Origin of the sequence: Streptomyces sp. NPDC059452, from assembly GCF_042750035.1 — a bacterium.
Taxonomy (GTDB): Bacteria; Actinomycetota; Actinomycetes; order Streptomycetales; family Streptomycetaceae; genus Streptomyces.
This window is the reverse complement of the sequence record NZ_JBHYVE010000002.1, coordinates 229,722-287,392: the sequence shown is the minus strand read 5'-3', so window position 1 is coordinate 287,392 and position 57,671 is coordinate 229,722. Positions and strand designations below refer to the sequence as shown.

The 57,671-nt window shown below is 71.2% G+C and carries 42 protein-coding genes and 1 pseudogene (2 of these 43 cut by a window edge); 14 read left to right on the top strand and 29 right to left on the bottom strand.

Going from position 1 to position 57,671, the window contains the following annotated elements; genetic code table 11:
• The 6 genes from ACFW9Z_RS04225 to ACFW9Z_RS04200 form a co-directional block, all read right to left on the bottom strand.
• A protein-coding gene (locus ACFW9Z_RS04225) for a levansucrase (protein WP_384634074.1) crosses the window boundary here: on the bottom strand, window positions 1-487 show its 5' portion. Its footprint begins 20 nt before the window's first position; 487 of the gene's 507 nt are visible here — the first part of the coding sequence; it begins with the start codon at window positions 485-487; its stop codon lies off the left edge, out of view.
• A 43-nt stretch (window positions 488-530) separates the two neighbouring features.
• Window positions 531-1,637, bottom strand: coding sequence for an SPFH domain-containing protein (locus ACFW9Z_RS04220; RefSeq protein ID WP_384634071.1), 1,107 nt, complete (start codon window positions 1,635-1,637; stop codon window positions 531-533).
• A 132-nt stretch (window positions 1,638-1,769) separates the two neighbouring features.
• The gene (locus tag ACFW9Z_RS04215) at window positions 1,770-2,207 is read right to left on the bottom strand and encodes an NfeD family protein (protein ID WP_384634069.1); all 438 of its coding nucleotides are present in this window, start codon (window positions 2,205-2,207) and stop codon (window positions 1,770-1,772) included.
• A gap of 247 nt (window positions 2,208-2,454) precedes the next feature.
• Entirely contained in the window at window positions 2,455-2,730 is a 276-nt protein-coding gene (locus ACFW9Z_RS04210) for a chorismate mutase (protein ID WP_384634066.1), read from the bottom strand.
• Window positions 2,730-2,996, bottom strand: a complete 267-nt coding sequence (locus ACFW9Z_RS04205) for a hypothetical protein (protein ID WP_384634063.1) — start codon at window positions 2,994-2,996, stop codon at window positions 2,730-2,732. Before ACFW9Z_RS04205 ends, ACFW9Z_RS04210 begins: the two co-directional genes overlap by 1 nt.
• Window positions 2,997-3,086: 90 nt before the next feature.
• Complete coding sequence (locus tag ACFW9Z_RS04200; protein WP_384634060.1) at window positions 3,087-3,416, bottom strand: hypothetical protein; 330 nt, start codon at window positions 3,414-3,416, stop codon at window positions 3,087-3,089.
• 155 nt (window positions 3,417-3,571) lie between these two features.
• Here ACFW9Z_RS04200 and ACFW9Z_RS04195 point away from each other — a divergent pair, with 155 nt between their 5' ends.
• Window positions 3,572-4,600 (top strand): helix-turn-helix domain-containing protein, encoded by a 1,029-nt coding sequence (locus tag ACFW9Z_RS04195; protein WP_384634057.1) that lies wholly within the window; start codon window positions 3,572-3,574, stop codon window positions 4,598-4,600.
• A gap of 137 nt (window positions 4,601-4,737) precedes the next feature.
• Here ACFW9Z_RS04195 and ACFW9Z_RS04190 read toward each other — a convergent pair.
• The 12 genes and pseudogenes from ACFW9Z_RS04190 to ACFW9Z_RS04135 form a co-directional block, all read right to left on the bottom strand.
• Window positions 4,738-5,697 (bottom strand): annotated as a pseudogene (locus ACFW9Z_RS04190) (hydroxyacid dehydrogenase); the annotation flags it as partial.
• On the bottom strand, window positions 5,694-6,587 hold the full coding sequence (locus tag ACFW9Z_RS04185; protein ID WP_384634055.1) for a 4'-phosphopantetheinyl transferase family protein: 894 nt from the start codon (window positions 6,585-6,587) through the stop codon (window positions 5,694-5,696). The gene ACFW9Z_RS04185 and the pseudogene ACFW9Z_RS04190, both read right to left, overlap by 4 nt.
• Window positions 6,584-7,396, bottom strand: coding sequence for a 3-oxoacyl-ACP reductase FabG (gene fabG / locus ACFW9Z_RS04180; protein WP_384634053.1), 813 nt, complete (start codon window positions 7,394-7,396; stop codon window positions 6,584-6,586). The genes ACFW9Z_RS04185 and fabG overlap by 4 nt, the downstream gene beginning before the upstream one ends.
• On the bottom strand, window positions 7,393-8,502 hold the full coding sequence (locus tag ACFW9Z_RS04175) for a beta-ketoacyl synthase N-terminal-like domain-containing protein (RefSeq protein ID WP_384634050.1): 1,110 nt from the start codon (window positions 8,500-8,502) through the stop codon (window positions 7,393-7,395). Before ACFW9Z_RS04175 ends, fabG begins: the two co-directional genes overlap by 4 nt.
• Window positions 8,499-9,857, bottom strand: coding sequence for a beta-ketoacyl-[acyl-carrier-protein] synthase family protein (locus ACFW9Z_RS04170; RefSeq protein WP_384634048.1), 1,359 nt, complete (start codon window positions 9,855-9,857; stop codon window positions 8,499-8,501). The genes ACFW9Z_RS04175 and ACFW9Z_RS04170 overlap by 4 nt, the downstream gene beginning before the upstream one ends.
• Complete coding sequence (locus ACFW9Z_RS04165; RefSeq protein ID WP_384634046.1) at window positions 9,854-10,111, bottom strand: acyl carrier protein; 258 nt, start codon at window positions 10,109-10,111, stop codon at window positions 9,854-9,856. The genes ACFW9Z_RS04170 and ACFW9Z_RS04165 overlap by 4 nt, the downstream gene beginning before the upstream one ends.
• Window positions 10,112-10,223: 112 nt before the next feature.
• Window positions 10,224-10,433: an MbtH family protein gene (locus ACFW9Z_RS04160; protein WP_384634044.1), complete on the bottom strand. Its 210-nt coding sequence runs from the start codon at window positions 10,431-10,433 to the stop codon at window positions 10,224-10,226.
• Entirely contained in the window at window positions 10,430-19,081 is an 8,652-nt protein-coding gene (locus ACFW9Z_RS04155; RefSeq protein ID WP_384634042.1) for an amino acid adenylation domain-containing protein, read from the bottom strand. Before ACFW9Z_RS04155 ends, ACFW9Z_RS04160 begins: the two co-directional genes overlap by 4 nt.
• The gene (locus ACFW9Z_RS04150; protein ID WP_384634039.1) at window positions 19,078-26,964 is read right to left on the bottom strand and encodes an amino acid adenylation domain-containing protein; all 7,887 of its coding nucleotides are present in this window, start codon (window positions 26,962-26,964) and stop codon (window positions 19,078-19,080) included. The genes ACFW9Z_RS04155 and ACFW9Z_RS04150 overlap by 4 nt, the downstream gene beginning before the upstream one ends.
• The gene (sbnA, locus tag ACFW9Z_RS04145) at window positions 26,961-28,043 is read right to left on the bottom strand and encodes a 2,3-diaminopropionate biosynthesis protein SbnA (protein WP_384634036.1); all 1,083 of its coding nucleotides are present in this window, start codon (window positions 28,041-28,043) and stop codon (window positions 26,961-26,963) included. The genes ACFW9Z_RS04150 and sbnA overlap by 4 nt, the downstream gene beginning before the upstream one ends.
• 21 nt (window positions 28,044-28,064) lie before the next feature.
• A complete protein-coding gene (locus ACFW9Z_RS04140; protein ID WP_384634032.1) occupies window positions 28,065-28,868 on the bottom strand; it encodes an ABC transporter permease in 804 nt (267 codons plus the stop codon).
• Window positions 28,865-29,956, bottom strand: coding sequence for an ATP-binding cassette domain-containing protein (locus ACFW9Z_RS04135; RefSeq protein WP_384634029.1), 1,092 nt, complete (start codon window positions 29,954-29,956; stop codon window positions 28,865-28,867). Before ACFW9Z_RS04135 ends, ACFW9Z_RS04140 begins: the two co-directional genes overlap by 4 nt.
• Window positions 29,957-30,408: 452 nt before the next feature.
• Between ACFW9Z_RS04135 and ACFW9Z_RS04130 the strand changes: the two genes are divergently transcribed.
• Both ACFW9Z_RS04130 and sbnB read left to right on the top strand, forming a co-directional pair.
• Window positions 30,409-32,676 (top strand): MMPL family transporter, encoded by a 2,268-nt coding sequence (locus ACFW9Z_RS04130; protein WP_384634026.1) that lies wholly within the window; start codon window positions 30,409-30,411, stop codon window positions 32,674-32,676.
• A 233-nt stretch (window positions 32,677-32,909) separates the two neighbouring features.
• The gene (sbnB, locus tag ACFW9Z_RS04125) at window positions 32,910-33,917 is read left to right on the top strand and encodes a 2,3-diaminopropionate biosynthesis protein SbnB (RefSeq protein ID WP_384634024.1); all 1,008 of its coding nucleotides are present in this window, start codon (window positions 32,910-32,912) and stop codon (window positions 33,915-33,917) included.
• Window positions 33,918-34,004: 87 nt separating this feature from the next.
• On the opposite strand, the gene ACFW9Z_RS04120 is transcribed toward sbnB, so the two are convergent.
• From ACFW9Z_RS04120 to ychF, 5 genes are all read right to left on the bottom strand, one after another.
• Complete coding sequence (locus ACFW9Z_RS04120; RefSeq protein ID WP_384634021.1) at window positions 34,005-35,936, bottom strand: serine hydrolase domain-containing protein; 1,932 nt, start codon at window positions 35,934-35,936, stop codon at window positions 34,005-34,007.
• A gap of 564 nt (window positions 35,937-36,500) precedes the next feature.
• Window positions 36,501-37,517: a hypothetical protein gene (locus ACFW9Z_RS04115; RefSeq protein WP_384634018.1), complete on the bottom strand. Its 1,017-nt coding sequence runs from the start codon at window positions 37,515-37,517 to the stop codon at window positions 36,501-36,503.
• A gap of 140 nt (window positions 37,518-37,657) precedes the next feature.
• Window positions 37,658-37,912, bottom strand: a complete 255-nt coding sequence (locus ACFW9Z_RS04110) for a Txe/YoeB family addiction module toxin (RefSeq protein WP_384634015.1) — start codon at window positions 37,910-37,912, stop codon at window positions 37,658-37,660.
• Window positions 37,909-38,190: a type II toxin-antitoxin system Phd/YefM family antitoxin gene (locus ACFW9Z_RS04105; protein WP_053623546.1), complete on the bottom strand. Its 282-nt coding sequence runs from the start codon at window positions 38,188-38,190 to the stop codon at window positions 37,909-37,911. The genes ACFW9Z_RS04110 and ACFW9Z_RS04105 overlap by 4 nt, the downstream gene beginning before the upstream one ends.
• Window positions 38,191-38,388: 198 nt before the next feature.
• A complete protein-coding gene (gene ychF, locus ACFW9Z_RS04100; protein ID WP_084749005.1) occupies window positions 38,389-39,477 on the bottom strand; it encodes a redox-regulated ATPase YchF in 1,089 nt (362 codons plus the stop codon).
• 424 nt (window positions 39,478-39,901) lie between these two features.
• Here ychF and ACFW9Z_RS04095 point away from each other — a divergent pair, with 424 nt between their 5' ends.
• Window positions 39,902-40,462 (top strand): DUF6542 domain-containing protein, encoded by a 561-nt coding sequence (locus ACFW9Z_RS04095; RefSeq protein WP_384634606.1) that lies wholly within the window; start codon window positions 39,902-39,904, stop codon window positions 40,460-40,462.
• Between the two features lie 29 nt (window positions 40,463-40,491).
• Here ACFW9Z_RS04095 and ppgK read toward each other — a convergent pair whose 3' ends face one another.
• Window positions 40,492-41,226, bottom strand: a complete 735-nt coding sequence (gene ppgK / locus ACFW9Z_RS04090) for a polyphosphate--glucose phosphotransferase (protein WP_384634011.1) — start codon at window positions 41,224-41,226, stop codon at window positions 40,492-40,494.
• Between the two features lie 47 nt (window positions 41,227-41,273).
• Window positions 41,274-42,263, bottom strand: coding sequence for a 4-hydroxy-3-methylbut-2-enyl diphosphate reductase (locus ACFW9Z_RS04085; protein WP_384634008.1), 990 nt, complete (start codon window positions 42,261-42,263; stop codon window positions 41,274-41,276).
• A gap of 100 nt (window positions 42,264-42,363) precedes the next feature.
• Between ACFW9Z_RS04085 and ACFW9Z_RS04080 the strand changes: the two genes are divergently transcribed.
• The 4 genes from ACFW9Z_RS04080 (at window position 42,364) to ACFW9Z_RS04065 (ending at window position 46,364) form a co-directional block, all read left to right on the top strand.
• Complete coding sequence (locus ACFW9Z_RS04080; protein WP_384634005.1) at window positions 42,364-43,788, top strand: APC family permease; 1,425 nt, start codon at window positions 42,364-42,366, stop codon at window positions 43,786-43,788.
• Between the two features lie 214 nt (window positions 43,789-44,002).
• Complete coding sequence (xseA, locus tag ACFW9Z_RS04075; RefSeq protein WP_384634002.1) at window positions 44,003-45,292, top strand: exodeoxyribonuclease VII large subunit; 1,290 nt, start codon at window positions 44,003-44,005, stop codon at window positions 45,290-45,292.
• A gap of 83 nt (window positions 45,293-45,375) precedes the next feature.
• Window positions 45,376-45,633: an exodeoxyribonuclease VII small subunit gene (locus tag ACFW9Z_RS04070; RefSeq protein ID WP_384633999.1), complete on the top strand. Its 258-nt coding sequence runs from the start codon at window positions 45,376-45,378 to the stop codon at window positions 45,631-45,633.
• 140 nt (window positions 45,634-45,773) lie between these two features.
• Window positions 45,774-46,364, top strand: a complete 591-nt coding sequence (locus ACFW9Z_RS04065) for a malonic semialdehyde reductase (RefSeq protein WP_384633996.1) — start codon at window positions 45,774-45,776, stop codon at window positions 46,362-46,364.
• Between the two features lie 115 nt (window positions 46,365-46,479).
• On the opposite strand, the gene ACFW9Z_RS04060 is transcribed toward ACFW9Z_RS04065, so the two are convergent.
• Window positions 46,480-47,061 (bottom strand): DUF4245 domain-containing protein, encoded by a 582-nt coding sequence (locus tag ACFW9Z_RS04060; RefSeq protein ID WP_384633994.1) that lies wholly within the window; start codon window positions 47,059-47,061, stop codon window positions 46,480-46,482.
• Between the two features lie 185 nt (window positions 47,062-47,246).
• Between ACFW9Z_RS04060 and glpX the strand changes: the two genes are divergently transcribed.
• Complete coding sequence (gene glpX, locus ACFW9Z_RS04055; RefSeq protein ID WP_384633991.1) at window positions 47,247-48,278, top strand: class II fructose-bisphosphatase; 1,032 nt, start codon at window positions 47,247-47,249, stop codon at window positions 48,276-48,278.
• 80 nt (window positions 48,279-48,358) lie between these two features.
• On the opposite strand, the gene ACFW9Z_RS04050 is transcribed toward glpX, so the two are convergent.
• Entirely contained in the window at window positions 48,359-48,730 is a 372-nt protein-coding gene (locus ACFW9Z_RS04050) for a WhiB family transcriptional regulator (protein WP_384633989.1), read from the bottom strand.
• A gap of 165 nt (window positions 48,731-48,895) precedes the next feature.
• The gene (locus tag ACFW9Z_RS04045) at window positions 48,896-49,606 is read right to left on the bottom strand and encodes a DUF1707 domain-containing protein (protein ID WP_384633986.1); all 711 of its coding nucleotides are present in this window, start codon (window positions 49,604-49,606) and stop codon (window positions 48,896-48,898) included.
• A 171-nt stretch (window positions 49,607-49,777) separates the two neighbouring features.
• Between ACFW9Z_RS04045 and ACFW9Z_RS04040 the strand changes: the two genes are divergently transcribed.
• Window positions 49,778-51,454 (top strand): fumarate hydratase, encoded by a 1,677-nt coding sequence (locus tag ACFW9Z_RS04040; protein WP_384633984.1) that lies wholly within the window; start codon window positions 49,778-49,780, stop codon window positions 51,452-51,454.
• A gap of 511 nt (window positions 51,455-51,965) precedes the next feature.
• The gene (locus ACFW9Z_RS04035; protein ID WP_384633982.1) at window positions 51,966-53,270 is read left to right on the top strand and encodes a M18 family aminopeptidase; all 1,305 of its coding nucleotides are present in this window, start codon (window positions 51,966-51,968) and stop codon (window positions 53,268-53,270) included.
• A 53-nt stretch (window positions 53,271-53,323) separates the two neighbouring features.
• Here the strand turns inward: ACFW9Z_RS04035 and ACFW9Z_RS04030 are convergent, their stop codons facing one another.
• Complete coding sequence (locus ACFW9Z_RS04030; RefSeq protein WP_384633979.1) at window positions 53,324-54,883, bottom strand: ricin-type beta-trefoil lectin domain protein; 1,560 nt, start codon at window positions 54,881-54,883, stop codon at window positions 53,324-53,326.
• A gap of 107 nt (window positions 54,884-54,990) precedes the next feature.
• Here ACFW9Z_RS04030 and ACFW9Z_RS04025 point away from each other — a divergent pair, with 107 nt between their 5' ends.
• The 3 genes from ACFW9Z_RS04025 to ACFW9Z_RS04015 all read left to right on the top strand — a co-directional run.
• The gene (locus ACFW9Z_RS04025) at window positions 54,991-56,406 is read left to right on the top strand and encodes a class II fumarate hydratase (protein ID WP_384633976.1); all 1,416 of its coding nucleotides are present in this window, start codon (window positions 54,991-54,993) and stop codon (window positions 56,404-56,406) included.
• A gap of 115 nt (window positions 56,407-56,521) precedes the next feature.
• Window positions 56,522-57,208 carry a DUF402 domain-containing protein gene (locus tag ACFW9Z_RS04020; protein ID WP_384633973.1) on the top strand — a complete coding sequence of 229 codons (687 nt, stop codon included), beginning with the start codon at window positions 56,522-56,524 and terminating at the stop codon, window positions 57,206-57,208.
• A gap of 390 nt (window positions 57,209-57,598) precedes the next feature.
• Window positions 57,599-57,671 carry the 5' portion of a SpoIIE family protein phosphatase gene (locus ACFW9Z_RS04015; RefSeq protein ID WP_384633970.1) on the top strand. Its footprint extends 1,778 nt past the window's final position, so 73 of the gene's 1,851 nt are visible here — the first part of the coding sequence; it begins with the start codon at window positions 57,599-57,601; its stop codon lies beyond the right edge, outside the window.

The window sequence follows — 57,671 nt, the reverse complement described above, 5'->3', positions numbered from 1 at the left end:
GGAAGTAGAGGTTCCCCTTCTCGATCATGTGGGAGGCGTACACCAGCCCCACCATCGGCTTGCCCTGGTAGAAGCCCGCATAGCCGTGCGTGGCGTCGACGACGACGGGCCGGGCGAAGCAGCCGAACTGATTGCGCTGCTTCTCCTCGGCCCAGGCCATGGCCGCCGGGTCCACCCGTTCGCTGACGAGCACCGGGAAGGCACCCACCCCGGTCTGGAAACCCACGGGCAGCCCGCCCTTGGTGTCCCGGGCGTACCGCAGTGTCTGCCGCATGAAGCCCTCGACGGTCTGCACCGTGACCTCGGGGACGACCGTAGCGACGGTGAACAGGTGCAGCCTGGTGGCCGCCCAGCGCATCCGGAAGTCGGCCCGCCGCCCGACCAGCACGGGCGCGCCGCCCCACTGCTCCCAGCGGGGCCCGCATCCGTCGGCGGCCAGTTGCCGTTCCAGCGTGGCCAGGTACGTACGTATCGACTCTTCGCTCATGGGGAGCATTCTCGGCCATCCGGCGGCCGTCCCCGGCCCGTACTCAGTCGCCGGAGGTCTGCCCCCGGCCCGGCAGCTGGGCCTCCCCCACGGCCTCGGCCTCGGCCTTGGCGTCGCTCACGGCCGCGGCGGCCTGCTTCGCGGCCTCGTCGGCGGCCGCGGCGGCGCCCAGCGCGAGCGTCGGGTCCGCCTCCAGCTCCGGGGTGCCGGCCTTCTCCGGCACGTCGGCGGTGGACTCCTCCTCGCGCTGCGCGGCCGCGGCTGCGGGAAGACCCATCGCCGACCGGTCGCCGAACGCGCTGGTCACGGCGCGGACCGCCTCGGTCAGCTCGCCGGGGATCACCCAGAACGTGTTGTTGTCGCTCTTCGCCAGATCCGGCAGCGTCTCCAGGTACTTGTAGGCGAGGACCTTCGCGTCGGCGTTGTTGCGGTGGACGGACTGGAAGACGAGCTCCACGGCCTTCGCCTCGCCGTCCGCCCGCAGGATCATGGCCTGCTGCGTTCCCTGGGCCTCCAGGATGTCCTTCTGCTTCGTGCCCTCCGCCGTGAGGATCTTGGCCTGCCGCTCCCCTTCGGCGTGCAGGATGGCCGCGCGCTTGTCACGCTCGGCCCGCATCTGCTTCTCCATCGCCTCTTTGATGGTGTTCGGCGGGTCGATGGCCTTGATCTCGACGCGGTTGACCCGGATGCCCCACTTGCCCGTCGCATCGTCGAGGACGGCGCGGAGCCGGGCGTTGATCTCCTCACGCGAGGTGAGCGTCCCCTCCAGGTCCATGGAGCCGATGACGTTCCGCAGGGTGGTCACGGTGAGCTGATCGATGGCCTGCAGATAGTCGGCGACCTCGTAGGCCGCCGCCCGTGGGTCGGTGATCTGGTAGTAGAGCACGGTGTCGATGTTGACCACGAGGTTGTCCTCGGTGATCACGGGCTTGGGCTCGGACGAGTACACCTGCTCGCGCACGTCGAGTTTGGTGTTGACGCGGTCCGCCACCGGCAGGACGAAGTTCAGGCCGGGCTGGAGCGTCCGGCGGTACCGGCCGAACCGCTCGACGTTGTAGCGGCGCGCCTGCGGGACGATCCGCACCGTCGCGGCCACCAGAAAGACGACGACGAGCGCCGCGACAAGAATCGGGATGACAACCGGATCCATGCGTCCTCCCTCGTTCCTTCTACGTGCTCTGCTCCTGCGTGGCTTCTACGTGTTCTGCCTCTTCGTGCTCTGCTCCTGCGTGGCTTCTGCGTGCTCTGCCTCTGCGCTTTCTGCCTCTACGTGTTCAGCCGTTCACGGAAGCAGCTCGCGCGGGTACACGACGGCTGTGGCACCCTCGATCTCCATGACGTCCACCAGCGCTCCCACCGGGATCACATGGCTCTCGTCGAGCGCGCGGGCGGACCATTCCTCACCGGAGAGCTTGATCAGACCGTGGGTGGCGGTGACCTCCTGCATGACCTCGGCCCGCCGGCCGATCAGCGCGTCGCTGCCTTCGTGCAGGAGGGGTGTCTGTGCCAGGTGCCGCAGGGCGACAGGACGGACGAGGGCGAGCCCCGCGACCGCCGCCAGTCCGAGCGCCACGAGCTGACCGAGCAGGCCGACACCCACACCGGCCACCACGGCGGCGACCACGGCAGCGCCCGCCAGCAGCCCGAAGACCAGCGTCAGGGTGAAGAACTCCGCAGCGCCCAGCGCCGCGGCGGCGAGCAACCATGCAAACCACGGCATCGAATCAGCCTCCCCAAAGGGACCTATCCACCAATCTACCCACCAGACGCCTTACAGAACCCGCTCGTCCCGCCGGAACTGCGATCAGAGCCCCTTTGGCAGCGCTCTGGGCCTGCTCCTCGGCCTGGTCCTAGGCCTGCGTCCTCGGCCTGGTCCTCTGCCTGGTCCTCGGCCTGAAAAAAGCCCTGGCACCTCCCCTGCTCGGCCGGGACCGAGAGCTCGGGGAGGTGCCAGGGCGTCGAACGGTTCAGCCTGTGGGCTTCGTGCCCCGGCAGAGCTCCAGCAGGGCCAGGGCGATGGCGGTGCCCGGGCGGCCGAAGGCCTCCGTGTAGGGCGCGATGACCCGTGTCTCACGGGCGAGGTCGGTACGGCGGCCGCCCTCGGCGATCCGGGCCCGCTGGATCGCCCGGGAGAGTTCGCCGCGGCGCGCGACCAGGGCGCGGAGCTCCGCGTCGACGAGGTCGATGTCGGAGCGGAGTACGGCCACGTCCGAGGTGACGGTCTCTTCGTCGCGTACGGGCATCACGGGCCCCAGGTGTTGCCGTTGGGGCTCACGACGACGATGTCGCCGAGGCCGAGAAGCTTCAGGGTGCCCGCGACGAGCCCGGCGGCCGCACCCGTGACGCCTACGGCCGTCAGCCCCTGTGCCGCGCCCTGGGTGGGCTCCGCCGCCATGGCCGTCGACGCCGACGCGGTGGCCGCGAGAGCGATCAGGGCCACGGTGGCGATGCGACGGGTGACGGGCTTGGCGGCGGTGTGCCGGGTGCGGCGCTGGACGCAGATACGCATGGTGGTGTTGTCCCCCTAGAACATTCACTGTGCTGAGTCGTTCCTGCTTGACGTCGGCGAGTCTTGCACTCACCGACTGCCCCGTCAGCCTCACTGAGTGTCAGCCTCCTGTGATGGCAACTCCTTGTCATGCGGGCCCAGCCCGAGCCGTTCCATGGCGCTCAGCAGGGAGGTGGCCGGCGCCCAGTCCACCGACGCCCCGGCGGCCGGGGGCAGCGCCCGGGCCAGGAGGCGCGCCGCCGCCTCCTCGGTGCGGGCGCCGTCCGCCTGGCCGAGAAAGAGCGCCAGCCGGGTGGATCCGTCGGGCGCCGCGGCGACGTGGATGTGCTCCAGCTGGTCCTCGGGGGCGGCGAGTTCGGAGATGCGCCGGTCGAGGTCCGTCCCGCCGGGAAGGGTCCCGGCGGGCACGGTTGCCGTCACGAGGAACATGGTTGAGCCTCCGCGAACTTTCTGTGAACCGGTCCGCATACCACTGAGTAGGCTTGCAGTCGATCCGGCCGGGCTGGGATAGTCAGGGCGGTCCGGCGGCTGTGCACAAGCGCCGGTAGGGGGCCTCTGGGGGGAGGAGTGCACACATGGGGCAACTAGGTCTGGATCCGGACGCGGAAGCCGTCTATCGCATCCTGTTGAAGCTGCCGAAGGCCGGTGTCGCGGACATCGCGGACGGTCTCGGCTGGCCCGTCGCGCGCGCCCGGGCCACGCTGGACAGACTCGCCGAACTCACGCTGGTGCGGAACTCGTCCGAGGAACCGGACAAAGTCCGCCTGGTCAACCCGGAGTTCGGACTTTCCGGGCTGCTGCACCGACAGGAGAAAGAACTCGCCAGGCATCAACAGGCGGTGGCCACTTCCCGGTTGGCCATCACGCAGATGCTCACCGAGTACGAGGGCAGCGCGACGGCGCGCACCGACGAGGTGCGCAGGTACACGGGGCTCGACGCCATCAACTCGCAGATCGAGCGGCTGTCGTACGGGGCGGAGAGCGCCATCGAGGTGTTCGCACCGCGCGGCGCCCAGCCGTTGGGGGCCCTGAAGGCGGCGCGGCCGCTCGACCAGGCAGCCGTCGAGCGCGGCGTCCAGGTGCGGTACATCTACCTGGACTCGATCCGCAACGACCCGCCGACGCTGAACTACGCACGCTGGCTCCAGGACATCGGGGGCGAGGTGCGGGTCCTGCCACAGCTGCCGCTGCGCATGATCATTTACGATCGCCGAGCGGCGATCGTGCCCATCGACCCCGAGGCCTCCCTGCTCGGGGTGATGGTCCTCCAGGGCGCCGGGGTCGTCACCGCGCTGGTCTCGCTCTTCCAGCAGATCTGGGAGCAGGCCCAGCCGATCGGCGAGGCCAGGGAGGCGACGCCGGACGGGCTCACCCCGCAGGAGCAGGCCGTGCTGGACCTGCTCTTCGACGGCCACACCGACGATGTCGTCGCCCGCAAGCTCGGTGTGTCCGTACGTACGGGGCGGCGCATCACCGCCGACCTGCTGGCCCGCCTGGGCGCCCGCAGCCGCTTCCAGGCCGGGGCGCTGGCCATGGAGCGCGGCTGGCTGGGCCCCGGCACGGCGGACACCTCGGGGGTCACCGTCGCCACCGCCGGCGGCTGACCCCACGGGGTCCGCAGCGACCGGGGAGGCCGCAGGGGTCGGGGCGATCAGGGGGATCAAAGAGATCAGAGGGCTCAGAGTGATCAGAGCGATCAGAGGGGGCATGCTGTCCACGCGACTCACGCCGTATGCACGGGGACGCCCTGTGGTGCGTTCACCGCGTCCGGCACCGGCAGCCCCGCGAGCGCCAGCAGGACCGACTCGGCGGCCTGGGTGCCCGCCCGGTCCTGCGCCTCGGGCGTGCTCGCGCCCAGGTGGGGCGTGGTGATCACGTTGTCCAGCTCGAACAGGGGCGAGTCCGTGCACGGCTCCTGCGCGTACACGTCCAGGGCGGCGCCCGCGATACGGCCCTCCTTGAGGGCCGCGTACAGCTCCGGCTCGTCCACGATGCCGCCGCGCGCCGCGTTCACCAGGCGCAGGTCGGGGCGGACCCGCTGGAGCGCATCGAAGCCGATCAGGCCCCGGGTCTGCTCCGTCAGCGGCAGATGCACCGTCAGGAACTGTGCACGGGCGAGGAGTTCGTCCAGTCCGGTCAGGCGTACGCCGAGGCCGCGGGCGTGCGCCTCGCTCGCGTACGGGTCGTACGCGACGACCTCCATGTCGAAGGCGGCGAGACGGCGCACCACGAGCGAGCCGATCCGGCCGAGGCCGAGCACGCCGAGCGTCTTGCCCGCCAGCTCCACCCCGTTGTAGGCGCTGCGCTCCCAGCGGCCCTCCTTGAGGGCGGCGTGCGCCTGCGGGACGTGCCGGGCGAGCGCGAGGAGCAGCGCCACGGCGTGTTCGGCGGCGCTGACCACGTTGGAGGCGGGAGCGTTCGCCACGAGGACGCCCGCCGCCGTGGCCGCCGCCACGTCCACGTTGTCCAGTCCGACCCCGGCCCGCGCGACGGCCCTGAGCCGGGGCGCCGAGGCCAGGGCCTCGGCGTCGATGCGGGTGGCGGAGCGTACGAGGACGGCGTCGGCGTCGGCGAGGGCGGCCAGCAGCGCGGGCCGGTCGGTGCCGTCGACCTGCCGCACCTCCACCGCACCGTCCCGGCTGAGCACGGCCCTCGCGCCCGGGCTGAGCGCGTCGGCGATGAGAGCGACGTACTGAGTCATGAGGTGAACTGCCCTTCCGAGGTGGTCGTGTACGGCGAAACGGACGCTCCCGCGTGGGCGGGCGACGCTCCCGCGTGGGCGGGTGGCGCCTCCGCGTGAGCGGGTACGGGCGCGGGGGTACGGGTCGGCAGGCACGTGGTCGTGCGGGGCGCGGGCCCGCGTGCCGCGTCGAGCAGGGCCGCGCCGTCGTGGTGGGTCAGCCGCACCGGGGCCCCGACGGAGGCGAGCGCGGCGCGGTGCCCCGTACCCGCGTCGAGGTCGTACAGCCGCAGCGGCAGCCGGGGCCGCTCGGGCCCCGACCAGGACAGCAGCCGGGGGGCCGCGTCGGGAGCGGTGACGTGGAGCAGCGCCGGCGGGACGGTGAGGCCGTCGCCGGTCGCCTTGAGCAGGGCTTCCTTGCGGGTCCAGTAGCGGATGAACCCGGCGGACCGCTCCGGGGCGGGCAGTGCGGCGAGGGAGGCGCGCTCCGGCGGGGCGAGGGCCCTCTCCGTCGCCTCCGGTGTGTGCGGGGCGATCTCCTCGACGTCCACACCGATGTCGGTGGAGTGCGCGAGGGCGACGACCACGCGGGCGCCGGAGTGCGACAGGGAGAGCCGCAGCGGTGCGGGCGGCTGCGGCTTGCCGTGCGCGCCGCCGCACTGTTTACAGACCGCCACCAGCTCCAACTCACGTACGGGAATGCCAAGATGGGCCGCGACGACGGTCCTGGCCAGTGCGTGGGCACCGACATACAGGGACCGGGCCGCCGGGTGGCGCAGCCGTTCGGCGCGGGCGCGCTCCCGGTCGTCCAGCAGCGTGCGCAGCCACGGGTCGTCCTGTGCGGACGCCCACCACAGCTGGCAGTCCCCGCGCCGCAGCACGGGGACCGCCGGCCGTGGTGCCACGGTCACAGCCCGCCGTCCACGGGCAGGACCGCTCCGGTGATGTACGAGGCGCGGGGGGAGGCCAGGTACGCGACGGCGTCGGCGACCTCGGCCGCCAGCCCGGCCCGCCCCAGCGCCGTCCGCCCGGCGACCTCCTCCTTGATGCCGTCGCCGAGCACCGCCGACATGTCGGTGTCGATCAGTCCGGGCGCCACCGCGTTGACCCGGACGCCCCGGCGGCCGACCTCCTTGGCCAGCGAGCGCGAGAAGGCGATGATCCCGGCCTTGGATGCGGCGTAGTTGGTCTGCCCCGCGTTGCCCAGCAGGCCGGATACGGAGGCCAGGGTGACGATGGTGCCGGCGCGGCGCTTCAGCATGGGGTACACGACGGCCCGGCAGACGTGGTAGACGCCGTCCAGGTTGGTGTCGAGGACCTCGTGCCACTCGGTGTCGGACATCATCAGCAGCGGCTTGTCCCGGGTGATGCCCGCCGAGGTGACGGCCGCCGCCACGGGCCCGAACTCTTCCTCCGTACGGTTCACCCAGCCACGTACGCCCTCGGCATCGGTGACATCGACCCGCGCGGCGAACGCGCGGGCGCCGAGAGCGGCCAGCTCCTTCTCCAGGAGCGCGGCGGCCTGTTCGTCGCCGCGGAAGCAGAAGGAGATGTCGTACCCGTCCTCGGCGAGCCGCAGGGCGACGGCCCGGCCGATCCCCCGCGACCCGCCGCTGATGAGCGCGACGGGGCGGGGAGCCTCGTTGCCCGCGAGATCCCCCGTGCGGTGTTCCGTACGAGGGGTCTCGCCGTTCTCCGTACGGTGTTCCGTGCCGCTCATCGGGCCTCGGCCCCCTCGGCTGTCGTGGTGGCGGCGGGTGCCGGTGTGCCGTCCGTGAGCAGGCGCAGCACCGCGCAGCCCACCCGGCCGTCCGGGTCCGTCGTCGTGACCAGGGCGATCCGGCCGGGCTCGCCCGGCTCCGACAGCAGGGCCGCGAGCTGGAAGGCCCCGGTGGCCGCCGCCGTCTCGCCCAGCAGCGCGGCGGGGGCGACCCGGTCGCGCGCCGCCGCGCCGAAGAGGGCGCCGTGCACCCGTACCTCCTGCTCCCCCGCCGCACCCGGCGCGTTGCCGGGGAGCGCGGCCCACACCTCGTCGGCGCGCACGCCCGCGGTGGTGAGCGCGGCCTCGACGGTCGCGGTGAGCGCGTCCGTGAAGCCGTCGGCCGGGGCCACCCGGTGGTGGACCGCGAGGACTTCGGCGAGCGGCTGCCCGTCGGCCCGGTCGGCGGATTCCAGCAGGACCACCGCGCAGCCCTCGCCGAGCACCACGTCGTCGCCGTGGGCCGCGTGCGTGAGGTGGGCGCGGATGGCCGAGTACTCCTCGGCCGACCCGGCGAGCACCCGGGTGGCCCGCCCGTCGGCGATCAGCCGCCGGGCGTGGTCCAGGGCGACCAGTCCGGAGAGCCGACCGGCGGCGACGGTGCTGTTGGGGCCCTTCAGCGCGTGCCGGATCGCGCTTGCCGAAGCCGCCCTGTTCATCGCCATGTTGGGGGTCTTCGAGGCCGGTACGTCGATGGGCCGGGTCCCCTCCAGCGAGGCCTTGGTGAACTCCATGAACCCCTGCACGCTCCCGGCCGTCGTGCCGAGGACGAACCCGGTGCCGAGGCTGTCGTCCTGCCCGTCCCCCCGCGCGGCGAGCAGTTCCCGCACGGCGAGCGCGGTGAGGCCGGTGAGCCGGTCCATCCCCCGGGTGCCCGCCTTGCCGAGCGCCTCGCGGACGTCGAAGCCGGGCACGAGGCGGGCGGTCGCGGCGGGCCGCGCCGTCCACTCCTCGGGCGCCTCGGAACGGGGGGCGGCCGTGCGCGTACGCAGGCCGTCCGCCAGCGCGGCGCTGCCGGTGCCGTACGGCGACACCGCCGACCACGCAGTGATGACGGCGTTGCTCATCGGACGTTCTCCCCTCGTGCGTCTTCGCGGTTCGCGTCTTCGCGGTGCGCGTCCGCGTGACGTGCGTCCCCGTGACGTGCGTCTTCATTGCGTACGTCCTCGTGGCGTACGTCCTCGTGGCGGCCCAGCAGGACGATCGCGTTGTTGCCGCCGAACGCGAGCCCGTTGTTCTGTACGACGCGCACATCGGCGGCGACGGAGGTGTTCGGTACGACGTCGACGCGGCACGCCGGGTCGGTCTCGCGGTGGTTGGCCGTCGGCGGGATGAAGCCGTGCCGGATGGCGAGCGCGGAGGCGATCGCGCCGAGTGCGGAGGCCGCGCCCATGGTGTGGCCGATCATCGACTTGACGCCGACGGTGCGCGGCGGGGTGTCCCCGTACACCTGCCGGATGGCGGCGACCTCGGTGGCGTCGTTGGTCGGGGTGCCGGTGCCGTGTGCGGAGATCAGGTCGACCTCCTCCGGCTTGACGGACGCGTTCGCGAGGGCGAGGCGGATGCAGCGGGCGACGCTGTCCTCCTCGGGGGCGGTGGGGTGGGCGGCATCGCAGTTGAGGCCGTAGCCGAGCACCTCCGCGTAGATGTGCGCCCCCCGGGCCAGCGCCGACTCCTCGGTCTCCAGGAGGAGCAGGCCCGCCCCCTCGCCGGTCAGCAGCCCGGCGCGCCCGGTGTCGAAGGGCCGGCACTCGTCGGGGGCGATCAGACCGAGCCGGGCGAACCCGGCGAAGGTCTTGCGGTTCAGCGCGTCCGCGCCGCCGACGAGCGCCCACTCCGCCGCGCCGCTGCGGACCGCGTCGAAGCCGTTGCCGATGGCGTAGTTGCCGGCGGCGCACGCGGTCGCGATGGTCGACGCCTCGACGTCGGACAGATCCAGCTCCCGTACGATCCCGAGCGCGAGGCTGCCGGTCGCGGACCGGCTCAACGCCGTACCGGTGAAGGCAGCGGTGCCCAGGGAGAGCGCCGACTCGGTGAGCAGGTCGAGTTCGCCGGTCTCGCCGTCGGTGGTGCCGACGACGACGGTGCCGCGCCGCTCGCGCAGGTGTTCCTCGGTCAGCCCGGCGTCCTCCAGGGCCATCCGGGCGGCGGCCGCCGCGAACTGGGTCGCCCGGCCGGTCCTCTCCGGCCGGACCCGGTGCAGCCGGGCCGCCGCGTCGAAGCCGTGCACCTGGTGGCCCCGGCGGCTGGGGAAGCCGGTGGAGTCGAAGGCGGTGATGTCACCCGTGCCGACCCGGCCCTCCCGCAGGGCGACCGTGAAGGCGGCGACACCGATGCCGACGCTGGACAGGGCCCCGCAGCCGGTGAGGACGACCCGGCGCGGCCCCTCGGCGGGGCCGCGCACCGTCCGGGCGGCGCTCAAGGCTGACGCCGTTCGGCCGTGGCGAGCACCGCGAGGACGGCGTCCAGGTTCACCAGCTTGACGAGGTCCTCCTGCGCGATGACCACGCCGAGTTCCTTCTCGATGCGGGAAAGGATCTCGATGGCGCCCAGCGAGTCCGCGCCGTGGTCCTCGACGAACAGGCTGCTGCCGGTGAGCTCGTCGTCCTCCAGCTCCAGGATGTCTACGACGATGGCCCGGACGGCCGTGACGTCCACGGGAGTGTTCACAGTCATGGGATGTGCTGCCTTTCGGTTGCTGTTGTTCGCGAGGTGGTGCGTGGGGGGCGACCAGGTGGCGGGGGGTGTCTGGGTGGCGGGGGGTGTCTGGGGGTGGCGGGGCCGGTGCTCAGGCCGTGGCGTGGATCAGGGACTTCGGGCGCATGTCGGTCCACACCCGCTCGATGTGGTCCAGGGCGGCTTCGCGGCTGCCGGCCGGAAGGACGGTGATCCAGCCGTCGGGGACGGCGGCGAACTCGGGCCAGACGCAGTGCTGTCCCTCGTCGTTGACCAGGACCAGGAAGGTGCCGTTCTCGTCGTCGAACGGGTTGCTCTTCATATGCGTGATTCCTCCGTGCGAGAGCCTGATGATTCTGCTGGTGCGGGCGGGAATTCAGCCGGGTGGAAAGTGGGCGGAAGGTGGGCGGCGAGAATGCGCCCGATTTCCTGCTGCGGCTGCGGACGCATCATTCCGTCGTGGTCCGATGCGATGCTGTGGTGGGTGAGGCGGCCGCCGATGTAGGGCGCCCACTCCGCGACCGTCGGCGACTGCTCGTCGACGCCGTGCGCCGCGGAGAGGAAGAGGACGTCACCGCCGAAGCGGTCCGGGACGAACTCGGCGCTGAGGACGGCGTGGTTGCGCACGATCCGCAGCAGCCGGCCCAACTGCTCCTCGTCCAGCCCGGCCAGCGGGTTGGCATCGCGCCGGAACAGCTCCAGGACCTCCGCGAACCCGGGCTCGCCGCCCGCGAAGGCCTGTGCGTCGTACCCGCAGTACTCCAGGATCTTCGCCAGCAGCGCCCGGTCGTCCGGGATGCCGCCGGGCTCCGGGACCGGGTAGCTGTCCAGGTTCGCGAGGAAGGCGACACGGTGGCCGAGCGCTTCCAGCCGGGTGGCCGCCGCATGGGCGAGAAGTCCCCCGAAGGACCAGCCGAGAATATAGTAAGGGCCCTCCGGCTGGATTTCCAGAATTCTGCCCACATATTCCTCGGCCATTTCCGCTATCGACGACGGAAGCGGGGCTTCCGTGACGATTCCGGCCGACTGGAATCCGTACACCGGGAATTCCTGTGCGAGGTGCTCGGTCAGTCCGAGATAGGGCCAGCTGAGCCCGACGCCGCCGTGCATGAAGAACAGGGGCGGGCGCGTTCCGTCGGGCCGTATGGGCAGCACCGTCTCGAAGGCCTCGGTGAGCAGCGCGGGGCGTCGGCCACCGTCGTCCCCGGTCCGGGTCGCGGCGAGTTCGCCCGCCCGTCCGGCGAGCGTACGCAGGGCCTCGAACCAGCCGTGGGCCAGCCGCTCGGCGTCCGTACCCTCCAGAATCCCGCCCGCCCAGGTCCAGTTGGCGACCAGTACGGGGCCCTCGGGGCCGTCCTCGACGAGGGCGTCCACCTCCAGGGTGTGGGCCAGCGGCATTCCGGGAGAGGCCGCCGCGTACGCCTCCCGCGACTCGGGCGCGGCCGACCAGCCGCCCTCGTACGCTTCGAGTCCGGCGAACCGGCCCAGGTAGTTGAAGCCGAGCTGCGGGTTGACGGCGGGCAGCAGCGGGGCGGGCCCGTCGCCGAGGTGGCGCAGGATTCCGTGGCCGATGCCGTGGTCCGGCAGCCCGGCGAGCTGTTCACGCATCTCCTTGACCGACTCCTCCGGCCCCAGGGCCGAGGCCCGCAGGAGCACCGGGTGGGTGCCGGTGAACCAGCCGACCGTCCGCGACAGGTCGATACCGGGGTGCAGTTGCTCCCGGCCGTGCGTCTCGATCTCCACGAGCAGGCTCGTCCCCCGCCACCGGGCGACCGCGAGATCGAGGCCCGCCAGCAGCAGATCGTTGATCTCTGCCTGGAAGGCGGCCGGACCGTGTTCGAGCAGCGGGGCGGTGTGCTCGGCGGGCAGGGTCAGGCGCAGCCTGCGGGCCGTGGCCACGGTGTCCCGCGCGGGGTCGAGAGCGCGGGAGCCGAGCAGGGGCTCCGTACGGTCCAACAGCGCTTGCCAGTGCGCCAGTTCACCGGAGCCGGAGCGGGAGGCGGCGGCCTGGGCGTGCAGCACCTGCGACCAGTGACGCAGGGAGGTGCCGACCGGGTCGAGGGCCGCGCCCGGGTTCTCGTACGCGGACAGCAGGTCCGGCAGCAGGATGCGCCACGAGACACCGTCCACCGCGAGGTGGTGCACCATCAGGATCAGCCTGCCGGGCCGGGCGCTCCCCCGGTCGATCCACACGGCCTGTGCCATGACCCCCTCGCGCGGAGCGAGCCGGTCGCGGGCCGCCTCCGACTGGGCGGCGACGGCGCGCCGCAGCAGCGACTCGTCCTCGTACGCCCGGTGCGTGGCGTCGACACGGGCGACCAGGGGCGCGGCCGGCACCTGGCCGGGCTCGCCGACCACGAGCCGCCAGTCGGCCGGACCGTGCCCGGTCAGCCGCAGCCGCAGCGCGTCATGGTGGTCCAGGACCCGCTGGAGCGCCCCGGTGAGCCGGTCGATGTCCAGGTCGGCAGGTGCGGCCAGGACCACCGACTGGTTGAACCCGTCGACCGGTCCGCCCTCTTCGAGCAGCCGCAGCACCACCGGGGTGGGCAGCAGTTCGCCCACACCGTCGTCGGTACCGACCGTCTCGACGGCCTCGGCCCCGCCGACCGCCGAGGCCAGCGCCTCGACCGTCTTGTGGGTGAACACGTCGGCCGCGGTCACCCGCAGCCCGGCCCGCCGGGCCCGGGCGACGACCTCGATCGACCGGATGCTGTCCCCGCCGAGCTCGAAGAAGCTGTCGTCGACGCCCACTTCGGGGAGCCCGAGCACCTGGGCGAAGACCTCGCACAGCGTGCGCTCGATGGCCGTACGCGGCGGCCGCCCGGGCCCTCCGGCCAGGGCGTCGGCCGGGTCGGGGGTGGGGAGTGCGTTGCGGTCGAGTTTGCCGTTGGGGGTGAGGGGGAGGGCGGGGAGGGTGAGGTAGGTGGTGGGGATCATGTAGTCGGGGAGGTGGGCGGTGAGGGTTTGCTTGGGGTGGGGGGTGGTGCCGATGAGGTAGGCGGTGAGGCGTCCGTGGTGGAGGGCGGTGGCGGCGTCGGTGATGCCGGGGAGGTTGCGGAGGGCGGCTTCGATCTCGCCGAGTTCGATGCGGTGGCCTCGGATCTTGATCTGGTGGTCGAGGCGTTCGAGGAACTCGATCTGCCTGTCGGGGCGTTGGCGGACGCGGTCTCCGGTGCGGTACATGCGGGTGCCGGGCGCACCGTGGGGATCGGGGAGGTAGGTGGTGGCGGTCTTGGCGGGGTCGTTGAGGTAGCCGCGTCCGACACCGGTCCCGGCGACGTACAACTCACCGGGAGTGCCGGGCGGAACAGGCCGGAGGTGGGTGTCGAGGATGTAGAGACGGGTGTTGCGAACGGGGTGCCCGATAGGAGTGCGGGTGTCGAGGTGCGTGTGGGGAGTGATGAAGGCGTGGGTCACGTCGTCGGAGCACTCGGTGGGCCCGTACGCATTCACCAGCGGAATGTGCGGTGCGAGCGCGAGCCACTCGCGCGCCAGGTCGGCGGGAAGGGCCTCGCCGGTCACCATCAGGTGGGTGAGCGGGGCGAGTTCGGGCTGCGGGAGTCCGTTCTTCCACGAGTCGACGGCGGCGCGGAGGAGTGAGGGCACGACTTCGAGGACAGTCACGCCGTCCGTACCGACGCGGCCGAAGAGCTGCTGCGGATCGGCGGCGGTGTCACGGTCGACCACGACCAGACGCCCACCGACGATCAGCGGGGACAGCATCTGCCACACACTGATGTCGAAGGTGACAGGTGCGTTGTGGACGACAGTGTCGGTGTGGGTCATGCCCAGGTCACCGACCTTGGCCAGCAGATGATTGACCATCCCACGCCGATGCACCATCGCCCCCTTGGGACGACCCGTGGAACCCGACGTAAAGATGACGTACGCGAGATCATCCGGACGCCCCGCCGGCTCGACAAGCAGGTCGGTGTCCTGGACACCGTCCCAGGCCACCACCTCCGGCACATGCGCCGCAGCCTCAAGCAGCTCGGCCGCAGTGCCCTCGTGACCGGGCCCGACATACAGCACATCCGGCGCACTGTCCTCCAGCAACCCCGCACCACGAACCACAGGCGCACCAGGATCCAACGGAACCCACGCCCCGCCCGCCCCCAGAACACCGAGGATCCCCGCCACGAACGGCACACCCGGCTCACACAACACCGCCACCCGCGACCCCGCACCCACCCCCGAAGCCACCAACCGACGACTCAACGCCGAAGCAAGCGCAACGAGTTCACCGTACGAAACACTCCCGCCCCGGTCCTCCACAGCAACCGCACCCGGCCACTCCACCGCACACGCCCGCACCCGCTCAACGACACCCGTGTAGGTGTCACACGCGTCCTCGACCGTGGTCGACGCCCACCCCTCACGCACCGCCTCCCGCTCCCCCGGCAGCAGCACGTCCGTCGCGCCGAGCGGCCGGTCCGGTGCGGTCACCAGGACGCCCAGCAGGTGGGCCAGCCGCTCGGTGAACGACCGGGCGGTCGCCTCGCCGAACAGGTCGGTGCTGTACTCCAGTACGGCGTCGATGCCGTCCGGCGCCCCCTCGGCGGTGCGCCGCTCGAAGAGCTCGAAGGCGAGGTCGGCCTTCGCCGTTCCCGTGCCGATCAGCAGCGGCTCGGACGCGACGCCCGCCAGCCGCACGGCGGCCTCGGGCGTGTTGTGCAGGGTGAGCATGGTCTGGAACAGCGGGTGACGCGCCAGCGACCGGCTGGGGGCGAGGGCGTCCACGACGGCCTCGAAGGGCAGGTCCTGGTGGGCGTACCCGGCCAGGTCGGTGGTGCGCACCCGGTCCAGGAGCTCCCGGAAGGTCGGGTTCCCGGACAGGTCCGCGCGCAGCACCAGGGTGTTCACGAACAGGCCGACGAGGTGGTCCAGCGCGGGGTCGGTGCGCCCGGCGACCGGTGCGCCCAGCGGGATGTCGTCCCCCGCGCCCAGCTTCGACAGCAGTGTCGCCACGGCCGCCTGGAGCACCATGAACGTGCTGGCACCCTGGGCGCGGGCCAGCGCGCCGACGGCCGCGTGCAGGGCGCCGTCGATCCGGAACGCGACCGTGTCGCCCCGGTGGCTGGGCACGGCGGGGCGGGGGCGGTCGGCCGGGAGTTCGAGCTCCTCCGGCAGCTCCGCCAACGCACCTCGCCAGTAGTCCAGTTGTTCGCCGCCGACTGTCTCCAGGAGGTCCCGCTGCCACAGCGTGTGGTCCGCGTACTGCACCGGCAGCGGCTCCCACACCGGCTCGGTGCCCGCGCGGCGTGCTTCGTAGGCATGGGCCAGGTCCGCGCCCAGCGGTCCGACCGACCAGCCGTCGGCCGCGATGTGGTGCACGACGACGAGCAGTACGTGCTCCTCGTCCGCGACCCTGAACAGGGTTGCGCGAAGCGGTAGTTCGGCTGCCAGGTCGAAGCCCCGGCGGGCTTCGTCGTGGACCGGGCCCCCGGTCGGTTCGAACGTCGCCAGTTCCCGTACCGGCAGGTCCACCGAGACCGCGTCGGCGGCCACGATCTCCTGGTGCGGCCGGCCGTCGGCGTCCGGGTACCGGGTGCGCAGCGCCTCATGGCGTACGACGACGTCGCGCACCGCCGCACGCAGCGCGGCCACGTCCAGCGCACCCTTCAGCCGGACGGCCACGGGGATGTTGTACGCCGGGTTACCGGCCTCCAACTGCCCAAGAAACCAGAGGCGTTGCTGTGCCGGAGAGAGCGGCAGGGCCGCCGGGCGTACCGCGGGGACCAGGGCGGGCCTGGCCTCTCCGGCGTCCGCGACCCGCGCCGCGAGCCCCGCCGGGGTCGGCGACTCGAAGACCGCGCGCACCGGCAGGTCGGCGCCGAGCGCCGCCCTGATCCGGCCGGTCAGCCGGGTGGCGAGCAGAGAGTGCCCGCCGAGTTCGAAGAAGGAGTCGTCGGGGTCGGCCGGTCCCGGCAGGCCGAGCACCTCGCCGAACACCTCGCCCAACAGCTGCTCCTGCGGGGAGCGCGGGGCGCGGGCGGCGGGGCGCGGGCCCTGTGCGGGCACGGGCAGCAGCTTGCGGTCCACCTTGCCGTTGGCGGTCAGCGGCAGCGCGTCCATGGCGACGTACAGGGCCGGGACCATATGGCCGGGCAGGGTCGCGCCCAGGTGCGTGCGGAGGGCGGCCGGGGCGGCCGTACCGACCGTGTAGGCCACCAACTGGGTTCCGCCCGGCAGGTCTTCGCGGGCGAGGACGGTGGCCTGGGAGACCTCGGGGTAGGCGGCGAGCGCCGACTCGATCTCGCCCAGCTCGATCCTGAAGCCGCGGATCTTGACCTGGTGGTCGGCGCGGCCGATGTACTCGATCTGCCCGTCGCCGCCCCAGCGCACCACGTCCCCGGTGCGGTACATCCGGCTGCCCGCCGGGCCGAACGGGTCGGCCACGAAACGGGTCCCGGTCAGCGCGGGCCGCCCGTGGTAGCCGCGCGCCACCCCGGTGCCCGCGATGTACAGCTCGCCGACCGCCCCCTTGGGAGCGAGCCGCAGCGCGTCGTCCAGGACGTACACCTGGGTGTTGGCGATGGGGCGGCCGATGGGCGGCACCCCGGTCCGTACCCCGTCCAGGGTGGCGGCGGTCGACCAGATCGTGGTCTCGGTGGGGCCGTAGACGTTGGTGACCTCGCGGGACGCGGCGCGCAGGGCGTCGGCCAGCGGCTCGCCCACGGCCTCGCCGCCGATCAGCACGCGCAGGGCAGCCAGGCTGCCGGGGTGCTCGGTGACCAGGGCGTGCCACAGGGTGGGGGTGGCCTGCATGACGGTGGCGTCGCTGCCGGTGATCAGGGCGGCCAGCGCCGCCGGGTCGCGTACGGTGTCGTGCTCGGCGAGCACGAGTTCGGCGCCCGTGAGCAGCGGCACGAAGATCTCCAGGTTGGAGATGTCGAAGCCGAACGTGGTGACCGACAGGAAGCGGTCGTCGCCGTCGATCCGGAACCGTTCGGCCATGTCGTGCACCAGGTTGATCAGCGCGCCCTGCGGGACGACGACGCCCTTGGGGCGGCCGGTCGAGCCGGAGGTGTAGATCGTGTAGGCGGTGTCGGCGGGGTGCGGGGCGGCCGTGCCCACAGGGCCCGTCGGCTCCACCGGACCTGTCGGTCCCGTCGGCCCTGTCGGTCCCGTCGGTCCCGTCGGCCGTTCGGCGAGGTGGGGCGCCGCCGTGTCGAGGAGGTCGAGGAGCAGGTGCGGGTGGGCGGTCACCGATCCGTGCGCCGCCGCGACGCCCGTCGTGGTCAGGACGAGGGCGGGCGCCGCGTCGTCGAGCATGTAGCCGATCCGGTCCGCCGGATAGCCGGGGTCCAGCGGCAGATAGGCGGCGCCCGCCTTCACCACGGCGAGGGTCGCCACGATCAGGTCCGTGGAACGGGGCAGCGCCACCGCCACCAGCTCACCCGGTCCGGCGCCGCGCGCCACCAGTTCGTGGGCGAGCCGGTCGGCGCGCGCGTGCAGCTCGGCGAAGGTCAGCCGCTCCGCCCCGCAGCGCAGCGCGGGCGCGTCGGGGGTGGCGGCGGCACGGGCCGCGAGCTGCTCGCGCAGCGGCTGGGACGGGTGGTCACGGAACGTCTCGTTGTACGGGCCCAGCAGCTCCGCCCGCTCCTCCCCGCCCAGCAACTCCACCTGGGCGAGCGGGAGTCCAGCCCGCTCGGGGAGGACTTCGAGGAGCCGCAGCACCCGGCCGGCGATGTCCGCCGCCTGACCGGCGGTGATCAGGTCGGGGGCGTGGTCGAGCCGCAGGGTCAGCTCGTCGCCGGGCAGCACCAGCAGCGACAGCGGGTAGTGCGTGGCGTCACGGCCCCGGGCGCCCGTCACCGTCAGCCCCGGCACGGCCGAGCGCAGGGCCTGCGGGTCCAGCGGGTAGTTCTCGAAGATCAGCACGGTGTCGAACAGTTCGCCGTGGCCCGCGTCCCGCTGAATGCGCGACAGGCCCACGTGCTGGTGCGGCAACAGGGCCGTGTGCTGCTCCTGCGCCGCGCCGATGACCTCGGCGAGGGTGCGGGAGGCGGGCGCCGCGAGCCGTACGGGCAGGGTGTTGATGAAGAGCCCGACCATCGATTCGACACCCGGCAGCTCCGGCGGCCGCCCGGACGTGGTGGTGCCGAACACCAGGTCGTCGCGGCCGGTCAGCGCACCGAGGACGACCGCCCAGACGCCCTGGAGCACGCTGGAGAGCGTGACGCCCCGGGTACGGGCCCACTCGGTGAGCCGCGCCGTCGCCGCCGCGTCCAGCCGTCCGATGTGCGCCTCCGGCAGGACGGGGGCGCGGCCGGGCGGGGCGGGGACGAGCCGGGTGGGCTCCGCGAGACCGGCCAGCAGCTCCCGGAAGGCCTCGGCCCCGGCCTCGGTGTCCTGGCCCGCGAGCCAGGCCAGGTGGCTCTTGTACGAGGTGACCGCGGGCAGGACGCCCGCGTCGCCCCCGGCGGCGTACGCCGTGAACAGCTCGGACAGCAGGACCGGCATGGACCAGCCGTCGAGCAGGATGTGGTGGCAGGTGATCAGCAGCCGGTACGCGGCGGGGCCGGAGGCCGGTTCCAGGGAGGCGTCGGCGGTGTCGATCAGGGTGAACCGGATCAGTGGCGGCCGTCCGACGTCGAAGGGCTCGGTACGGTCCCGGTCGGTCAGCGCCTCCAGATCGTCCCCGCTCGCCGTCAACTCGCGCCAGGCCAGCGGCGCCTGACGGGGTATGAGCTGGACCGGGCTGCCGTTCTTGCGGTAGCGGAAACCCGCGCGCAAATTGGGGTGCCGGGCCAGCAGACCGGCCGCGGCGGACTTCAGAGCGACCCGGTCCAGCGGCCCCTCCAGGTCGAGGACGAGCTGAACCGCGTAGACGTCCAACTCCCGCCGGTCGTAGACCGCGTGGAAGAGCAGCCCCTCCTGGAGCGGGGTCAGCGGCAGTACGTCGCTGAGGCCGCCGCCCGGTGCCTGCGGTCTCTTCTCCGTGCCCGGTGTGGTGGTGGTGCTCATCCGTCAGTCCCCCAGTCGTCTGCGAACTCGTTCTCGAACTCGTCGATCTCGCCCTGATCCAGGCCCTCGACGAGCCGTAGGTCCGAGGGCGTGAAGCCCCCGGCGTCGGGCCGCGCGGCATGCCGGACCAGCGCCCGCAGCGCCCTGAACCAGCCCTGCGCGACGGCCTCGGCATCGGCGTCGGACACCGCGAGCCCCGCCCAGGCCCACTCCGCGACCAGGCACGGCCCGTCGCGGCGGTCCTCGGTTCGCGCGTTGACGCCCAGCGCGTGCGGCAGCGGCATGCCGGGGTCGGCGCCGGCCGCGACCTCCAGCGATTCGGGGGCCACCTGCCAGTCGGCGGGCTCCGAAATCGGCATCCGGCCCAGGTAGTTGAAGCCGAGCTGCGGTGCCGGGTACGCCCCGAGCACCTGTCCGGTGTCGGCGCCCAGATGGCGGAGGATGCCGTGGCCGATGCCGTGCTGCGGCAGGTTCCGCAGCTGTTCCTTGATCTCCTTGAGCGCCTGGCCGAGGGCCGGTCCGCCCGCCCACACCTCGTCCCAGTCGCAGAGCCCGACATCGAGGCGGACCGGATGCGTGCTGGTGAACCAGCCGACGGTCCGCGTGAGGTCGACACCCGGCACGACCGGCTCGCGCCCGTGCCCTTCGAGCTCGACGAGCACGCCCCGCGCCCCGGTCCGCGCCTCTGCCTGTACCTCGCCCCGCGCCTCGCCCCGTCCGCGCTGCCGGTCGGCGACGGCCAGGGCCAGCGCGGTCAGCAGCACGTCGTTGATCTCGGCGTGGAAGACGGCGGGGACGGAGGTCAGCAGCTCGGCGGTGTACTCGGCGGGCAGCTCCAGCCGCAGGTGCCGCGCCGTGGCCAGGGTGTCCCGCGCCGGGTCCAGCGGCCGTGCCCCGAACGAAGTCTCGCCGCCCGCCAACACCGATTGCCACAAGGGCAGTTCGCTGCGGCGTTCGTCGCGGGCCGCCTCCTCGTTGAGCAGCCGCGCCCACTGCCGGAAGGAGGTACCCACCGGGGCCGGGGCAACCTCGGGCCGCTCGTACGCCTGGGCCAGGTCGGGGAGCAGGATGCGCCAGGAGACGCCGTCCACGACCAGGTGGTGCAGGGTCAGCACCAGCCTGCCGGGCCGCTCGCCGCCCGCGTCGATCCAGGCCGCCCGCAGCACCTCGCCCGCGCGGGGGCCCAGCTCCTGCCGGGAGCGGGCCGCCTCCGCGCGTACCAGAGCACCCAGGTCGTCACCGGCCCGCGCCTCCACCCGTCGCAGCAGCTCCCCGGCCCGTACCGAGCCGGACTCGCGGATGGTCCCGTCGCTCCAGCGCAGCACGTCGTGGTGGTCCAGCAGGACCTGGAGCGCGCCGACGAGACGTTCGTACGTGGCTCCCGCGGGCGTCTGCACGACGGCCGCCTGGTGGAAGCCGTCGGTCGGGCCGTCGATCGCGTCGAACCAGGCGGTGATCGGGGTGGGCGCCACCGGGCCCGTACCGTCGCCCACCCCCACCGTCTCCGGCTGCCCGGCGGCGCCCGCCGCGCGGGCCAGGCCCTGCGGGGTGCGGTGGACGAACACATCCTGTGCGGTGATCGCGAGCCCCGACTCCCTGGCCCTGCTGACCAGTTGGATGGAGCTGATGCTGTCGCCGCCCAGGTCGAAGAAGCTCGCGTCCGCGCCGACCCGCTCCAGCCCCAGCACCTCGGCGAAGGCCTGGCAGAGCACGGCCTCCCGCTCGTCGGCGGGGGCCCGGTCGGAGGAGACCGGTTCGCTGTAGTCGGGGGCGGGCAGGGCCCGCCGGTCCAGCTTGCCGTTGCCGGTGAGCGGCAGGGCGTCCAGGACGACGACGGCGTGGGGCACCATGTGCTCGGGCAGGACGGCGGCGAGCTCGGCCCGCACGGCGCGCGGATCCCATCCGCCTCCCGGTCCCGACCGGCCGTCCCACTCATCACCCGTCCCCGACCCGTCGTCCCGCCCGTCACCCGGCCCCGACCGGACCACGTACGCCACGAGCCGTTTGTCCCCCGGGCGGTCCTCGCGGACCGTCACGGCGGCCTGCGCGATGGTGTCGAGGGCGAGCAACGCGCCCTCGATCTCCCCGAGTTCGATGCGGAAGCCACGCAGCTTCACCTGGTCGTCGACGCGCCCCACGTAGTCGAGGCTGCCGTCCGGGTTCCAGCGCACCAGGTCGCCGGACCGGTACATCCGGGTGCCGGGCTCCGTGGCGAACGGGTCGGCGACGAACCGGTTCGCGGTCAGCGAGGGCCGCCGCAGATAGCCCCGGGCGAGCTGGGCGCCACCGATGTACAGCTCACCCGTCACGCCCGGCGGCACCGGACGCAGCCAGGCGTCGAGCACGTACAGCCGCGTGTTGTGCAGCGGGAAGCCGATCGGCGGCCGGACCGCCCCGGAGAGCGGTTCGCTGATGCTGGCGCACACGGTGGCCTCGGTCGGCCCGTACGCGTTACGCATCACCCGCCCGCGCGAGAACCGCTCCACCAGCTCCGGCGAGCAGGCCTCGCCCGCCACGACGAGCTGGACGCCCTCGGGCATCGGCCGGTCGGCGGGCCAGGCGGACAGCACCGTCGGCGGCAGGCACACCATGGTGACGCCCGTCCGCTCGACGAGGTCGGCCAGCGGGTGGCCCGGGCCGCGCTCCTCGGCCGTCGACAGCACCATCGTGGCGCCGGACAGCAGCCCGATGGCCAGTTCCCAGGTCGCGGCGTCGAAGCTGTACGAGGCGAACTGGAGCCAGCGCGTCGCGGGCCCGATCCCCATGCGCGGCCCCTGGTCGGCCACCATCACGGCGACCGTACGGTGTTCCACGACGACCCCCTTGGGGCGGCCGGTGGAGCCGGAGGTGTAGATCACGTACGCGGCGTCACGGGCCGACAGCGGCCCCGTACGGTCGGCGTCGGTGAGCGCGCGGGCCGGGCGGGCGGCCACCCGGGCCCGTATCTCCGCGTCGTCCAGCAGCAGCGCCGGCACACCGGAGCCCTCCAGCCCGGCGGACTCGGCGGCGGCCGTCAGGGCGAGCGCGGGCCGGGCGTCGTCGAGCATGTAGGCGATGCGGTCGCGCGGGTACCCGGCGTCGATCGGCAGATAGGCCGCGCCCGCCTTCAGCACGGCGAGCAGCGCGATCACCATCTCGGGCGAACGCGGCAGCAGCAGCGCCACCAGATCGCCGGGACCGGTCCCACGGGCCGCCAGCTCGTGCGCGAGCCGGTTGGCACGTTCGTCCAACTCGGCATACGTCAGCACCTGTTCGCCGAACTGAAGGGCCGGGTGGCCGGGCTGCCCGGCGGCCCTGGCCGCGTACAGCTCGTGCACCGGAGCCACGTCGACGTCCTGCGTCGGCCCGGCCCACACGTTCAGGATCCGGTCCGCCTCGGCGGGCAGCAGCGCGTCGAGACGGCTGAGCGGCACATCGGGCGCCCCGGCCAGCACGCTCAGCAGCCGCGCGAACCGGTCGGCCAGGCCACGCGCGGTCGCCTCGCCGAACAGGTCGGTGCTGTACTCCAGTACGGCGTCGATGCCGTCGGGCGTCCCGTCGGGGCGGTGCCGCTCCGTCAGCTCGAAGGCCAGGTCCAGCTTGGCCGTACCGGTACGGACCGGGACCACGGCCACGTCGAGACCGGGCAGGACCAGATCGGCGGACGCGTTGTTCTGGAGGACCAGCATGGTCTGGAACAGGGGCTGCCGAGCGAGCGACCGGCTGGGCGCGAGGGCGTCCACGACGGCTTCGAAGGGCAGGTCCTGATGGGCGTACCCGGCCAGGTCGGTGGCCCGCACCCGATCCAGCAGCTCCCGGAAGGTCGGGTTCCCGGACAGATCCGCGCGCAGCACCAGGGTGTTCACGAAGAACCCGACGAGGTCGTCCAGCGCGGGATCGGTGCGCCCGGCGACGGCGGCCCCCAACGGGATGTCATCGCCCGCACCGACGCTGGACAGCAGGGCGGCCAGGGCGGACTGGAGCACCATGAACGTGCTGGCACCCTGGGCGCGGGCGAGGGCGGCGACGGCCGCGTGCGACGCCCCGTCGATCCGGAACGCGACCGTGTCACCGCGATGGCTGGGCACGGCGGGCCGCGCATGGTCGGCCGGCAGCTCCAGCTCCTCGGGAAGCGATCCCAACACCGTCTGCCAGTAGTCCAGTTGCTCGTCACCGACCGCAGCCAACAGATCCCGCTGCCACAGCGTGTAGTCCGCGTACTGCACCGGCAGCGGCTCCCACTGCGGGGCCACGCCCGCCCGGCGCAGCGCGTAGGCCTCGGCGAGGTCGCGGGCCAGAGGCGCGACGGACCAGCCGTCGGCGGCGATGTGGTGCAGGACCAGCAGCAGGACGTGTTGGTCGTCTCCGTCGGCGAACAAGGCTGCACGCAGCGGCAGTTGTTGTGAGAGATCAAAGCTCTCGACGGCGGCCGAGGCCAGCGCCCGGGTCAGCGCCGCCTCGCCGGAGGCTTCCACGGAGGTCGGTGCGGGCGGCGGCACCGGCAGCACGGGCAGGTCCACACGCGCCTCGGCGGCCGGAACGATCCGCTGCCGGGGGCGGCCCCCGTCGTCGGGGAAGACGGTCCGCAGGCTCTCGTGTCGGGCGACCACATCGTCGAGCGCCGCGCCCAGCGCCGCCACGTCCAGGTCGCCGGTGAGCCGTACCGCGAACGGCAGGTGATAGGTGGCGGAGCCCTGCCCCAACTGGTTGAGGAACCACAGCCGTTGCTGCGCGGGCGAGAGCGGCACCTCCTCGGGCCGCTCACCGGCCGCCACGAGCACGGGCCGCACGGAGGCACCGCCCGTACCGCCCTCGCCGTTCTCCAGCCGCTCGGCGAGCGCGGCGACGGTCGGGGCCTGGAAGAAGGTGCGGATCGCCACCTCGAAGCCCAGCCGCGCACGCACGCGGGACGCGACCCGGGTGGCGAGCAGCGAGTGCCCGCCGAGGTCGAAGAAGTCGTCGTCGATACCCACGGCGGGAAGTTCGAGCACTTCGGCGAAGATCTCGCACAGCGCCTGTTCCAGCGGGTTGCGCGGGGGAAGCAGGCCGGCCGAGTGAGTAGCCGGGTCGGGGGTGGGGAGTGCGTTGCGGTCGAGTTTGCCGTTGGGGGTGAGGGGGAGGGCGGGGAGGGTGAGGTAGGCGGTGGGGATCATGTAGTCGGGGAGGTGGGCGGTGAGGGCTTGTTTGGGGTGGGGGGTGGTGCCGATGAGGTAGGCGGTGAGGCGTCCGTGGTGGAGGGCGGTGGCGGCGTCGGTGATGCCGGGGAGGTTGCGGAGGGCGGATTCGATCTCGCCGAGTTCGATGCGGTGGCCTCGGATCTTGATCTGGTGGTCGAGGCGTTCGAGGAACTCGATCTGTCCGTCGGGGCGTTGGCGGACGCGGTCTCCGGTGCGGTACATGCGGGTGCCGGGTGCGCCGTGGGGATCGGGGAGGTAGGTGGTGGCGGTCTTGGCGGGGTCGTTGAGGTAGCCGCGTCCGACACCGGTACCGGCGACGTACAACTCCCCGGGAGTGCCGGGCGGAACAGGCCGGAGGTAGGTGTCGAGGATGTAGAGGCGGGTGTTACGGACCGGGTGCCCGATAGGGGTACGGGTGTCGAGGTGGGTGGCGGGAGTGATGAAGGCGTGGGTCACGTCGTCCGAGCACTCGGTGGGGCCGTACGCATTCACCAGCGGGATGCCGGGCTCCAACTCCCCCCAGAGCACGGCCAGATCGGCCGAGAGCGCCTCACCCGTGACCATCAGGGCACGGAGCCCTTCCAAGGGAGGACGGGGCGTACCCGCCTGCCATGCGTCGACGGCGGCGCGGAGGAGTGAGGGCACGACTTCGAGGACGGTCACGCCATCCGTACCGATACGGCCGAAGAGCTGCTGCGGATCAGCGGCGGTGTCACGGTCGACCACGACCAGACGCCCACCGACGACCAGCGGGGACAGCATCTGCCACACACTGATATCGAAGGTGACGGGTGCGTTGTGGACGACGGTGTCGGTGTGGGTCATGCCCAGGTCACCGACCTTGGCCAGCAGATGATTGACCATCCCGCGCCGATGCACCATCGCCCCCTTGGGACGACCCGTGGAACCCGACGTAAAGATGACGTACGCGAGATCATCCGGACGCCCGGCAGGCTCGACGAGCAGGTCGGTGTCCTGGACACCGTCCCAGGCGACGACAGACGGAGCGTGATCCGCAGCCTCAAGCAGCTCGGCCGCAGTGCCCTCGTGACCGGGCCCGACATACAGCACATCCGGCGCACTGTCCTCCAACAACCCCGCACCACGAACCACCGGCGCACGCGGATCCAACGGAACCCACGCAGCCCCCGCCCCCAGAACACCGAGGATCCCCGCCACGAACGGCACACCCGGCTCACACAACACCGCCACCCGCGACCCCGCACCCACCCCCGAAGCCACCAACCGACGACTCAACGCCGAAGCAAGACCGACGAGTTCACCGTACGAAACACTCCCGCCCCGGTCCTCCACAGCAACCGCACCCGGCCACTCCACCGCACACGCCCGCACCCGCTCAACAACACCCACATACGCGTCCTCAACCGTGGTCGACGCCCACCCCTCACGCACCGCCTCCCGCTCCCCCGGCAGCAGCACGTCCAGGTGGTCGACGACGGCGTCGGGACCGGCCTCGGCGAGCGTGGTCAGCCAGCCGAACAGGCGCTGCTGGTGCAGCTCCAGCTCCTCCTGCGTATAGCGCTCCGGGTTGGCGTCGAGCCGTACCGAGTAGCCGCTCTCGGCCGAGTCGAGGTAGATGATCTGCATGTCCTCGACCGGCCCCGTCGACAGGTTGTGCAGCAGCCCCGCGCACTCCCCGAAGGCGTAATCGAACCCGGATTCAAGGACGTTGACCGTCGGACCCAGTGATCGGCCCGCGTCTCCGGTGAAGCCGAGGTCGCGGCGGATGCGGTCGCCCCGGTAGTTCTGGTGGCGCAGCGTCGCGCGCAGTTCACCGGCGCTGTCGCGGAGGAAGTCCGCCACGGTCCGGCCGGGCGCCACCCGCACCGGGTGCGGTACGAAGTTGGCCCGCATGCCGGGAACGGCACGGGAGGCAGCCGTGGCACGGGCCGGTACCGCGAGCGTCAGCAGGGCGCGCCCCACGTTCGCGGCCCGCTGCACATAGCTGCCCGTGGCCGCGATCAGCAGCGTCTGCCAGGTGACCCGGGCGTCCCAGGCCAGCGCGCGCAGCCGCTCGACGGTGGCCGCCGGAAGCACGGCCTCGCACCGCAGGGAGGCGCTGACCTGGCCGCCGGGGCGCACCGACAGGCTCACCGGCTCCGGCGTCGGCTCGAACCGGGACTGCCAGAACGCCTGCTCCTTGCGGTACTTGGCGCTCTGCGCGTACGTGTCCTCGTCGTCGGTCAGCGTACGGGGATCGGGAAAGGCGCCCTCGGCCTCCGGGTCGGCGTACAGGGCGGCGAGGCGGTTGTAGACGAGGACGCGGCTGAACCCGTCGACCAGGATGTGGTTGACCCGGATATAGAACAGCACATGCTCCGGGCCGAGCCGCAGCAGCACCGAGCGCAGGGTGCCCACGGTCAGGTCGGGCGGTGCGAGCAGGTCCAGGCGCATGAAGGCGTCGGCGGCCTCGCGGGGCCGCTCCTCGTGGGAGAGGTCGACCGTCTCGACGGGGAAGTCCTCGACGGGCAGCAGCTCCTGGCGCGGTTCGCCGTCCTGTTCGGTGAACCGCGCACGCAGTGTGCCGGCCTCCCGGAGTACCCCCTGCCAGGCCGCCGTGAGCCGGGCGGTGTCGAGAGGGCCGCGCAACTCCAGGAAGTCGCCCATCGTGAAGACGGGGTTGCCCGGGTCCGCCTGCTGTCCGTACCACATCTCGTGCTGCGCGGCGGAGAGCGGCAGCTGCTGCGCAGGGGGTAGGGAGATCATGACTGCAGTGCTCCAGTGGGAAGTTCGGTCAGTTCATGGCTGTCGTCGACCGCGTCGCCGCCCTGCACCCCGGCCGTGTCCCCGGCCGGGGCCTCCGGTGCTACGGCGGTGCCGTCCGCATCGGTGCCGTCCACGTCGATGCCGTACACATCGCGCACCCAGCTCGACTGGTAGACGGTGTCCAGATACCGCTCGCCGAGGTCCGGTGCGATGGCGACCGCCGTGGCGTCCTGCCCGGGGCGGTGCTCGGCCAGCCAGCTCAGCGCGCCGCTGACCACCGTCCCGGTGGAGCCGCCGAAGAGGAAGCCGCCACGGGCCAGGGTGTGGCAGGCCCGTACGGTGTCGGCCTCGGGGACGTGCACGACGTGGTCCACGTACGAGGTGTCGAGCAGCGCGGGCCGCACCCCGGTGCCGAGGCCGGGGACCATGCGCGGGCCCGGCGGACCGCCGAAGGTCACCGAGCCGACGCTGTCGACGGCGACGATCGTCACGGGCTGCGGCCGGTCCTTGAAGTAGCGGGCGCAGCCCATCAGGGTGCCGGTGGTGCCCGCGCCGATGAACAGCACCTCCAGGCCCGGGAACTGCTTCTCGATCTGCGGGGCCGTGGTGCGGTAGTGGGCCCGCCAGTTGTCCGGGTTGGCGTGCTGGTTGAGCCAGACGTACCGGGGTCCGCCGGCCAGCAGCCGCTGGACGTACGCGAGGCGCGCCGCGAGGAACCCGCCCTCGGCCGCCGGCTCGGTGACGGTGTGGACCTCGCTGCCGAGCGATTCGATGACCTTGCGGGTGGCGAGGTTGGTACGCGCGTCGACCACGCAGATGAAGTGGTAGCCCTTGGCGGCGGCGATCACGCTCAGGGCGACGCCGAGGTTGCCGGACGACGACTCCACCAGCGTCGATTCCCGGGTGAGGGCCCCGCTGCGCTCGGCCGCCTCGATCATGCTCGCGGCGGCCTTGAGCTTGATGGACCCGGCGAAGTTGAAGCCCTCACATTTGAGATGCAGCGGATAGCCGTACATGTCCCGCAGATCCACGTAGAGATCCTCGGTATTGAATTCGTGCGGTGCCGATATGACCGGCATGATCCCCCCAGAAGCACGCAGTCATCGCGTGGCCGAAGTGCGGTACACGCGCAAGCTCAGTGGTACGAGGACGGCGACGAGCAGCCCGATGCTGATCAGCGAGACGATTACCGGGTGCGCCACGGGATAGCTGCCGGAGGTGACGGCGCCGGTGTTGCCCCACAGTTGGCGACAGGCCTCAGAGACGGCGCTGACCGGATTCCACTCGGCGACCGTCCGCAGCCAGCCGGGCAGGCCGGTGAGCGGCATGAAGGAGCTGGACAGGAACGAGAAGAGGACCAGCATCAGGGCGGCGACCCCGCTGATCGCTTCCAGGTTGCGCATGAGCATGCCCAGCAGCGCGCCGACCCAGAGCATGGCGTACGCGAAGGCGAGCAGCAGCAGGAAGCCGAGCAGGTTCTCCGCGAACGTTCCGTGCACCCGCCATCCGACGGCGAGTCCGGTGAGCGCCACCAGCCCGATGCTCAGCGCCGCCGCCGCGAGGTCGGCGAGGGTGTGGCTGACCAGCACGGTCGCCCGCCCCATGGGCAGCGAACGGAACCTGTCCATCAGCCCCTTGCCGAGGTCGCCCGCCACCCCGATCGCGGTGATGCCGATGCAGGAGAGCCCGACCTGGGCGAAGACACCGGCCATGATGTACTCGCGGTAACTGCTGCCGGCGTCCTTCACCTGGACGACCGTCGCGAAGAGGTAGCCGAGGATGACGACCATCGCGACGGGGGTGAGCGCCACCCCGATGATCTTCTCCGGGGTGCGCCGCAGATGGCGCAGATGCCGGCCCGTGAGCGCCGCGACGTCCTGGCCGTGAGCGAGTGCGGTACTCATCGCGAGGCCTCCGCTTTCTCTGTGTGCTGCGGGTTCTCGGGGCGCGCCGGGCTCTGGTTCTCCTCCGCGCGCTGGTTTCCCTCCGCGCGCTGGTTTCCCTCCGTACGCTGCTGTTCCTCCGCGCGCTGGTCGTCCTCCGTACGCTGCGGGCCGGTGACCTCGCCCGTCAGGTGGAAGAAGACGTCGTCGAGCGAGGGGCGGCGCAGCGCGAACTCCTCCACCGCGATGCCCGCGTACTCCAGCGCGGTCGCGGCGGCCGCCAGGGCCCCCATGCCGTCGGGGAGTTGTACGTGGAGGGAGCGCTGCCGCTCGTCGAGCTGCGGGGCGTTCACCGCGAGCGGGGCGAGTACCGCCGCGGCCTGTGCGAGCGCGTCGGCGTCGGCGACGGACACCTCCAGCCGTTCGCCGCCCACCTTCCGCTTGAGCTCGTCGGAGGTGCCCTCGGCGATCACACGGCCCCGGTCGACGACCAGGATGCGGTCGGCGAGGTAGTCGGCCTCCTCCAGGTACTGGGTGGTGAGCAGCACGGTGACGCCCTGGTCCACCTGGTCGCGCACCATCCGCCACAGGGTGGCCCGGCTGGCCGGATCGAGCCCGGTGGTGGGTTCGTCGAGGAACAGCACCTCGGGCGAGCCGATCAGGCTCACGGCCAGGTCGAGGCGGCGCCGCATGCCGCCCGAGTAGTCCTTGGCCGGTTTGTCGGCCGCGCCCTCCAGCTCGAACCGGCCGAGCAGTTCGGCGGCCCGCGCCCGGGCGCCCCTGCGGCCCAGCCGCAACAGCCTGCCCAGCAGGATCAGGTTCTCGCGGCCGGTGAGCAGCTCGTCGACGGCCGCGTACTGTCCGGCGAGACCGATGCGGGTGCGGACCTCGCGCTGCTGACGCACGATGTCGAAGCCCGCGACGCTCGCGCTGCCCTCATCGGGTTCCAGCAGGGTGGCGAGCGTGCGGACCGTGGTGGTCTTGCCGGCCCCGTTGGGCCCGAGCAGGCCCAGCACCGTGCCGGATTCGACCGACAGGCTCACGCCGTCGAGGGCACGGTGGCCGCCGTATTTCTTCGTCAGGCCTTCGGCCTCGATTGCGGTGTCCACGATTTTCCCTCCTCTCTCTCGAAATCTCTCGAAATCTCCCGGGATCCCTTGGAATCTCTACGGGATCTCTTGGACGGGACCTCTTGGACGGGATCCCTTGGAATCTCTTGGAATCTCTTGCGAATTCTGCGAATAGAAGATCGGGAGTCGGGTAATCCTGACGTCGGGCCATCCCGGGAAACAGCGTCAGGAAACCAGGGGTCCGGTCCTCGGGCCGACGTTCTCCCGGCCATCAGGAACTTATCCGCCGCGTCGGCCGGAAAGAGCGGTTGCCGGTGTCCGCAGCCTGCCGGTGCAGCATGCTGCAGCCCACCTGTTCACAGGGGGCTGGCAGGACCTTGCAGAGGCACTCAACTGTCAAGCGGGAAGGGTGAGTCGAGCTGCCGTGCGCACCTATCGTCGAGGGTGTCGCTGCTCGAAGATCCGGAAAGCACTTCCCACTGGGAGAGGTCATGGCAAGTCAACGAAATCTGGCGGCTTCACTAGGCGTGTGGAGCGCCCGGCACCGTAAGACCGCGCTTTTCGGATGGCTCTTCGCCGTCATCGCGCTCACGGTGCTGGGAAACCTGGTGGGGCAGAAAAGCCTGACCGAGGCCGACTACGGCACGGGGGAATCCGGCCGCGCGGCCCACATCCTCGTCGACGCCGGAATCACCTCCCCGGCACCCGAGATCGTCCTCGTGCACAGCGATCGGCTGACCGCCGACGCACCGGAGTTCAAGAAGGCCGTCGCCGACGCGATCGCCGCCGTCGAGGGCACGGGGCTGGCCCAGGGCATCGGTGACCCGTACGAGACCGGCGCCATCGGCGAGGACAAGCGCGACGCCCTCGTCCAGTTCTCCGTGAAGGGCGATCCGGACACGGCCGCCGACCGCATCCAGCCCGTCATCGACGCGCTCGCCAAGGCCGAGGGCGCCCACGAGGACGTCACCTTCGGCCAGTACGGCGCCGCCACCGGCCTCAAGGGCATCAACGACTCACTCGGCGAGGACTTCACCCGCGCCGAGTTCACCGCCGTTCCGGTCGCGCTCGGCATCCTGCTCATCGTGTTCGGCGCGCTCGTCGCCGCCGTACTGCCACTGATCCTCGCCATCACCGCGTGCGTCGCCGCCATGGGCCTGCTCGCGCTCTCCAGCCAGCTGGTCCCGGTCGACGGCATGACCAACTCGGTGCTGCTGCTGATGGGCCTGGCCGTCGGCGTCGACTACTGCCTCTTCTACATCCGCCGCGAGCGCGAGGAGCGGGCAGCGGGCCGCGACAAGGAGTCCGCGCTGCGCATCGCCGCGGCGACCTCCGGCCGTTCGGTGCTGATCTCCGGTCTGACCGTCGCCGTCGCGATGGCCGGCATGTTCTTCTCCGGCCTCACCGTCTTCGAGGGCTTCGCCATCGCGACCATCGAGGTCGTCCTGATCGCGGTGCTCGGCTCCATGACCGTGCTGCCCGCGGTGATGTCGATGCTCGGCGACCGCATCGACGCGGGCCGTATCCCCGGCCTGCGCCGCAAGTCCCGTGCGCGGGCGGCGGACCGGAAGCCGGGCAGGCTGCTCGGTGCGGTGATCAAGGCGCCCGCCCTGTTCGCCGTCATCGGCATCGCCTTCATGCTCGCGCTCGCCGCGCCCGCCCTCTCCATGAAGACCGAAAAGCTGGGCTTCGACCAGTTGCTGCCCGCCGACAACGTCACGGCGCAGACGGCCAAGCGGATCGAGAAGGTCTTCCCCGGCGCCCCGGCCCCGGCCCAGATCGTGTTCAAGACCGCCGACATCGGCGCGCCCGCCGCCACCGCCGCCATCGAGGACTTCCAGCAGCGGGCCCTGGCCTCCGGCCACGTCAAGAACCCCATCGAGGTGACCGTCCACCAGGACGAGAACATCGCGGTGATCAACGCCCCGCTGGCCGGTGACGGCCGCAACGCGACCTCGGAGCGGGCCCTGGCGGAGCTGCGGGACGACATCATCCCGGCCACCCTGGCCAAGGCCCCGGACGCCCAGGCCCCGGTCGGCGGCGACCTGGCCTTCTCCACCGACTACAACAGCCAGCTCAAGTCGTCGATCGTGCCCGTCTTCGCCTTCGTGCTGGGCATCAGCTTCCTGCTGATGCTGCTGTGCTTCCGCTCCCCGGTCATCGCGGTCACCGCGATCATCCTCAACCTGATGTCGGTGGCGGCCGCCTACGGTGTGATGACCGCCGTCTTCCAGAAGGGCTGGGGCGACGAGCTGGTCGGCACCACCGCCGTCGGGGCGATCGAGTCGTGGATGCCGCTGTTCGTCTTCGTGGTGCTGTTCGGGCTGTCGATGGACTACCACGTCTTCGTGGTCTCCCGCATCCAGGAGGCCCACGGCCGCGGCGCCGACAACCGTACGGCGGTCGCCCACGGAATCCGCGCCACGGCGGGAGTCGTCACGAGCGCGGGCCTGATCATGGTCGCCGTGTTCGCGGTGTTCGGCACGCTGTCCATGCAGGCCTTCAAGCAGCTCGGCGTCGGCCTGGCGGTGGCGGTGCTGCTCGACGCCACCCTCGTACGGGCTGTGCTCCTGCCCTCCGTGATGGTGCTGCTCGGCCGCTCCAACTGGTGGCTGCCGGGCTGGCTGAAGTTGCTGCCGCAGCTCTCCCACGGCGAGGAGGAGGCGGCTTCGGCCCCGGCCCCGCAGTCGGCCACGCCGGAGCGGACCGGCCCCGACCAGGCCGGATCACCCGAAGACCGCCTGCTCGCGAACCGCTGACCACTCCACCCCACAGCCCCACCCGCCGAGCGGGCCTCACGGCCCGCTCGGCACCGGCACGCGCCGGGCGGCCCGTACGCCCCCGGTACACGCACCGCACACACCGCACCGCACCGCACACCTTCCCGTTCCTAGTTTCCGCTCCCCCACACCTCATCCCCCATCCCCCCATCCCACACACACCCTCATCCCCCCACACCCCACTTCCACCACAACCCCAAGGACTGCACCCCATGTACGAGTTCAGCGTCATCGGAGGCAAGACCGCACGGGCGGTCATCGGCTCCTCCCGGCAGGCCATCGTCGATGTCGTCCGGGACACCTACCTCGCCCACGAGGCGGGCGACTCCGTGAACCCCGACAGCTACTTCCTGCGCTTCCCCGAGAAGCCCGACGCCCGCATCATCGCGCTCCCCGCCCACCTCGGCGGCGAGGCCGACGTCTCCGGGATCAAGTGGATCAGCAGCTTCCCGGCCAACATCGAGCGCGGCATCCCGCGCGCCTCGGCGGCCCTGCTGCTCAACGACTACGAGACGGGCTACCCCTTCGCCTGCCTGGAGGCCTCGCAGATCAGCGCCGCCCGCACCGCGGCCTCCGCGGTGCTCGCCGCCGAGCAGCTCACCGGTGGCCGCACGGCGGGCAAGCTGACCGTCGTGGGCGCGGGCATCATCGCGCGGAACATCCTGGAGTTCTTCAAGTCCCGCGACTGGCAGGTGACTTCGCTCTCGGTGCACGACAAGAGCGAGGAGTACGGTGCGGCGCTCGCCGCCCACGCCACCGACGCCCTGGGCTACCCGGCCACCACCGACCCCGACCTCGCCTCGGCGCTCGCGGGCGCCGACGTGGTGGTCCTCGCGACCACGGCCGCCGAGCCGTACATCGTGGACCCGGGCGCCTTCGCCCCCGGTCAGGTGGTCCTCAACATCTCGCTGCGGGACATCGGCCCCGAGCTGATCGAGGGCTCGTACAACATCCTCGACGACGTCGACCACTGCCTGAAGGCCAACACCTCTCCGCACCTCGCGGAGCAGAAGTACGGGGGTCGGCACTTCATCACCGGCACGCTCGCCCAGTTCATCAAGGGCGAGGTGACCACCGGGGACGACAAGCCGGTGATCTTCTCCCCGTTCGGGCTCGGCGTCCTGGACCTCGCGGTCGGCCTGCACGTGTTCCACGCGGCGCGGGAGTCGGGCGAGGCGGTGGAGATAGCGGACTTCTTCGGGGAGACCACGCGCTGGTAGGGCCGTACGCCCCGGTCGCCCACGCCGCGACACCTCGCAGAGGGCCCGGACGGGACTGCTCCCCGTCCGGGCCCTCGCGCACGCCCGCTAACCGATCAACCGATAGGCGGAGCACACCCCGAGGAAGACCAGCGCGGCCAGGGTGCTGCACGTGTAGTGCACCCGGCCGGACAGCTGCCACCAGCGCCGGCGCCAGGCGAGCCCCGCGCACAGCACCATGGCGCACGTGGTGGCGAGCGCGATGGCGATCAGCGTCGGCACGACCTCCAGTAGCACCGAATCACCCACCATCACCGTGCGGTTGAGGGCGTCGGGGTCGGCGAACAGGAGCAGGAAGCACACCGTGGCGGCGGTGATCAGGGCCCCCGTCGTCCAGAGCAGCAGCCGGGCGGCGCGCGCACCTCCCGGCGAGCCCGGCGAACGGCGGCGCACCAGGGCCAGCACCGGCAGGGCCAGCACGGTCAGCGCGAGGAAGGCCAGGCTGGCCAGGAGCGCCTGCTGGTGCAGGGTGGGCGACTGGTACCAGGGCAGTCGTTCGTACGCGGCGGAGGCGTCCGAGGCGACGACGAGCCGCCCGTCCCGGAAGGCGATGCGGTCCTGGCCACCCTTCTCCTGGAAGAGCCCCGGGCTCAGCTGCACCCAGTGCCGTACGACGGTGGAGGGGTCACGCGTCAGCGGGCCCGTCGTGGTCAGGGTGGCGTCGTCCCCGGCGTCCACCCGGACCGAACCGGTCAGGGCGCCGATCCGGGTCAGCTCGGAGGAACTGGTGCGCGTGGAGCGGTAGTCACCTGCGTACGGGGAGACGTCGGCGTACGACGCGGACTGCTCCACGGACCGGGCGGTGCCGAAGTGATCGGCGACCAGGTCCACCACTTCCTGCCCCGCCCAGGTGGCGCTGGTGCCCTGGCCATCGCCGTTGTAGACGACGTACACGCCCACCCCGCGCTTCGGCAGCAGCGCCAAGTTGCCGTGGAAACCGGGGAGATCGCCCTCCTTGACCAGCATCCGCTGCCCGCTGCGGACCCGCTCCTCCAGGATGTAGCCGAGGCCGGGGAGCCGCGGGTCGTTGCCGAACTGCCGCTTGATCAGGGCGGATCGGGACTTCGGGGTGAGCACGGGACCACCATCGTCGAGCAGGGCGCGCAACAACCGTCCCATGTCACCGGCCGTACTGACGGCACCCGCACCGGTCGGACTCCAGTCGCCGTACTGCCCGTTCTCCACCAACTGCCTTCCGCCGGAGGGCCGGTGGCCGTGTGCGAGCCGTGCTTCGAGGGCCGGGGGGTGGGGCTGGGCGAAGCTGGTGGACCGCATGCCGAGGGGCCGAAGGATCGACCGGTCCACGTACTGGGCGAACGGGGTGCCCGTGACGGTCTCCACCAGATGACCGGCGAGCGCCACACCATAGTTGTCGTAGCTGGCGACCGTGCCCGGCGGGCGCACCCGGCGGGGCTGGTGCTCGGCGAGGCTCTCACCGAGCGGGCGCACGTCCTCGGGGCGCACGGTGGCCCGCCCGATGATGTTGTTGTCGAAGCCCGCCGTGTGGGTCAGGAGATCCCGTACGGTCACGGGTCGCCCCGGAAAGGTGTCGGCGACCTGGAAGGACTTCAGGTAGCGGTTGACGTCGGCACCCAGGTCGAGCCGGCCCCTCTCGACCTGCTGGAGCACCGCGACGGCGGTGAACAGCTTGGCGTCGGAGGCCAGGAAGAACCCGGTGCGCTCCGGATCGACGGGCGTCCCGGCGCCGACGTCCGCGAGCCCGTACCCCTTCGCGAAGACCTGCCGCCCGCCCTGGACGACCACGACGGCCGCGCCCGGGATGCGGTGGTCGGCGAGCTGCTCCCGTACGAGAGCGTCGAGCGCCCCCGACAGGGAGCCGCTCGGGGCCTGCGGACGAAGACCAGCATCGCGCCCCGGCCCGGCGGCCTGCGCCGCCCCGCCGCCGAGCACCATGAGCACGGTCAGCAGGAGTACCTGAAACGCGAGGAGGAGGCGGCGCGGACGCTGTCGATTCGTCATGCAACCAGTCAATCCCGCGGAAGCGCCCCGGCCCATGGCCCTGGGTGGCGTCCATGGGGGACCTAGGTACACCACGACACCGGGGAGGGAACCCCCATGACCGCACGCCCGGCACCAAGAAGCCTTCGGCCGAGCCGAACCTCTCCCGCCGCACGGCCGGAAGACGGGGCGGCACCACCGTCCCCGCCCCGTACCGCCCCGAGCCCGCCGCCCAGCCGGGCATCGAGGGCTCCCTTTATGTACACATCGCCGCTGACCCCACATCAGAATATCCGGCACCCGTCCAGCGCAGGGAAAGGTCAACCAGCACATCCAGCACTCGCGATCGCGACACGGAATCTGCAACCGCCACCCGATCGAAGGCGCCCTGAGGGAGACGTTGGTAGCTGGCAAGTGGGTCCCCGGACCGTCTTCCGAGCGTGAGCATGTCCCCAGCTGGCGGATATCCCTCGCGACGCAGGAGGTTCAGCCTCCTGCGAACAAAGGTCCGACCGACGCGCTACTGGATGGGGTCAGAATCAACTTCGAGACCATCGACCGGACATACCTTTGCCACCCCCGAGGTCAGTCAAGCTTCTCGAATGCCGGCCTTGGCGCGATGACGGGCGTGCGCTTTTCATTAATATTGAGCCATGTCGGAGCTTCCACCGACATGAGCTTGCGGTCGACAGTAATCAGATTCTGCTGCGCTGCTTCGTTTAGGGCGTCAAGTATATCGACCACCTTCACCTTCCCATACATCTCCAGTTGCGCCTGGATTTTCTGGGCCTTCGCGCTCGGCTTGTAATAATAGGGCGCACGATCATGTCTGCCAACCGTCAGAATCGCTTCAGCAACTGCTTCATACGCGTCGTTAAACAATCCCATGAAGCCGTCGGGATCTGGCAGCGCAATCAGATGCAGACTGTTCCACCTCCGATATCCCGCCGAAAGATCCAGGGCCTGTGGAACAATGGCCACTCGGAGTCCATTACCGTCTTCGAGTTGATGCCAATTACTTTTGATAGTCGCGGCGGCAAACCGCGCCTTCTCCGTACTGCTCAGGAACAGGTCGGTCTTCCATACCTTCTTGATCCGTTCCCGCAGATCAGGTTCGGCGGCGACACCGCGAGCAGCGATCGGCACCCAGGATCCAAATGCGAACGGCCGACCTGACCCGTCAGGCAACAACACCGCATCACCACTCGCGTTGTTGACGACGGCCTCGGTGAATCCGAGATGGCGCGCACGCTCGTGCCCGAACATCAGAGACGTAGGCCTGTCCAAGTCAGCGAAAGCCCTAGGGCTCACCTTCCTGAGCGCTTCGCTGACCAGATCGGTAACGCGTGGTTCGCCGCCGACAATCGCCTCGTGAACGGCCCACTCAAACCCATCCCCACGCGATCCCTTGTCGCGGTGCAGGCGAGCGAGTTTAGCGAGCTGTCGAAACGTGACCTCAACCCGATCGCAATTGAGGTCTTCAAGGTCTGCTTGCGACAATTCATCAAAATGAGCCCTAAGAATTGATCGCGATACCGCATAAAGAGCACGACCGTACTCATCGACTGGTTCGGCCTGACTAAGGAAGGTAACATCAGCCATTCAGCGACTCCCTACTTCGCCACACGAAAGGTTGAACCGAAACCCAGCTGCGGCAGAGCTGAACGCCGAACACAGAGATCCCACCTGCGAAAACCGAAGTTAAAGTAGACCATCGCCCCAGCACGCCGGACACTCCCCGATCAGTAGTGATACCGGGCGGCGAGGATGACGACCTCATTGTCCGTCACCAGATAGACGAGGCGGTGCTCTTCGTCGATCCGCCGCGACCAGGCCCCAGGCAGGTGATACTTCAGCGGCTCCGGTTTGCCGATGCCCACGAAGGGGTCACGCCTGACATCTTCGATGAGCTTGTTGATCCGGGCGAGCATCTTACGGTCGTTCTTGAGCCAGGACGTGTAGTCCTCCCAGCCTTGATCCTCGAAGACGAGCCTCACGCGGCACCCGCACCTGCGTCCGGTGACTCGGGATCGATCAGCTCACGCTCCGACACATTGATGTGCGACAGGGCGTTCTCGTACGCCTTGAGCAACCGCCGGGCGTTCGCTGGCGAGCGCAGCAGGTAGGAGCCCTCGCGCAGCGCCATGTAGTCCTCGGCCGAGACAAGCACCGCGTTACCGTGCTTGGAGACGATCTCGATGGCCTCATGATTCTCGTTGACCTTTTTGATCAACGGAAACAGTTCCTTGCGCGCTTCACTCGCAGTGATGGACATGACGTCAACCCTCCCATCAAGTGGTACTCAATAACGTACCACTCCTGGTGTCATCTGAGAGAGGAACCGACTGATGGCACCTCAGCTGATCCGGCACCCATCCAGCACAGGGAAAGGCCAGGGGCCCACCTTCGGAGAGGTGGACCCCATCTGACCTGCATGTTTGCCACGTCAACGACGTGGTGTTATTTCATCCGCTCACACGTTGAAGCGGAACTCCACCACGTCCCCGTCCTGCATCACATACTCCTTGCCCTCCATGCGCGCCTTGCCCTTGGCGCGGGCCTCGGCGACCGAGCCCGTTTCGACCAGGTCGTCGAAGGAGATGATCTCCGCCTTGATGAAGCCCTTCTGGAAGTCGGTGTGGATCACACCGGCCGCCTCCGGGGCCGTGGCGCCCTTCTTGATGGTCCAGGCGCGGGCTTCCTTCGGGCCTGCCGTGAGGTAGGTCTGGAGGCCCAGGGTGTCGAAGCCGACGCGGCCGAGGGTGGCGAGGCCGGGCTCGTCCTGGCCCATGGACTGGAGGAGTTCCAGGGCCTCGTCGTCGTCGAGCTCGATCAGCTCGGACTCGATCTTGGCGTTGAGGAAGATCGCCTCGGCGGGGGCGACCAGGGCGCGCTGTTCGTTCTTGAAGTCCTCGTCGACCAGCTCGTCCTCGTCGACGTTGAAGACGTAGAGGAAGGGCTTCGTGGTGAGCAGGTGCAGCTCGTGGAGGAGCTTGCCCTTCTCCGTGGCGGCCGTGATGCCCGCCGAGAAGAGGGTCTGGCCGGACTCCAGGATCTTCTGCGCGTCCTCGACCGCGGCGAGCACCGCGACCTTCTCCTTCTGGAGGCGGGACTCCTTCGTCAGGCGCGGGATCGCCTTCTCGACGGACTGGAGGTCGGCGAGGATCAGCTCGGTGTTGATCGTCTCGATGTCGTCCTTGGGCGAGACCTTGCCGTCGACGTGGACGACGTTCTCGTCCTTGAAGGCGCGGATGACCTGGCAGATCGCGTCCGACTCGCGGATGTTCGCCAGGAACTTGTTGCCCAGGCCCTCACCCTCCGACGCGCCCCGCACGATGCCGGCGATGTCGACGAAGTCCACCGTCGCGGGCAGGAGCTTCTGGCTGTTGAAGATCTCCGCGAGCTTGTTCAGGCGCGGGTCCGGGACGCCGACGACGCCGACGTTCGGCTCGATCGTGGCGAACGGGTAGTTGGCCGCCAGCACGTCGTTCTTGGTCAGGGCGTTGAACAGGGTCGACTTGCCGACATTCGGCAGACCGACGATTCCGATCGTGAGCGACACTTTGGCGACTTCCTGGAGTGAGGAGGGGAGCGAAGGGGCGCCGGGGCCGGCTCGGCTGTTCGGGCCGGGTCCCGGAGTGGACCGATTCTCCAGTTTACGGGCGGGGGCGCCCGGCCCCGCACGGGTCCGGTCATGGGACAGAGAACGTGGGGCGTGCGGTGTACGTGGGGGGCTCCTCCCGTTGCGTACGCCTCGCCGCCGTACGTATACCGCCGAACAGGTTCGCTTTCGGCCCTGTGACATCGAACGCAACGCCAAGGTCACCCAAAGCGCGTGTCCAACGCCTGATTCCTCCCGCCCCGCGACCTACGTTGTCCCCGTGGAGCAGCCCAGGACACGTCCCCCGCAGCGCAGGCCGTCGCCCGCCCCTGCCGTCGCGCCCGCTCAGGGCGCCCTCGGTGAGAGTTCCACCGTCTACCGGGCGATGGGGACGGCCGGAGGGCGGGTGCGTGCCGTTCCGCCCGTGCTGCTCGCCCTGCGGCGGTTCCCCAACCCGCGACTCACCGGGATCGGGGCCGGGCTGTTCGCCTCCCTCACCATGTTCGTGCTCGCCTGTCTGGACCGGCTGCTGTTCGACAGCTCCGAGATCGTCTACGGGCTGCTCTTCCTGCCGGTCAGCGCGCTCACCGCCCTCTGGGTCCGGCCCGCCGACCTGGTCACCGCGCCGATCAGTGTGCCCATCGCCTTCGCCGTCGGGGTCTTCCCGATCTCCGGCGGGTCCGACGGCTTCGGCGGTCAGACGATGGCCCTGGTCACCGCCCTCGCCGTGCACGCCGGCTGGCTGTACGGGGGCACGCTGATCGCGGGGCTCATCGCCTCCGTACGCAAGGTCCGGCATATGCGGGCCCGGCGGCGGTATCCACAGGTCCAGGGGCGTACGGGAGCCGAGAAGGGCCGGCCCTCGCCCCGGGCGCCGAAGAAGGTCGCCGGGGCGGGTGCGCAGCCACAGCCCGTCCGCGCCGACCGCTCGCGGGCCGCTAGGTAGGTGGGTGGGTGGGTAGGTGGGAAAGCCCGCTACTTGCCCGCCGCCATCGCCGCGCCCACGATCCCCGCGTTGTTCTGGAGCTCCGCCGGGACGATCTCCGCGCGGACCTTCTCGATCAGCGGCAGGAACTTCTCCGCCTTGCGGCTCACCCCGCCGCCCACGATGAACAGCTCGGGCGAGAACAGCATCTCCACGTGCAACAGGTACTTCTGCACCCGGTGCGCCCAGTGCTGCCAGCTGAGGTCCTCGTCCTCCTTGGCCTTCGTGGAGGCGCGCTTCTCCGCGTCGTGGCCGTGCAGCTCCAGGTGGCCCAGCTCCGTGTTGGGGACGAGGCGGCCGTCGACGAAGAGCGCGCTGCCGATGCCCGTACCGAACGTCAGCATGATCACCGTGCCCTTGCGGCCCCGGCCCGCGCCGAACGTCATCTCCGCGATTCCGGCCGCGTCCGCGTCGTTCAGGATCGTGACGGGCTGCCCGACCCGCTCGCCCAGCAGGGCGCGGGCGTCGGTGTCGATCCAGCCCTTGTCGACATTGGCCGCCGTCCGCGTGACGCCGTCCGTGACGACCCCCGGGAACGTGATCCCGATGGGGCCCGACCAGTCGAAGTGGCCGACGACCTCCGCCACGCAGTCGGCCACGCCCTGAGGCGTGGCCGGCTGGGGGGTCAGTACTTTGTGGCGCTCCTGCGCCAGGTCTCCGCGGTCCAGGTCCACGGGAGCGCCCTTGATCCCTGAACCGCCGATGTCCACGCCGAAGATCTCCATGGAAACACCGTACGGGCAGGCCGGGGCCTGTGCCCTGCTTACTCGGCCTACTCGGCGGAAAGGGCGGCGGCCTCGGCCCGCAGGTCGCGGCGGAGCTCCTTGGGAAGGGAGAAGGTGATGGACTCGTCGGCCGTCTTGACCGTCTCCACGTCCTCGTAACCGCGCTCCGCGAGCCACTCCAGGACCCCGTCGACCAGGACGTCGGGGACCGAGGCCCCGGAGGTCAGGCCGACCGTCGTCACGCCCTCCAGCCACGCCTCGTCGATCTCGCTCGCGAAGTCGACCAGGTACGCGGCGGCGGCTCCGGCGTCGAGGGCGACCTCGACCATGCGGATGGAGTTCGAGGAGTTCTTCGAGCCGACCACGATGACCAGCTCGGCGTCCTCGGCCAGCTTCTTCACCGCGATCTGGCGGTTCTGCGTGGCGTAGCAGATGTCGTCGCTGGGCGGCGAGAGGAGGTTCGGGAACTTCGACTTGAGCGCGCCCACCGTCTCCATCGTCTCGTCGACGGAGAGGGTGGTCTGGGAGAGCCAGACGACCTTCGACTCGTCGCGGACCTCGACGTTCGCCACATCCTCGGGGCCGTCGACCAGCGTGATGTGGTCGGGGGCCTCTCCGGAGGTGCCGATGACCTCTTCGTGGCCCTCGTGGCCGATCAGGAGGATGTCGTAGTCCTCCTTGGCGTACCGGATGGCTTCCTTGTGGACCTTGGTGACCAGCGGGCAGGTCGCGTCGATGGTCGCGAGCTTGCGCTCGGCGGCCTCCGCGTGGACGGTGGGCGCCACTCCGTGGGCGGAGAACATCACGATGGAGCCCTCGGGGACCTCCGCGGTGACGTCCACGAAGATCGCGCCCTTCTTCTCCAGGGTCTGCACGACGTACTTGTTGTGCACGATCTCGTGGCGGACGTAGATCGGGGCCCCGTACTGCTCCAGGGCCTTCTCGACGGCGATCACGGCACGGTCCACGCCCGCGCAGTAGCCACGGGGAGCGGCGAGCAGGACACGACGGGCAGGCGTTGCAGTCATGCGTCCCATCGTAAGGCCGTACCGAACAGGCGCGGTGACGGACGGGTCGGGAGACTGATCGCGATACGTACGGGAACGAGCTGTGCCGGACAGTGACGATGGAGGGTGCATGACGTCGGTCTCGGGGAGCGGGGGGAGCGGTACGGGGTCCGCAGGCGGCAGCGGCAGCAGTGTCGAGCCGGGCAAGCTGCGGCGGGCTCTCGGGTTCCGGGATCTCGTCGTCTACGGGCTGCTGTTCATCGCCCCGATGGCCCCCGTCGGCATCTTCGGCACCCTGGACGCCCGGTCCGGCGGCTCCGTCGCCCTCGTTTACATCGTGGCCACCGTCGTCATGGGCTTCACCGCCTTCAGTTACGCCCAGATGGTGCGGGTCGCCCCCTTCGCGGGGTCGGTCTTCACGTATGCCCGCAAGGGGCTCGGGGAAGGGCCCGGGTTCGTCGCGGGGTGGATGGCGATGCTCGACTACCTGCTGATCCCGGCCGTCGCCTATCTCTTCTCCGGGATCGCGATGAACGCCCTGGTCCCGGAGGTGTCGCGGTGGGTGTGGACCGCGCTCGCCGTGCTGATCACCACGCTGCTCAATCTGTGGGGCGTACGGGCTGCCGCCCGGGTCGGGTTCGCCGTGCTGGCCATGGAAATCGTGGTGCTGCTGGTCTTCGTGGTGTCGGCCGTGGTCGTCCTCGTACGGGACGGGGCGCAGCGCGGGTGGCTGACGCCGCTCACCGGGGACACGGCGTTCTCCGTGGCGGCGGTGCTGGGCGCGGTCTCGGTGGCCGTGCTGTCGTATCTGGGGTTCGACGCCATCGCCTCGTTCGCCGAGGAGGTGACGGGCGGGTCGCAGAAGGTGGCGCGGGCGGTGCTGTTCTGCCTGGTGCTCGCGGGGGTGCTGTTCGTCGCCCAGACCTATCTGGCGGCGCTCCTGGAACCGATGAGCTCGGCGGAGCTGAAGGCCGATCCGGCGGCCCAGGGGTCGGCGTTCTACGACGCGGTCGATGCCTCGGTCGGGACCTGGCTGCACGATCTGGTGGCGGTCAGCAAGGCGATCGGTGCGGCGTTCGCGGCGCTGGCGGGGCAGGCCGCCGCCGGGCGGCTGGTCTTCGCCATGGCCCGGGAGCGGCGGCTGCCGCCGTTCCTGGCCAGGGTCGACCCGAAGTCGGGCGTGCCGCGGCTCGCGATCCTGGGCGCGGCGGTCGTGACGCTGGTGGCGGCGGTGTGGGCGGCCCGGCGCGACGACGGCCTCGACCATCTGGTGTCGGTCGTGAACATCGGGGCGCTGACCGCGTTCGTGCTGCTGCACGCGTCGGTGGTCGGCTGGTTCACCGTACGCCGGATGGCCGGGCCGCCCGTCTGGTGGAAGCACGTGCTCGTTCCGGTGGTGGGTGCGGGGGCGCTGATCGCGGTCATCCTGGAGGCGACGACGAGCGCCCAGGTGGTGGGGCTGTGCTGGCTGGGGGTGGGGTTCGTGGTGCTCGCGGTGCAGGGGGCGGGCGGGCGCGGGGTGGGAAGCGGGCGGGGAAGCGGGGCCGGGCGCTGAGGGGGCCGGTCTGGGTGTTCCGGGTGGGCACTGAGGGGGCCGGTCTGGGTGTTCCGGGCGGGCACTGAGGGGGCCGGTCTGGGTGTTCCGGGTGTGCGCTGAGGGGCACCTGGCGCTGACGGGTGCCCGATGCTGAGGGAGGGCTCCGGCGAACAGCTCCTGATTCCTTCGCGGACCGCCTCCGCTGTCAGTGCGTCCCGATACGCTCGGGCGCATGGCTCTCAACACGTCCGCGGAAGCGCCGCTGCCCGTCGGTGAGGTGTCGCGTCTGATCGGAGGGTGGATCGACCGGCTCGGTGCCATCTGGGTGGAGGGGCAGATCACCCAGCTCTCGCGGCGGCCGGGTGCCGGGGTCGTCTTCCTGACCCTGCGCGACCCCTCGCACGACATCTCGGTGAGCGTGACCTGTTTCCGGCAGGTCTTCGACCGGATCGCCGACGTGGTGACGGAGGGCGCGCGGGTCGTCGTCCTCGCCAAGCCCGAGTGGTACGCGCCCCGGGGGCAGCTGTCGCTCCGGGCCACCGACATACGGCCGGTCGGCATCGGTGAGCTGCTGGTGCGGCTGGAGCAGCTGAAGAAGTCGCTCGCCGCCGAAGGGCTCTTCGCGCTGGACCGGAAGAAGCCGCTCCCCTTCCTGCCCCAGCTCATCGGGCTGGTCTGCGGGCGGGCCTCCGCCGCCGAGCGCGATGTCCTGGAGAACGCCCGCCGCCGCTGGCCCGCCGTGCGCTTCGAGGTCCGCAACACCGCCGTGCAGGGGGTGAACGCGGTCGCCCAGGTGGTCCAGGCCGTCGAGGAGCTGGACGCGCTGCCCGAGGTGGACGTGATCGTCGTGGCCCGGGGCGGCGGCAGTGTGGAGGACCTGCTGCCGTTCTCCGACGAGCAGCTGATCCGGGCCGTGGCGGGCTGCCGTACGCCGGTGGTCTCCGCGATCGGCCACGAACCGGACTCCCCGCTGCTGGACCTGGTGGCCGACCTGCGCGCCTCCACCCCCACGGACGCGGCCAAGAAGGTCGTACCGGACGTGGGCGAGGAGCTGGAGAGGGTGCAGCAGCTCCGCGACCGGGCCCTGCGGACCGTACGGGGCATCCTGGACCGCGAGGAGCGGGGGCTCGCGCACGCGCTGGGCCGCCCCGCGATGGAGCACCCCCAGCGGCTGGTGGACGAGCGGACGGCGGAGGTCGACGCGCTCGTCGGGCGGAGCCGCCGGGTGCTGGGCCACCTCCTGGACCGGGCCGATTCGGAGCTCGCGCACACCCGGGCCCGGGTCGTCTCGCTGTCGCCCGCCGCCACGCTGGAGCGGGGGTACGCGGTGCTCCAGCGGCCGGACGGCCATGTGGTGCGCTCCCCCGACGAGGCCGGGGCGCCCGGGGAGCCGCTGCGGGCCCGGGTGTCGGAGGGCGAGTTCACCGTGCGGGTGGACGGGGACAGGGCCGGGGCCGGGGACAGGGACAGGGACGGGGACGGGGACGGGGACGGGGACGGGGACGGGGACGGGGACGGGTGAGTCTGCGGACCGGCGGCTCACCGGTCCATGCCCCACGATGACCTGGCAGCTCACATTCAAAGGCGGACCAAAGGGTGGATCACATGACGGACGACGGTACGGCGGCGGCTGCCGCGACGAGCACGCTCGGGTACGAGCAGGCGCGCGACGAGCTGATCGAGGTCGTACGCCGACTGGAGGCGGGCGGCACGACGCTGGAGGAGTCGCTGGCCCTGTGGGAGCGGGGCGAGGAGCTGGCCAAGATCTGCCGCCACTGGCTGGAGGGCGCCCGGGCCCGCCTGGACGCGGCGCTGGCCCGTCCGCAGGACGAGCCCGGCGGGAGGCCCGCCGCCGACGGCTGATCACCCGAAGGGGGTGCGGAGTCCGGTGCGGAGCATGTGGAGTGGATCACCCCACTCCGCTTTTAGTTGAAAGTTAACCTACCTCTCCGTTACGGTCGATGCATCGTTCCCCCACGCCCGTCCGGAAGGTCTGCCCTCAGATGTCTCTCGTTCTCGACCCCGCCGCCCAGGACCTCCTCTTCCGTGAGGCCCGCACCGCCAACGCCTTCACCGACGAGCCGGTGACCGACGAGCAGGTCCAGGCGATCTACGACCTGGTCAAGTTCGGCCCGACCGCCTTCAACCAGTCGCCGCTGCGCGTCGTGCTGGTCCGCTCCGCCGAGGGCCGCGAGCGCCTGGTCCAGCACATGGCCGAGGGCAACCGCCCGAAGACCGCCACCGCCCCGCTGGTCGCGATCCTGGCCGCCGACAACGAGTTCCACGAGGAGCTCCCGGCGCTGCTGCCGCACTTCCCCCAGGCCAAGGACCTGTTCTTCACCGAGCGCCCGGTCCGCGAGTCGGCCGCCGGTCTGAACGCCGCGCTCCAGGCCGCGTACTTCATCATCGGCGTCCGCGCCGCCGGCCTGGCCGCCGGACCGATGACCGGTTACGACGCCGCCGGTATCCAGAAGGAGTTCCTGGACGGCGACCACACCCCGCTGATGGTCGTCAACATCGGCAAGCCGGGCGAGGACGCCTGGTTCCCGCGCAGCCCGCGCCTCTCCTACGACGAGGTCGTCACCACCGTCTGAGCCACTGCCTGAGCCACTGCCTGAGCCACTGCCTGAATGGCTACGTGAAGGGGCCCCGGAACACCTGGTGTTCCGGGGCCCCTTCACGTACGTACGGAAGAACGGCGAAGACCCCTCAGGAAGAAGGAGAAGCCGACGGCGACGGCGACTGCGCTGCCGCTCCCCCGACCGGCTCCGTCTTCAGCGCCTCGGCCATCTCCACCAGCCGCGCCTTGGGCGCCGAGCCCGTCACGACGGTCGTGTGCCCCTTCTCCACCAGCACGAGGGCGTCGTACTTCTCGCCCTCCCAGTACTGCCACTCCCGGCCCGCCACCGTCTCGGTGGTCCCGGTGTCCTTGGCCTTCTGGCTGACCTGGGGGACGTAGGTGCGCGCGTCGGCGGTGGACTGCTCGACCGCGACGTACTTGCGGTCCGGGTCGAGGAAGCCGAGGTGCCAGGCCTTGCCCGCGGCGGCGTCGTACGTCACGGAGGTCGGCCGCCACTTCTCCGGCAGGCCCTCCGGCGCGGCGACCGGGTAGGGGGCCGCGATGCGCACCGTGGCCAGTTCCACGGAGAAGTCGACGGCCTTGATCGGGTCGGCGTTCTCGTCGTGCGGGATGAAGATGTAGATGACGCCCGCGCAGGCGGCGGTCACCAAGGTCGACAGGAACATGTTCCTGACCGTCTGCTTGCCTCGCTTGCTTGCCACGGGGTCCATGGTGGCACGCGGCCTCGTACGTCCCGGCGCAGGGTCCGGGCGTCCGACGGGTGCTGACGGTGGGTGGCGGGGACAGCACGGACCGGGGCGCTCATGCGTGACCCGCACTGCTCATTTTATCGACCTACCGATAGAGTCACAGCACCCTCATATCCGGTCGTCGCCGTACAGAAAGGTGCGCTCCGATGTCCGAGCATCATCTGCCGTCCCAACTGGAGGTCTCCCCGGAGGCCCCCGACCGCAACCTGGCCCTGGAGTTGGTCCGGGTCACCGAGGCCGCCGCGATGGCCGCCGGGCGCTGGGTGGGCCGCGGCGACAAGATCGGCGCCGACGGCGCCGCCGTGAAGGCCATGCGCACCCTCGTCTCGACCGTCTCGATGAACGGCGTCGTCGTCATCGGGGAGGGCGAGAAGGACGAGGCTCCCATGCTGTTCAACGGCGAGCGGGTCGGCGACGGCACCGGCGCCGAGGTCGACATCGCGGTCGACCCGATCGACGGCACCACGCTCAACGCCAAGGGCATGCCGAACGCGATCGCCGTCCTGGCGGCCGCCGACCGCGGGGCGATGTTCGACCCGTCGGCGGTCTTCTACATGGACAAGCTGGTCACGGGGCCCGAGGCGGCGGACTTCGTCGACATCAACGCGCCCGTGGCGGTGAACATCCGGCGCGTCGCACGGGCGAAGAACTCCACGCCCGAGGACGTCACGGTCGTCATCCTGGACCGGCCCCGCCATGAGGGCATCGTCAAAGAGATCCGGGAGACGGGCGCCCGCATCAAGTTCATCTCCGACGGCGACGTGGCGGGCTCGATCATGGCAGCCCGCGAGGGCACCGGCGTCGACCTGCTGATGGGCATCGGCGGCACGCCCGAGGGCATCATCTCGGCCTGCGCCATAAAGTGCCTCGGCGGTGTGATCCAGGGCAAGCTCTGGCCCAAGGACGCGGCGGAGCGGCAGCGGGCGCTGGACGCGGGCCACGATCTGGACCGGGTGCTGTCCACGGACGACCTGGTCAGCGGCGACAACGTGTTCTTCGTGGCGACGGGGATCACCGACGGTGAGCTGATGCGCGGTGTGCGGTACCGCGCGGAGACGGCGACCACCGAGTCGATCGTGATGCGCTCCAAGTCGGGCACGATCCGGACGATCTCCTCGACCCACCGGCTGTCGAAGCTGCGCGCCTACAGCGCCATCGACTTCGACCGCGCGAAGTAGCCAGGACGCAGAGGGAAGACGGCACAAAGAAGGAAGAGGGGGTGCGGGGCGGCTGCCCCGCACCCCCTCTCTTCGCGTTCTCAGCCCGCCGCGGCTATCCGCTCACCCGTCGCGGCGGCGGCCAGTTCGATGTCGCGCCGACGGCGGCGGGCCAGCGCGACCCGGCGTTCGGCGGCGGTGAGCCCGCCCCAGACCCCGTACGGCTCCGGCTGCACCAGGGCGTGCTCCCGGCACGCCACCATCACCGGGCAGCGGGCACAGAGTCGCTTGGCGGCCTCTTCACGGGCCAGTCGGGCGGCGGTCGGCTCCTTCGACGGGGCGAAGAACAGCCCGGCTTCGTCCCGGCGGCACACCGCCTCCGAGTGCCAGGGGCCCGCCTCGTCCTCCCGGGCGGGGGTCCGCTGGGCAGGAACGGCGGCGACCTGCGGAGGCTGATGCGGCGGTTGCAGCACGGTCTACTCCTGACGACGGCTACGGCTTCGCGAGCGAGAGACGATGCAGCAGTCCATACCCGCTGTGTGCACGCCTATGCACTGAGCGGCACCGGCGCACGGCGCGCGAAAAGGGCGTCGGGAGGTGTTGTGGCCGGTTCTCGAAGTGCGTCCGCCGTGCCGTTCTCAGTGCCCGAGGTGCTTGCGCAGCCGCTGCTGGAGGTCCGCGACGAACTTGCCCCGCTTGGGTTTGGCGTTGACGTCACCGAAGACGGAGTAGCCGTTCACGACGACGACCGGCGCTTCCGGGTCCACGGATTCCAGCGAGCGCACGGCGAACCCGCCGAGGACACCGGTACCGCTGCCGCGCAGCGTGATGTTCTCCGGCACCCGGATGTCGACGCTGCCGAAGATGGCGGTCGCGTTGATGACGGTGAGCCGTTGGCTGAAAAGCGCCTCGGTCAGATCGATCTCCACGCTGCCGAAGAGCGAGAAGGCGTTCGTCCGGGGGCCGACCCGCCAACGCCCCTTTCGGGTGGCGCTGCTGAAGACCGCGACGAGGTTGTCGGCGGGACCGTCGGGGGCCTCGGGGCCGTACGTGTACGGCTGCGGGCCCGGGCGGGGGGCGGAGGTGCCCGAGGGGGCGGGCAGATCGCGGACCAGCGGCTGGAGTTCGCCGACGGTCTTGGCCCGGTAGACGAGGTCGACCCGCTCCGCGTGCTCGTCCGCCGTCAGCCGCCCCTCGGCCATCGCCTCCCGCAGGATGTCCGCGATCCGGTCGCGGTCGGCGTCGGAGGCGCGGAGACCGTCACCGGGTGCGAACCCGGCGGGCGAGGCCGCGGCCGTGGGCGGCGGGGCCGACGGGGCGGGCTGCTGAGGCTGCTTCTCTAGGTCCACCGCCCCAGGGTACCCAAACGCGATAGATCGCGACTACCCCTCCGGGCGGCGCGCCTCCCACCGGAAGGGGCCTCCAGGTGAGCCTTACCTCACAGGATCGGCCCGAAGGCGGCGCTCTACCCTGGTTGACGCGCTGCCCAAGGGAGGTCAGCCGCTGTCGCCGAGTGAGGAATGGCCGTAATGCCAGAGTTTGCGTACTCCGATCTGCTCCCCCTGGGAGAGGACACCACGCCGTACCGTCTGGTGACCGCCGAGGGTGTCTCCACCTTCGAGGCCGACGGCCGTACGTTCCTCAAGGTCGAGCCGGAGGCGCTGCGCACGCTGGCCGCCGAGGCGATGCACGACATCTCGCACTATCTGCGCCCCGCCCACCTGGCTCAGCTGCGCCGGATCGTGGACGACCCGGAGGCCTCCTCCAACGACAAGTTCGTGGCGCTGGACCTCCTGAAGAACGCGAACATCGCCGCCGCGGGCGTCCTGCCGATGTGCCAGGACACCGGTACGGCGATCGTCATGGGCAAACGCGGGCAGAACGTGCTGACCGAGGGCGGTGACGAGGAGGCCCTGTCGCACGGCATCTTCGACGCGTACACCAAGCTCAACCTGCGCTACTCGCAGATGGCCCCGCTGACCATGTGGGACGAGAAGAACACCGGCTCCAACCTCCCGGCCCAGATCGAGCTGTACGCCACCGACGGCGGCGCGTACAAGTTCCTCTTCATGGCCAAGGGCGGCGGCTCGGCCAACAAGTCGTTCCTCTACCAGGAGACGAAGGCCGTCCTCAACGAGGCCTCCATGATGAAGTTCCTGGAGGAGAAGATCCGTTCGCTGGGGACCGCGGCCTGCCCGCCGTACCACCTGGCCATCGTGGTCGGCGGCACGTCGGCGGAGTTCGCGCTGAAGACCGCCAAGTACGCCTCCGCGCACTACCTGGACGAGCTGCCCGCCGAGGGCTCCCCCACCGGGCACGGCTTCAGGGACAAGGAGCTGGAGGAGAAGGTCTTCGAGCTGACGCAGAAGATCGGGATCGGCGCGCAGTTCGGCGGCAAGTACTTCTGCCACGACGTACGTGTGGTCCGCCTGCCCCGGCACGGCGCCTCGCTGCCCGTCGCCATCGCCGTCTCCTGCTCGGCCGACCGTCAGGCCACCGCGAAGATCACCGCCGAGGGCGTCTTCCTGGAACAGCTGGAGAAGGACCCGGCGCGCTTCCTCCCCGACACCACCGACGAGCACCTCGACGAGGCCGGTGACGTGGTGGAGATCGACCTCAACCGGCCGATGGACGACGTGCTGGCCGAGCTGACCAAGTACCCGGTCAAGACCCGGCTCTCGCTGACCGGCCCGCTGGTCGTGGCGCGCGACATCGCGCACGCCAAGATCAAGGAACGGCTCGACGCGGGCGAGGAGATGCCGCAGTACCTGAAGGACCACCCGGTGTACTACGCGGGCCCGGCGAAAACGCCCGAGGGGTACGCCTCCGGCTCCTTCGGCCCGACGACGGCCGGCCGCATGGACTCCTATGTGGAGCAGTTCCAGGCGGCGGGCGGCTCGAAGGTGATGCTCGCCAAGGGCAACCGCAGCAAACAGGTCACCGACGCCTGCGGGGCGCACGGCGGCTTCTACCTCGGTTCGATCGGCGGCCCGGCGGCCCGGCTCGCGCAGGACTGCATCAAGAAGGTCGAGGTCGTCGAGTACGAGGAGCTCGGCATGGAGGCGGTCTGGCGGATCGAGGTCGAGGACTTCCCCGCGTTCATCGTCGTCGACGACAAGGGCAACGACTTCTTCACCGAGCCCGCCCCCGCGCCGACCTTCACCAGCATTCCGGTACGGGGTCCGGGTCTGGGCTGACCGGCCGCTGAAGAACCAGTAGACGGGAGGGGCGTCCGAACGGGCGCCCCTCCCGTCGTGTCCGGGCCCGGAAGCACCCTCCCGTACATCGAGATCAAGCCAATCTCGCAGCCGGGTACAACGCGCCCCCAGCCGGGCCCCGAGCAGGTACGACCGGGCACCCCGGCACCCCTGCCGCCCGCCGCGAGGCCCTCCGGCCGCCCCGGGCCCGGCACTGCCAGCTCGCCCGAACGGGCCCCGCGCATGGCGGACCGCGGGTAACACTTCTGGCCCGGACACCGTCCGTCCCGCCCCGGCCGCCGGGCGGAGCGCCGGTCCGGCACCGCCTCTTTCCCGCAGCCCGCCGTTCTCCGGGGTTGCGCAGCGCCAGGACGCGGCGAAGGGTTGTCGAACGTTCCTGCACATTCCTCACCGGCCCCGATACCGGCCCCGATCCGCCGGGCACCCCCTCGGCGCCCCAAGGACCCTTCACCGCGCAGCCACTGCCGAACTCCGGAAAGGCGGACGCCGAATGACTCCGGCCCCCCACCGCAGCCACACCGACGATCTGCTGGCCTTCATCGCCGCCAGCCCCTCCCCGTACCACGTGGTCGCGAGCGCCGCCCAGCGGCTGGAGAAGGCCGGATTCCGCGAGCTGCTCGGCACGGACGACTGGACCGGGGCCACCGGTGGCTGCTTCGTCAGCCGGGCCGGTGCGCTGATCGCGTGGTACGTCCCCGAGGGCGCGCCCGCGCACACCCCGTTCCGGATCGTCGGCACCCACACCGACTCGCCGAACCTGCGGATCAAACCCGCGCCGGACACCGGCAGTTCGGGGTGGCGGCAGATCGGGGTGGAGATCTACGGCGGGGTCCCGCTCAACACCTGGCTCGACCGGGATCTGGGCATCTCCGGCCGGCTCGCCCTGCGCGGCGGCCCGGACGGCACCCCGCGCAGCCGGCTGGTCCAGATCGACGAACCGCTGCTGCGGGTACCGCAGTTGGCCATCCACCTGGACCGGTCGGTCAACGACGGGGTGGCGCTGGACCGGCAGCGCCACATCGCCCCGATCTGGGCGCTCGGCGACCCGCGCGAGGGCGAGCTGCTGCGGCTGGTGGCGGAGGCCGCCGGGGAGGACCCGGCCGAGGTCCTGGGCTGGGACCTGATGCTGCACGACATCCAGCCGCCCGGATACCTGGGCGCGGAGCGGGAGTTCGTCGTGGCGTCCCGGCTGGACAACCAGGTCTCGGTGCACGCCGGGGTGACCGCCCTGGTGGACGCGGCGACCGGGGTCACCGAGCCGTCCTTCGTCCCGGTGCTGGCCGCCTTCGACCACGAGGAGGTCGGCAGCGGTTCCGAGACGGGGGCCCAGAGCCCGCTGCTGGAGCGGGTGCTCTCGCGCTCGGTGGCGGCCCGGGGCGGCAGCGACGAGGACTGGTCGCGGGCGCTGGCGGGCGCGTTCTGCGTCTCCGCCGACATGGCCCACGCGGTGCACCCCAATTACGCGGAGCGCCACGACCCCGACCACCGCCCGCTGCCCAACGGCGGTCCCACGGTCAAGGTGAACGTCAACCAGCGGTACGCCACCGACTCCACCGGCATCGCCATGTTCACGGCCGCCTGCGAGCGGGCGGGCGCCCCCTGGCAGCCGTTCGTCTCCAACAACGCGATGCCCTGCGGCACCTCGATCGGCCCGCTCACGGCGGCCCGGCTCGGCGTCACCACGGTGGACGTGGGGGTGCCGGGGCTCTCGATGCACTCGGCGCGCGAGCTGTGCGGGGTGCACGACCCGGCGTATCTGTCGGCCATTCTGGGCGCGGTGATGGCCGGGAGCTGACAGCACGCGGTGGGTGGCGGACGACCCCGCCACCCACCTGCTGCCGAACGCGCCTACGCGAAGCGCTGCTTCGCGCTGCCGTCGCACGTCTGGAGCTTCAGCGGGTCCTTGGCCCCCGCCAGCGTCAGACAGAGCCCGGTCGCCGCGGCCGGGCGGATGGTGCCCGCCTGCCGGACGAACTTCTGGTTGGGCGCGCCCGCGCAGTTCCACACGATGAGGGTCGCGCCCGCGTTGTACTTGGCGCCCGACACGTCCAGGCACCGGTCGTGGCTGAGCGCGGTGCGCAGGGTCTGCGTACCGCTGTCGTACCACCAGTTCTGGTTGCGGCCGCCGTGGCAGTCCCAGCCGCCGATCGCCGTGCCGTTACGGGTCACCGAGGCGGGGACGTCCACACAGGTGCCGGTGGCCTCGTTCCGTACGGGGGTGAACAGGTCGTCCCAGGCCGCCCCTTGGAGCACCGGGTTCCCCGTGCTGGCCGGGTCGGCGCAGCTCGCCTCGCGGAGCCCGGAGTCGTACATCTGGGTCAGGCAGGAGGCGAAGGCCCGGTGGCCGGCCGCGTTGGGGTGGAAGGACTGGCGTACGGAGTTCTCGTCGGGCAGTCCGGGCTTGCTCAGGTCGATGTAGAGCCCGCGCGCCCAGGGGGCCTCGCTGCACACCTCGTGGCCGTGGAAGAGGCGGGAGTTGTCGAGGTAGGCGGCGCCGGTGGAGGCGGCCGCCTTGCGCATGCCGACCTGGAAGGCGGGCACGGCGGTGTTGCGGCCCCAGACGGTGTCGGAGTCGTAGCCCATGCCGCCGCAGATGAGCTTTCCGGGGAAGTTCGGGTTGTCGCGGAAGTCCGGGCCGATCGGGCTGGGGTAGCCCATCAGGACGAGCTTGTAGTCGCTGTTCGCGTATCCGGCGTCGGTCATGACGGTACGCAGGTCGCGGACGGTCGCCTCGACCTTGGGGACCAGGGCGTCGACGCGGGCCTGCCAGCCGCCCGCGTACTTGGGCTCGCACGGGCCCTGGAGGGTGAGGTAGCGGACCACGCAGTCCGTCATGACCGGGCCGAACTGGAGGTCGTCGTTGGCCCCGGCGACCAGGACGATCATCTTGATCCGGGTGTTGCGGGCCTTGATGGCGAGGCTGTCGCTCTGGACGAGCTCGTCGGCGTACTGCTTGTTCCCGCCGATTTTGATGTTCCCGGTATAGGCGCCGGAGCAGGAGACGTTGTACGTGACGTCCGCCGCGATGCCCGTGCGGTGGATGGCGGCCTCCGGGGAGCGGTGGCACCAGTTGGTCGGCCCGTTCGTTCCCGGGTCGTAGGTGCCGACGCCCTCGCCGGAGATCTCGCTGTCGCCCAGCGAGATCAGCCCGGTCTTCCGTTCGGCGAGCGGCCGTTCGGCGGGACTGCCGTACAGCTGGGTGGCCTCGGCCGCCCGGATCGTTTCGAGCGCGGGCGGGAGAGGGGTGGATGCGATAGTGCTGGTGCCGGTACCCGACTCGGCCGCGCCGGCCGGTCCGGCGACCGCCAACGTGGTGGCGGCCACCGCGAACGCGGCGGTGACAGCGGCCGTACAGCGGAGCCGGCGAAGGCTGCGGAGCCCTCGAAGTCTGAGCCTGGTGCGCCTCATTGCGCCTCCCGGGTGAGTGGTTACCCCGGGTATTTACTGGCCGGTAGGCGACTTGGGAATACATAGAACAAGACACGTGCTCATCTTTTGCAGGAGGTTTAAACACGATGGTCGACGCGACGACAGATCCGAAGGACGGCCCGGAGTTCCGGATCGAGCATGACTCGATGGGTGAGGTGAAGGTTCCCGTTCACGCCAAGTGGCGCGCGCAGACCCAGCGGGCCGTGGAGAACTTCCCCCTCTCCGGGCAGCGGCTTGAGCGGGCGCACATCGAGGCGCTGGCCCGGATCAAGGGCGCGGCCGCCAAGGTCAACGCCGAGCTGAAGGTGGTCGATCCGGACATCGCGGCCGCGATCCAGGAGGCGGCCGCCGAGGTCGCGTCGGGCCGCTGGGACGACCACTTCCCGGTCGACGTCTTCCAGACGGGCTCCGGCACCTCCTCGAACATGAACACCAATGAGGTCATCGCCACCCTCGCCACCGAACGGCTGGGCCGCGAGGTCCATCCCAACGACCATGTCAACGCCTCGCAGTCGTCCAACGACGTCTTCCCCTCCTCCATCCACATCGCGGCGACCGCCGCCGTCACCGCCGATCTGATCCCCGCCCTGGACCATCTGGCGGAATCCCTGGGGCGGAAATCAGCCGAGTTCGCGGAGGTCGTGAAGTCCGGCCGTACGCATCTGATGGACGCCACCCCGGTCACTCTCGGCCAGGAGTTCGGCGGCTACGCGGCCCAGATCCGCTACGGCGTGGAGCGGCTGCGCGCCTCCCTCCCCCGGCTCGCCGAACTCCCCCTGGGCGGTACGGCGGTGGGCACCGGCATCAACACCCCGCCCGGCTTCTCCGCCGCCGTGATCGCCGAGGTCGCCGCGGCCACCGGGCTGCCGCTGACCGAGGCCCGCGACCACTTCGAGGCGCAGGGGGCCCGGGACGGGCTCGTGGAGACCTCGGGCCAGCTCCGTACGATCGCGGTCTCGCTGACGAAGATCTCCAACGACCTGCGGTGGATGGCGTCCGGACCCCGCACCGGTCTCGCCGAGATCAACCTGCCCGACCTCCAGCCCGGCTCGTCGATCATGCCGGGCAAGGTCAACCCGGTGATCCCGGAGGCGGTCCTGATGGTCGCCGCCCAGGTGACGGGGAACGACACGACGGTCGCCACGGCGGGCGCGGCGGGCAACTTCGAGCTGAACGTGATGCTCCCGGTCATCGCGAAGAACCTGCTGGAGTCCGTACGGCTGCTGGCCAACGCCTCCCGACTGCTGGCCGACCGCACGGTGGACGGCATCACCGCCAACGTGGAGCGGGCCCGTGCCTACGCGGAGTCCTCGCCCTCGGTGGTCACCCCGCTCAACAAGTACATCGGGTACGAGGAGGCGGCGAAGGTCGCCAAGCGGTCCCTCAAGGACGGCACCACGATCCGCGAGACCGTCCTGGCCTCGGGCTATGTCGAGCGCGGCGATCTGACCGTGGAGCAGTTGGACGAGGCGCTGGACGTGTTGCGGATGACACGGCCGTGACGGGTGGGTCGCCCGGGGCCCGTGAGGCACCCGGGCGACCCGCGTGGGGCCTCCCGGGCACACCGGGTGATCTGAGTCGCAGCGGGCGGGCGCGGGCGCTCCGTAAGATCTCTCCATGACAGGTACGGGAGAGTGCGCGCGCTGGGCGCCGGGGGACCAGATCCTCTGGCGCTACCGGGACAACGGCCGGGCCCACCGGGCGCCCGGCGCCCCGCCCGTGCACATCTGCCGCCCGGTGACCGTCGTCCAGGACACCGCCGAGCTGCTCGCCGTCTGGATGGCGCCCGGCACCGAATGCGTACGCCCGGTCCTGGCGAACGGCACCCAGGTGCACGCCGAACCGCTCGCCACCCGCTACACCGCGCCCCGCACCACCGTGCGCTCGACCTGGTTCGGGGCGGGGGTGCTGAAGCTGGCCCGGCCCGGGGACCCGTGGTCGGTCTGGCTGTTCTGGGACCGGGGGTGGACCTTCCGGAACTGGTACGTGAACCTGGAGGAGCCGCACCTCCGGTGGTCCGGAGGGGTGGATTCCGAGGATCACTTTCTCGACATCTCCGTGCACCCGGACCGGAGCTGGAAGTGGCTCGACGAGGACGAGTTCGCCCAGGCGCAGCACGTCGGCCTGATGGACCCGGCGACCGCCGCCCGGGTCCGGGAGGCCGGGCGGGCGGCCGTCGAGGTGATCTCGGGGTGGGGCTCGCCGTTCCGGGACGGCTGGGAGCACTGGCGGCCCGATCCCCGGTGGCAGGTTCCGCCGCTCCCGGATGACTGGGACCGCACCCCTGCCCATATGCCGTCGTGAGACCCTGGACGCACCCCCCGGGGGCCCGGTCGGCAGGCCCGGCTCCCCGAGGGACGCGCCGGCGCGAACGGCGCACACCACACCGGATCTGACCACAAGTCATCGCATCGGTCGTGCGGAAGGACGGGCCACGGACCCGGCCGGACCGCCCGGTCGCAGGCCACCACGAGGGGGTGGAGACGTGTTCGCTGCCCGCTGCCGCGCCACCGTGCGCGGACCGGCCGCCGCGCGGAACGTCGCCCTCCGGCCATCTCGCGGACGCACGGTTTCGGCCCCGCGCGCCGGGGCATCCGCAGACAGCCGTTGTCCTCATCGCGGTCGCCGGGGCACAGTGGCGCCCCACGAAGCGACTGCCTCATACAACCGGCCCGGACGGACGGAATCCCACGCGTGACGGAGCACCCCACCTCCCACGAAGGCCGGCAGCCTCTCGCGGCGCGGCAGCAGGAACGCACCCGGCCCC

Bases quoted from the DNA above. Each gene is read 5' to 3' on its own strand.
- ACFW9Z_RS04220 (WP_384634071.1), bottom strand. From the start codon at position 1,637: ATGGATCCGGTTGTCATCCCGATTCTTGTCGCGGCGCTCGTCGTCGTC.
- ACFW9Z_RS04215 (WP_384634069.1), bottom strand. From the start codon at position 2,207: ATGCCGTGGTTTGCATGGTTGCTCGCCGCCGCGGCGCTGGGCGCTGCG.
- ACFW9Z_RS04210 (WP_384634066.1), bottom strand. From the start codon at position 2,730: ATGCCCGTACGCGACGAAGAGACCGTCACCTCGGACGTGGCCGTACTC.
- ACFW9Z_RS04205 (WP_384634063.1), bottom strand. From the start codon at position 2,996: ATGCGTATCTGCGTCCAGCGCCGCACCCGGCACACCGCCGCCAAGCCC.
- ACFW9Z_RS04195 (WP_384634057.1), top strand. From the start codon at position 3,572: ATGGGGCAACTAGGTCTGGATCCGGACGCGGAAGCCGTCTATCGCATC.
- fabG (WP_384634053.1), bottom strand. From the start codon at position 7,396: ATGAGCGGCACGGAACACCGTACGGAGAACGGCGAGACCCCTCGTACG.
- ACFW9Z_RS04175 (WP_384634050.1), bottom strand. From the start codon at position 8,502: ATGAGCAACGCCGTCATCACTGCGTGGTCGGCGGTGTCGCCGTACGGC.
- ACFW9Z_RS04165 (WP_384634046.1), bottom strand. From the start codon at position 10,111: ATGACTGTGAACACTCCCGTGGACGTCACGGCCGTCCGGGCCATCGTC.
- ACFW9Z_RS04160 (WP_384634044.1), bottom strand. From the start codon at position 10,433: ATGAAGAGCAACCCGTTCGACGACGAGAACGGCACCTTCCTGGTCCTG.
- ACFW9Z_RS04155 (WP_384634042.1), bottom strand. From the start codon at position 19,081: ATGAGCACCACCACCACACCGGGCACGGAGAAGAGACCGCAGGCACCG.
- ACFW9Z_RS04150 (WP_384634039.1), bottom strand. From the start codon at position 26,964: ATGATCTCCCTACCCCCTGCGCAGCAGCTGCCGCTCTCCGCCGCGCAG.
- sbnA (WP_384634036.1), bottom strand. From the start codon at position 28,043: ATGCCGGTCATATCGGCACCGCACGAATTCAATACCGAGGATCTCTAC.
- ACFW9Z_RS04140 (WP_384634032.1), bottom strand. From the start codon at position 28,868: ATGAGTACCGCACTCGCTCACGGCCAGGACGTCGCGGCGCTCACGGGC.
- ACFW9Z_RS04130 (WP_384634026.1), top strand. From the start codon at position 30,409: ATGGCAAGTCAACGAAATCTGGCGGCTTCACTAGGCGTGTGGAGCGCC.
- sbnB (WP_384634024.1), top strand. From the start codon at position 32,910: ATGTACGAGTTCAGCGTCATCGGAGGCAAGACCGCACGGGCGGTCATC.
- ACFW9Z_RS04120 (WP_384634021.1), bottom strand. From the start codon at position 35,936: ATGACGAATCGACAGCGTCCGCGCCGCCTCCTCCTCGCGTTTCAGGTA.
- ACFW9Z_RS04115 (WP_384634018.1), bottom strand. From the start codon at position 37,517: ATGGCTGATGTTACCTTCCTTAGTCAGGCCGAACCAGTCGATGAGTAC.
- ACFW9Z_RS04105 (WP_053623546.1), bottom strand. From the start codon at position 38,190: ATGTCCATCACTGCGAGTGAAGCGCGCAAGGAACTGTTTCCGTTGATC.
- ACFW9Z_RS04095 (WP_384634606.1), top strand. From the start codon at position 39,902: ATGGGGACGGCCGGAGGGCGGGTGCGTGCCGTTCCGCCCGTGCTGCTC.
- ppgK (WP_384634011.1), bottom strand. From the start codon at position 41,226: ATGGAGATCTTCGGCGTGGACATCGGCGGTTCAGGGATCAAGGGCGCT.
- ACFW9Z_RS04085 (WP_384634008.1), bottom strand. From the start codon at position 42,263: ATGGGACGCATGACTGCAACGCCTGCCCGTCGTGTCCTGCTCGCCGCT.
- ACFW9Z_RS04080 (WP_384634005.1), top strand. From the start codon at position 42,364: ATGACGTCGGTCTCGGGGAGCGGGGGGAGCGGTACGGGGTCCGCAGGC.
- xseA (WP_384634002.1), top strand. From the start codon at position 44,003: ATGGCTCTCAACACGTCCGCGGAAGCGCCGCTGCCCGTCGGTGAGGTG.
- ACFW9Z_RS04070 (WP_384633999.1), top strand. From the start codon at position 45,376: ATGACGGACGACGGTACGGCGGCGGCTGCCGCGACGAGCACGCTCGGG.
- ACFW9Z_RS04065 (WP_384633996.1), top strand. From the start codon at position 45,774: ATGTCTCTCGTTCTCGACCCCGCCGCCCAGGACCTCCTCTTCCGTGAG.
- ACFW9Z_RS04060 (WP_384633994.1), bottom strand. From the start codon at position 47,061: ATGGACCCCGTGGCAAGCAAGCGAGGCAAGCAGACGGTCAGGAACATG.
- glpX (WP_384633991.1), top strand. From the start codon at position 47,247: ATGTCCGAGCATCATCTGCCGTCCCAACTGGAGGTCTCCCCGGAGGCC.
- ACFW9Z_RS04040 (WP_384633984.1), top strand. From the start codon at position 49,778: ATGGCCGTAATGCCAGAGTTTGCGTACTCCGATCTGCTCCCCCTGGGA.
- ACFW9Z_RS04035 (WP_384633982.1), top strand. From the start codon at position 51,966: ATGACTCCGGCCCCCCACCGCAGCCACACCGACGATCTGCTGGCCTTC.
- ACFW9Z_RS04030 (WP_384633979.1), bottom strand. From the start codon at position 54,883: ATGAGGCGCACCAGGCTCAGACTTCGAGGGCTCCGCAGCCTTCGCCGG.
- ACFW9Z_RS04025 (WP_384633976.1), top strand. From the start codon at position 54,991: ATGGTCGACGCGACGACAGATCCGAAGGACGGCCCGGAGTTCCGGATC.
- ACFW9Z_RS04020 (WP_384633973.1), top strand. From the start codon at position 56,522: ATGACAGGTACGGGAGAGTGCGCGCGCTGGGCGCCGGGGGACCAGATC.